We start from the raw sequence: 57,671 nt of genomic DNA, 5'->3' as shown, positions 1-57,671 counted from the left end.
CTCGACCGCGCGATGCGGGTGCTGGGCACCGGCGGCGGGCGGCTCGGGGCGGCCGGCGACGAGGCCCGGCGCAAGCGGGGCGACCTGGTCTTCTCCGTGCTGTACGCGCTGGCCGTCGCGGCGATCGGCTGGCAGGCGGTCTCCTACGTCCTGGCCCGCGTGCCGCTTCCCGAGATCGGCCACGACGCGCTGCTCGCGCTGATCACCTACGGCCGGGTGCTGCTGCTGGTCGCCTTCTCCACCGTGGTGTGGGTGCCCGTCGGCGTGTGGATCGGGATGCACCCCAGGGTCAACCGGATCGCCCAGCCGGTCGTGCAGGTGCTGGCGTCCTTCCCGTCGAACTTCGTCTTCCCGCTCGTCGTCATCGTGCTGGGCGCCTCCGGCATCTCGCTGAACTGGGGCTGCGTCGTGCTGATGGCGCTCGGCGCCCAGTGGTACGTGCTGTTCAACGTCATCGCGGGGGCCAGCGCCATCCCCGGCGACCTGCGCGAGGCCGCCGCCGACCTGGGGCTGCGCGGCCGGCTGCGCTGGACGAAGCTGATCCTGCCGGCGGTCTTCCCCTCGTACGTCACCGGCGCGCTGACCGCCTCGGGCGGCGCCTGGAACGCCTCGATCCAGGCCGAGATCGTCACCTACGGCAGCACCACGCTGACCGCGGTCGGCATCGGCGCGTACATCCAGCAGGCCACCGCCGACGGCGACTTCGCCCGCAACTTCCTCGGGGCCGTCCTGATGAGCGTCTACGTCGTCGTCATCAACCGGCTGTTCTGGCGGCGGCTGTACCGCTTCGCGATCAAGCGCTGCGCCCTGTAACGGCCCCTCCCCCTTCACTCCCCCGGCCCAGGCCGTCGGACCGCCGCGCGCCCGGACCGCCGTACCTCTCGGAGTCATCCCATGAACACCACTCCTGTGAACACCACCCCCGTCATCAGCGTCCGCGGCCTCCGCAAGGACTTCCCCGGGCCCTCCGGCGGCGTCCTGACGGTCCTCGACGACGTGACCTTCGACCTGTACGAGGGCCAGGTCGTGGCGCTGCTCGGCAAGTCCGGGTCGGGCAAGTCGACGCTGCTGCGCCACGTCGCCGGGCTGCTGGCGCCCTCCGGCGGCACCGTGCACTACCGGGGCGAGCCGGTCACCGGCCCCAACCGCGGCACCGCGATGCTCTTCCAGTCCTTCGCCCTGATGCCGTGGCTGACGGTGCAGCAGAACGTCGAACTCGGCCTCCAGGCCCGCGGCGTGCACGCCGTCGAGCGGCGGGGCCGGGCGCTGCGCGCCATCGACATGGTCGGCCTGGACGGCTTCGAGAACGCCTACCCCAAGGAGCTGTCCGGCGGTATGCGGCAGCGGGTGGGCTTCGCCCGCGCCCTGGTCGTCGAGCCGGACGTGCTCCTGATGGACGAGCCGTTCTCCGCCCTGGACGTGCTGACCGCGCAGACCCTCCGCAACGAGCTGCTGGAACTGCTCGCCCACCCCGACTCCCCCACCCGCACCGTCCTGCTGGTCACCCACTCCATCGAGGAGGCGGTCCAGCTCGCCGACCGCATCCTGGTGCTCGACACCCATCCCGGGCGGATCAAGGCCGACCTGCGGGTCGCCCTGCCGCAGCCCCGCGACCGCCGCGACGACGGCTTCCAGGCGCTGGTCGAGGACGCGTACGAAGCACTGACCGGGCAGCGCACCGCGCCTGCTGCCGGCCCCGGTCAGGACCCGCTGCGGGCCGCCGAGCCGCTGCCGACCGCCACCGTGGAAGCGCTCACCGGCCTGCTGGAGGTCCTGGACACCCGGGGCGGGGCCGTGGAGCTGGCGGCGCTGGCCGACGCGCTGGCGTACGAGGTGGACGATCTAATGCCGGTGGTCGAGGCGGCGCAGCTGCTCGGCTACGCCAGGGTCGCGGACAACCGGCTGTACCTGACGGTCACCGGCCGCGGCTTCGCCCGTGCCGACATCCTGCCGCGCAAGCACCTGTTCGCGGCCGCCGCGCTCGCCAACGTCCCGCTGATCGCCACCATCCGCACGCTCCTGCTGGCCTCCGACAGCGGCCGGCTGCGCGAGCCGTACCTGATCGGGCGGCTGTGCGGCAACGCCTCCGAGCGCGCCGCGCACCGGCAGCTGGCCACCGCGGTCACCTGGGGCCGCTACGCCGAGCTGTACGAGTACGACGCCGACGACCGTGTGCTGCTGCTCCCCGCCGAGCACCGCCGCCACGCCGCCTGAGCGCGGGGCCCGGCGCCACGGGTCCCGACCGCGCCCACCGGTACTCCCGAGGAGGATCACCGTGAAGCCGCACCAGATACCGCACCAGATACCCGTGAAGCCGCACCGGACCACGCCGGGTCCGGCCGTCCCGAGCCCGCCGGAGTCCGTCGCGGGCACCACCGGGGCCCTCCGCGCCCTGCTCGCCGTTGCCGTGCTGCCGGCGCTGGTGGTCGCCGCCGTCGCGCTGTCCCCGCCGGCCGCCACCCCGCTGATCTGCGCGGGGCTGCTCGGGGCGGGCTGTACGGCGGTGGTCTTCGCCGTCGCGGGATGGCGCTGCCTGTCCCGCCGTACGCCGAGGAGCCGGACCCGGTGAGAACGTCCACCCGTGGCGCCGCTGCCTGTGGCGCGCGGCGCCCCGGCCTCCGTATCGCCGTCCCCGCCCTGCTCCTCGCCGGACTGCTGGCCTTTCCCGGGGTACTGCCCAACAGTCCGGGGCACCTCGGGAGTCTGGCCGAGACCGCGCTGCCCTGGTTCGGTGCGCTCGTGCCGGTCCTGCTGGGGTGGGCGGCGATGCGCCGCTCCGTGGTGGGGGTGGCCGCCGCGCTGGTGCCGGGGGTGGTGTGGGCCTGTGTGTTCCTGCCCGGCTATCTCCCGGGCGGGGACGGCGCGCGGGCCGACTTCCACGTCCTGACGTTCAACGTCGGCGGCGACCGCACCGCGCCCGCCGAGGTCGCCCGGCAGGTGATCGGCACGGGGGCCGACGTGGTGGCGCTGGAGAAGGTGCCCGCGTCGGCCATGCCCGCGTACGAACGGGCGCTGGGCGCGGTCTACCCGCACCATGTCACGGCCAACACCCTCGGCCTGTGGTCCCGTTACCCGGTGCGCGGGACGGCGAACCTGAACCTGGGCGGCGCCTGGCCGCACGCCGTACGGGCGCTCGTCGCCACCCCCGGCGGCGACACCGCCGTATACGCCGTGCGCCTGCCGTCCGTACGGGTGCGGGCGGACGCGGGCTTCACCGTGGACGCGCGCGACCGGAGCGCGGCCGAGCTGGCCGGCCGGGTGCGCGAGGACCGGGCGGCCCGTGTGGTGGTGCTCGGCGATCTCAACGGCAGCCTGCGCGACCGAGGGCTGGCACCGCTGGCCCGGCAGCTGGCCGCCGCCCAGCGGGAGGCCGGGCGCGGCCCCGGCTTCACCTGGCCCGCGGCGTTCCCGCTCGTACGCATCGACCACGTCCTGCTGCGCGGTCTGACGGCCACCGGGTCCACCGTCCTGGCGGACCACCTCGGCAGCGATCACCGGCCGGTGCTGACCGGGCTGCGCGGAGCGGACGGTACGTGAGGCCGCCGGTCGCCGACGTACCGGAACGGCCGATCGCCGGGTTTGTCCGGGCGGGCCGCTGGACACCCAGTCTGCGTACGTTCGAAACGATCTCCCTTCAGAACGAATTCCAGGAGGCGTCCATGACAGCGCAGGTCGGCGACGAACTGTGGGACGAGTTCCACCGGGCCGTCAACATGACCTCACGCGAGCTGCAGGAGTGGCTGAGCGTCGAGGCCGCGGGCGAGAACAGCGAGGAGGTTCCCGACCGGGCCGGGCGGCCCCTCGGGCGGCAGGTCCTGGAGATTCTCGGCAAGCGCCGTACCGACCTCACCGACGCCGACGCGGCGGCCATGCGCCGTGTCGTCGAGATCATCCGTACCCAGCGCCCGGCCGGTACGGACGTCACGGCCGGTGGCGCGGACTGGCGCCACGGTCTGATGGACATCGGCCACGACCCGCTGAAGCCGGAGTGAGCGCCTGACCGCTCGCTCACCTCCCCAGCGCCCGCGTCCGTAACGCCAGCAGCGCCGCGAAGCGGAAGTCCGGATCGGCGAGGCGGCCGTCGAAGAGGGCGTCCAATTGGCGCAGGCGTTTGCGGGCCGTCTGGGGATGGATGCCCAGGGCCTGCGCGACCTCGGGGGCGCTGCGGCCCCAGGACATGAGCAGGGCGTCGAGTGTCTCCGCCAGCCGCGCCGCGCGGCCCGCGGGCAGTCCGTCGAGCGCGCCGAGCGCCCGGTCCGCCAGCAGGCGCCCGATGTGCGCGCCACCCAGCAGGTGCACCTCGGCCAGTCGGTCACCGACGGTCAGGAGGCCGCCGTCCGGCGCTCCCGTGTCCCGGTGGTGGTTCAGCGCCAGACGCACGCACACCAGCGACACCCAGGCGTCGCGTGGCGCGACGGCCGGGCCGAGTGCCGCGGTGCGGCCGCGGACCGCGCTCCGTACGTCCTCGACACCGGTCGGGCCGCCGTCCCCCGGCTCCGGAAGGACCACCACGAGGTCCGCTCCGCGCGACAGCGCCAGGACCTCCCCGCCTAGCCCCGGCATGGTGAACCGGCTGCCCGCCGCGTCCCGTACGACGAGGCAGGCGACCCTGCGGGGCAGCGGCCAGCGGGCCCGCGCGGCGAGCGCTTCGAGCGGTTCGCGGGGCGTGCCGCGCGGCTGTTCCAGCAACGCCTGCGCCAGGGCGCGCCGGCTGCGCTGCACCTCGCCCTCCGCACGGGCCTGGGCGGCGACGAACCCCCTGACCGCCTCGTTGGACAGGGCGTTGATGTGGGTCAGCACCGCTTCGTGCAGCGGCAGGACGATCTCGGTGGGCAGCGAAGCCGTACGGGCGATCTCCGCGTAGCGGCGGCTGCCGACCCGAGCGCCGACGCGGAAGGCGGCCTGGAGGCCGTCCGTGGTGCGCCCGTTGAGGAATTCCACGCGCCCCAGGTGGCGGAAGTGCCGGACGTGATGGTCCTGGGTGCTCTCCGGGGCCTCCGTCAGCTCCGCGAACTGGCGCATCGCGCGGCACACCGAGTCGACCAGGTCGCGCCCCATGGAGGAGTCGAGCGGGCGCCGGTAGGCGGGCACCTCGTCGCGGATGGCCTCGACCATGTCGGAGGCGATGGCGTCGATCCGGGGGCGCAGCAACGAGCCGAAGGACGTCGGGAGTTCGTGCCAGGGGCCGCGCGCGAACGTCTCGCCAGACGGGTTCTGCATCGCGGGCCTCCTCCGGGCCGTGGACAACGGGGCGTTCGAGTCCCCGGGCCGGGATCGTGCCCCGTTCCGGCCCCGGCGGTCCAGCCCCGTACGCGCCCGGTGCCGCGACGGCCCGCCGCCCGCCGCTGCCCGCGGCCCCGCCGGGAGCTCCGGCGCCTGACCCGGCAGTCCCCGAAGATGTCATCCACGTGACATATTTCTCGCCATCGGGCCCTTTTCCCTGGCGTAACGGCCCTTGCGGCGCGAGCGTGGTCCCGACGTTACGCGCCGGTAGCTTCTTGGCCCCGGTACTCAGGGGTGCCGGTCCGGCGTGCCGCGTCCGCCCTTCTTGTGTCCGTACCGAACCACGGCAAGAGGAGTACACGTGATGCGCAGCAACGGGACCACGCGCACGAGACGCCGCCGGCCACTGGCCGCACTGACCGGCCTGCTGGTGACGGCCGGTCTGGCGCTGGCCGGCACGACCACGGCCGCGAGCGCCCAGACCGCGCCCGCTCGGACCACCGCCGCACCGGCGGCCTCCGCACCGCACGCGACCGCCTCCCCCACCGCCGCCGACCCCGTCGGGCCGCGGCAGGGCGACTTCCTGTCCGCCTTCCTCTACTCGGTCGCCAAACCGACCGCCCTGCCCATCGGCGCGAACGACTGGTCGTGCAAGCCGGGCCGGACCCATCCCCGTCCGGTCGTCCTCGTGCACGGCACGTTCGAGAACCGGTACGCCAACTGGGCCGCCCTCTCCCCCACGCTCAAGGACGCCGGCTACTGCGTCTTCGCCCTCAACTACGGAGGTACCCGGGGCCCCATTCTCGCCACCGGCGACATCGCGAAGTCGGCCGGACAGCTCGATACGTTCGTCGACCGGGTGCGGGCGGCGACCGGCGCGGACAAGGTCGACCTCGTCGGGTACTCGCAGGGCGGCATGATGCCGCGGTACTACATCAAGAACCTGGGCGGGGCCGCGAAGATCGACAAGCTCGTCGCCTTCGTACCGACCAACCACGGCACGTCGCTCCTCGGCTTCGGCCTGCTGGCCCGGCTGATCCCCGGCGCCGATGTCGTGGCCGGCGCGGTCTGCCCCGCCTGCGAGCAGCAGGTCGTCGGCTCGCGCTTCATCAAAGAGCTGAACGCCGGCGGCGAGACCGACCCGGCCGTCGACTACACCGTCATCACCACCTGGTACGACGAGGTCGTGACCCCCTACTCCTCGGCGTTCCTGGCCCCGGCCCGCAACGTCACCAACGAGACGGTCCAGAGCCACTGCCTGATCGACCCCATCACCCACCTCAACATCACCTACGACCGGACGGCGACCCGCCTCGCCCTGAACGCGCTCGACCCGGCCCACGCCCAGCGCCCCACCTGCTGACGCGGCAGGGCCCCGGCGGGCCGCGTGCGACCGCCGGGGCCCTGGTCGGGGAAGGTCCGCAGAACTGGCAGTATCGAGGGATGGCAGAACTGATCACCGCCGCCTGCGACGGGGCGTCGAAAGGAAACCCCGGGCCCGCGGCCTGGGCATGGGTCATCGCGGGAGCCACGGGCGCCGTGGAGCGCTGGGAGGCCGGGCCGCTGGGCACCGCGACCAACAACGTGGCGGAACTGACCGCGCTGCGGGAACTGTTGGCGGCCACCGACCCCGCCGTGCCGCTCCAGGTGCGGATGGACTCGCAGTACGCGATGAAGGCGGTCACCACCTGGCTGCCGGGGTGGCGCAAGAAGGGGTGGAAGACCGCGGCGGGCAAGCCGGTGGCCAACCGGGATCTGATCGTCGCGATCGACGGGCTGCTCGCCGGGCGGTCGGTGGACTTCGTGTACGTACCGGCGCACCAGGTCGACGGTGACCCGCTGAACGCGGCGGCGGACGGGGCGGCCAGCGAGACCGCCCGTACCCAGCAGGCCATCGGCAGCGCCCTGGGCTCCGCGCTGCCGGAGCCGGAGCCGCCCGCCGCCTCCTCCGGCGGGGCGGCGCGGCCGTCGCGCGCCGGACGGGTCCCCGCGGCGCGCCAGGGCAAGGGCCGGCCGGCGTCGCGGGCGACCATCAAGGCGCGCTTCCCGGGGCAGTGCCGCTGCGGGCAGGCGTACGGCAAGGGCGAACCGATCTCGAAGAACTCCGACGGCTGGGGCCACCCGGCGTGCGCGGCGGGTGCCGGGGCGGCCGGATAGCGATACGGACGGCGGCGCGCCCGTGGGAGTCTTCCGCGGGGCGCCGCCGTCGGCGTTTTCTGCCGGATTCTTTTCACAAGAGGCTGCGGAAGATGAATATCCGTCGCATTTCACGGTCGCACCATCACATGAAATGCTTGTCCTACTTGTCGTACGAAAAACTATCAGCACCGGCGTCGACTGCGCTGCGGATAACTCGTCCGAGTGAAGTACCCGCCTGTTGACGCCGGCGTACTCCTCCAAGGCGGCCCGGTGATGGAATCCTTTCTTCCTGTGATCAGGGAGCTGCCATCCGGGGAGCCCCGCGACTCTGCAACTCCAGCCTCCCACCCGGCACTTGAACCGCCGCCGCGCCCCGGCGCGCCGCGGGGTGCCGGCATTCCGGAGGCCGGAATTGCGGAAAGAGTGGCTGGTAGAATTGAAGTTTTCTCGGTGTACGGCACTTGTGGCCGCGGTGGGATCCTTGGCTGCCGTTCTCACGGTCGGCGCCCCGGCGGCGACGTCACAGGAACCGCCGTCGGTCGCCGCGGACTCCGCCCGCTATGCCCACGACGGTGAGCAGCGGGCTTTCCGGGACGAGCAGCTTCCCCAGAGCGCCATGCCCGGCGACAGGTCGAAAGGGGTCATCACCCCCATCGGCCACCAGGGCTTCCGCCTCCGGTACGACGGCTCCGCCCTCGGCCGCGTCAACGCCCTCGAACGGCGCTACCGCGCGCTGCGGCCGGTGTCCCTCACCTCCTGGCTGAACACCCGCGCGTACTCGGCTCCCCACCTTTCGCGCTGCCCCACCAGGGTGCCGCTGGCCGACGCGGACGGCTTCTGCTGGCAGCGCGGGTCGTCGGACGACCTGGGATGGGCGTACGTTCCACAGGGCCTGACCGGTTCGGGTGAGGCCGAGCCGCGCTCCGGGCTCTGGCAGGGGCGCAGCATCGTCGCCGCGAGCTGGGCGTCCAGCTACAGCCACCCGAGCGCCCCGCGCAGCCCGAACAACCGCCCCTGGCGCGGCGCCAAGCAGGTCGACCACTTCATGAAGGTGTCGTTCACGGACGTCACCGACCGGGGCCGGGCGCGCTACCGCAGCGCCCTGCTCGTCGCCCCGCAGCGCAACGGCTTCGCCGCGCTGAAGGGACACGGCGACACCCTCTCCTGGTACGGCCCCCACCTGTTCCTCTACAGCAACGAGCGGCTGCGCGTCTTCGACGTACGCCACCTGTGGGCCACCACCGCGTCCTCGGGGCGCGTGGGCGTGCACCGCGGCGCGGTGAGCGCCAGCTGGCAGCAGGCCGCGCTGCCGCAGGTCGCCGAGTACTCCTTCATCGGCCGCCGCGGGTGCGGCAGCGGTTCGGGCGAGACGCCCTGCTTCAGCGGCGCCTCCATCGACCACGGCTCGGCGTTGTCGCCGTCGCTGGTGACCGTCGAGACCAGCAGGCCCACCTCCCGGGTGGTGCGGTGGCCGCTCAGCCCGACCAGCCACCTGCTGCGCTCCGACAGCCGCGGCCTGGTGCGGGCCACTGCCGGGTACCGTGTGCCGCTGGCGGGTCCGCAGGGTGTCGTGCAGCTGGAGGACCAGTTCTACTTCAGCGCCATGTGCCCGGACGCGCGCCGGCGCTTCGGTGAGCCGTACTGCCTCTACCGCGGCAGCAACAACGGCCCGGTCCGCGTGTGGAGCCGTACTCCGGCAGCCGCCGAAAACCTCTTCTACTGGCCCGCCACCGAGCGGCTCTGGGTCTCCAACGAGTCCCCGTACCGCAAGTACGTACGCCCGCACCCCGAGCTGAACGGGCGCGTCGTCTACAACGTGTCCCTGGAGGACTGACGCACGACCGCGCGATCCGCCCGGCCGGGCCCCATGACGGCCGGGCGGATCTCCCCCGGTGTGCGGCCGAAGCGGTCCCGGAAGACCCGGGTGAAGTGCAGCTGGCCGGCGAAGCCCCAGCGGTGGGCGATGTCCGCGACGGTCAGCCGGGCGGACGCGGGGTCGGCCAGGTCCTGCCGGGCCCGCTCCAGGCGGCGTTCCAGGATGTAGCGGGACGGGCTCGGTCCGGCCCGCCGGAAGTCGCGGCCGAGCTGGCGCGTGGAGATGCCGAGCGCGTTCGCGACGTGCTCGGGGCCCAGGCGGGGGTCGGCCAGATGCCGGTCGATGTGTTGTTTGGCGAGCAGCAGCCGGGTGCCCGGCTCCCCGCCGCCACGGCCGCCGTCGCCGCGGAGTACGGCCAGGGAGCGCACAAGCTCCAGTACGGTGCGCTCGGCCGCCGCGTCACCGGTGCCCGGCCGTCCGAACCGGTCGGCCAGTACGGTCTCCAGGCAGCGCAGCAGCGGCGCCTCGTCCGGCGCCCCGCGGCCGAAGACCAGCGGCGCGGGCACCCCGCCGGGCAGGCACCGCTCGGCGAACACCTCGCGGGGCATGTCCACCAGCAGCTGGCGCATCGCGGTGGGGAACCCGAGCAGGTACGAGCGGCGGGTGTCGTACAGGACCAGATCGCCGGCGCCGAGGGTGAAGCAGCCGCCGCCGTGGAAGAACACCGCCCGGCCGGACACCAGCAGGGTGGCGAAGACCGAGTCCTTGGGGGCCGCGCGGCAGGTGCGGGGGCTGCGTTCGATGACGTGCTCGTTGCCGGCGATGTCGGCCAGCCGCAGGCTGCCGAGGCCGGTGTTGGTCTGCGTGGCCAGCAGTCCGTCCTCGGAGTACGGGGAGCAGGTCAGGCCGACCAGGGCCCGCCGGTTGTAGTCCTCCCACAGGTCCACGCGGTCCGCGGGGGCGACCGACCGGGTCGAGATCCGGGAGAAGGCGGCGGGACGTCCGGGCACCTCCGCCTCCTTGCTTCGGGCGTGGGTCCGGTGCAGCCTACTCCGCGACGCCGCGCCCGAACACGGCTCCGCGCGGACGGCCCGGAGCCGCCAGGATCTTGATGTCCGTCCCCGCCCTCTCCAGCAGCGCCGCGAAACCCCGCTCGACGACGGCCTCCAGCGGAACGACCGAGGTGACCACGGGCGTGAGGTCGAGGCCGCCTTCGCGGACCAGCCGGATCAGCTCGGGGTAGGTGTCGCGGTAGCCGACGCCGGCCACGATGGACTGTTCGTTGTTGACCAGGGCGAGGGCGTCGAAGGCGAGCCGTGGGGCCAGACCGATCAGGACGGTCCGGCCCCCGCGCCGGGTGGCCGCGAGGCAGGCGTCCAGCGCGGACTGCGAGCCGACGGCCTCGAACGCGGCGTCCACGCCTTCGGCGCCGGCCAGGCGGCGGATGCGCTCGCCCGCGCGGGGATCCGGCCTGCGCGGGTCGGCGGCGTCGCGGGCGTCGGCCAGGTCGGTCGCGCCCAGCCGTCCGGCGAGCGCGAGCCGGTCGGGCCGCACGTCGGCCGCGATGATCCGCCGTATCCCGCGCCGCGCCGCGAGCAGTACGGTCAGCAGCCCCACCGGCTCCAGGCCGACGACGGCCACGCTGCGCACGTCCCCGGCGCGCCGCAGCGCGTGCAGGGCGACCGAGGCCGGTTCGAAGAGCGCGGCCTGTTCGAGGGGCACGTCCGGCGGCAGCCGGTGCGCCATGTACGACTGGACGACGGCGTACTCGGCCGGCCCGCCGTCGCCCACCAGCCCGGCGAAGCCGAAGTGCCGGCAGATGTTGTACTCACCGGCGCGGCAGCGTGGGCACGTGCCGCAGCGGTAGTGCGGTTCGACGGCCACCCGGTCGCCAGTCGCCGGGCTGTCCGCGGCCACCCCGTCGCCCACGGCCGCGACCGTCCCGCAGAACTCGTGCCCGAGGACGAGCGGCGCCCGCGCGCCCGAGGCCGGGTGGGACGCGCGGGTGGGGATGGCGTGCGGCCCGTCGGCGTACTCGTGCAGGTCGCTGCCGCAGATGCCGCAGTAGGCGACCTGGAGAAGCACCTCGTGCGGGCCGGGGACGGGGACGGCGCGCTCGGTGACGCGCACATCCCGTGGGCCGTACCAGACCACCGCTTTCATACGGGGCTCCTGTCGGCCGGGCGCGGGCTCAGCGGAACAACCCGTCGACGTGGTCGGCGCCGATGCCGACCCGCTCGTAGTGGGCGCGGCACATCGCGATGTAGTCGTGCACGTCGAAGTAGCCGGTGGGCTCGCCGTGCTCGTCGAGCCAGATGAGCGGCCCCTTGACGATGAACAGGGTCTTCATCGGCTCGTCGCTCTCGTACGCGACCAGGGTGTGGCCCTCCCCCGGCGCCTCGTAAACGAAGTCCCCGGCGCGCGCCGTCCAGGGCCGTTCCAGGTAGCCCCACTTGCCGGAGAGGGTGTACGCGAACACCTCGTGCGGGTGGTAGTGCCGGTTGACCAGCCCGGCTTCCTTGGCGCGCAGGATGTCGGACCAGGAGTTGTCCTTGACGTTGATCCACAGCGGGCGTGAGCCCACGGTCCCGGTGAACGGGGCGTAGTAGCGGTCGTCGTCGGTGGCCGCGCCCGGGATGTGGACCTCGGGCAGGGCGTCGGGCTTGAAGGAGTTCTCGATGGGCCTGAGGTTCTTCCAGAACTCGTCGGCTGCCTGCTCGGGCATGGCGTACTCCGTATGCGCTCGTCCGGTTCCGTCGGATGGGTGGCCGGAAGTCAACCGCGCACCGGGCCGCCCCGTCTTGCCCGGGACGAACCCCGCCGTTGCCTGAAACGGCCATCCCGCCGGGCACGGTGCGGCTGAAGGGCGGACCCGGTCACAGCGAACGGGTGGTTGTGGGCCTCGCGGCGCCGTCTGCGGGCAGACGGTCACGGAGGGGACCGGTACGGCTGATGACGAGGATGGGTCAGGCATGAGCGAACACGAGCGTTCCCGAACGATGCCCGCGCTGCCCGAGCACGTATTCGACCAGGCGAGCAATGTGGGGCAGCTCGACAGCTGGCTGCCGCAGGAGCTGCACGTCCGCGCGGAGGAGCTGCCGGCGGTGACCGTGCACGAGGACCGTACGGGCGAGGACGCGCCCGCCCTGTTCCGCGCCGAGCGCGACCAGATGCGGCTGGAGTGGGGCACCCGGGAGACCGGCGGCTACGCTGGCTGGCTCCAGGTGGCCGGCATCGGCAGCGGCGCCAGCGAGGTGACGGTGCACCTGTCCTTCTTCGAGGAGCAGCACGACCCCGGCGAGAAGGCCGTCAACGCCGAGCTGGACCGCAGCCTGGAGCGTCTGGCGGAGCAGGTACGGCTGCGGGTCGACGACGGGGGCAGCGGCTGACCGGGCCGGCCGGGGCACGCGTACGGCACCGCGCCCGGCCGTGGCGCGGTGCCGCGAGCAGCCCTCGCGCTGCTCGGCCCGTGCGTCGGCAGGTCACGCCCGGGACGGAGAGACAGCGCTCAAGGATCCGGAAGGCAGCCCCTTCCGGCGGGGGGTCAGCGCTTGCGCTGGAAGGTCTTGCCCTGGTGCGCGCCGGCCGAGCACGACGCCTTCTCGGCCGCCGTCATCTTGCGCGTCTTGACGACCACCGCGTTGCTGACGCCGTCCGTACCGTTGGGGGCCGGGCCGGTGACGGTGTCCGGCACGAACCAGTAGTAGTGCCCCCACTTGGGGCTGTCGTAGTGCGTCTGCCAGGTGCCCGAGACGGCCTGCATCACCTGGGCGCGGGAGATCCAGCCCACCTCGCCGGGCCGCACGGTCATGTCCAGCGAGCTGTTCTCGGTGTGCGAACTGGACCAGGTGTGGCTGTACTGCGCCGTGACGCTCAGGTCGATGATGCCCGCGAGCTTGCCGCCGGCGGTGACGGAGACGCCCGCCGTGTCGGTGGACCCCACCGTGTCCGACCAGCCCATCGACTGGGTGGCGGGTGACGTGGTGCAGTTGTACAGCGAGTTGGACACCTGCCGGAAGTCGCCCAGGTACGCCTTCCCGAGCACCGGCTCGTTGAAGCTGCACTTGCCCTCGCCGGACGCGCAGTCGGCTATCAGCTGCTTGCGGTCCGGGCCGTCGGCCGCCGCTGCGGGCACGGTCATCGCCGCGGCCAGGCCCGCGGCCGTCGCCGCGAGCACCAGCGCGCGTCCTGCGTACCGCACGGTGCGGTTCTTCGTCATGTTCCGTTCCTGCCTCTCGCCTTGCCTCGTGGATGCGGCCAGGCCGTTGAATTCTCAACCGACCTGTGGTAACCGCCTGTTGCGTGAGAGGCTGATGCAAAAGGTGATCCAATTACACCAAGATCTGGTCAAGTTGTAGATGTTCGTTACAGGCATCCCTACCGTCGTCCGGCCTGCGGCCCGTCGGCGGCCTTCACGACGGACGTCGGTCCGGCCGGGCCAGGCCGACCAGCACGTCGCTGTGCGGGGAGCGGGCCTTGGCCGACGGGCGGACGGCCCGTCCGGTGGCGTCCCCGGGATCCGGGTACAGCAGCGCGTGGCGCCTGCGGGCTTCGGCCGCGGCCTCGGGGCGCGGCACCGCCGTGTGTTCCGCCCTGCCGTCCGGCCACAGCGTGGTGACCAGGCACAGGTCGTCGAGACGGCGCGCGTCCCGCAAGTGCCGGGCCACGCCCCGCGCGCCGGCCGGCACCGTCAGACACGCCCCGCCCGCGGTGTCGAACTCCGCGACGGCCAGGCCCTCGGCTCCCAGCCGCCTGCCCGCCGCCCGGCGCTCTCGCCCGGACCCGAAGCACCAAACGTCGCTGTTGCGGTGTACGACGACGGCGGCCGCCTCCGGTCCCGTACCCACGGCGGTCCCGCCGTCCGGGGCCTCGCACCACGGGAAGGGGCGGCACAGCAGCCGCACTCCCCCGCGCTCCGCCCAGTCCACGGCACCCTCGTGGACGACCTTGGCCCCGTGCCGGGACATCCGGCGCGCCCCTTCGTAGCTGATACGGGCGAGGGTGCGGGCCTCCGGGACCAGGTAGGGGTCGGCGGTGCACACTCCGGGCACGTCGGAGAAGAGTTCGCAGGTGTCGGCGCCCAGTGCGGCAGCCGTCGCCACCGCCGAGAGGTCCGAGCTGTTACGGCCCAGCATGACGGTCCGTCCGTCCGCGTCGACGGCCTGCCCCCCGGGGACGACCGCGACCGGGCAGGCGGCCAGGGCCCCGGCCAGCGCCCCTGGCCCGGCCGAGACGAGTTTCGCCCGGTCGCCCGGCCCCTCGGCGAGGAGCCCGGTGTCCGCCGCCTGGAGGGGGCGGGCCGTCACGCCCTCGGCGTCGAGCGCGGCGGCCAGCAGGGCGACACTCACCGTCTCGCCGGTGGTCAGCAGCATGGCGGCGGCGTCCGCCGGCGGGTCTTCGGACAGGTGGTCCAGGGTCTGCTGGAGCCGGCCCGTCGTCCCGGACATCGCGCTCGCCACCACGACCAGCGGGCGCCGGTCCTCGGCGACGCGACCCGCCGCGTACCGGGCCACCCGGTGGTAGCCGTCGAGGTCGGCGAAGGCCGAGCCGCCGAACTTCAGCACCAGCGGCCGCCCGTCGGGCACACGGCGGGCCGTCATCCGAGCCACCCGTTCTTCAGGGCGAGTTCGACGATCTGCAGCGCATTGAGCGCCGCCCCCACCCACAGGTTGTCGGCGACCACCCAGAGCGCGACCGCCCGGTCGTCCTCCGGCTCGACGCGTATCCGCCCGACGTGGACCAGCGCACGGTCCTCCGGCCGCGCGAAGACGGTACGGGGCATGGGGTACGCGGGGCTCTGCGACCGGCCGTAGGCCCGTATCCCGGGGGTCGCGGCCAGGGCGGCCCCGACGGACCCGGCCGTGACCGGCTCCCGCAGCCGGACGTGCACGGCCTCGGAGTGGCAGTCGAAGACCGGGACCCGGACCGCGGTGGCGCTCACCCGCAGGTCCGGCAGGCCGAGGATCTTGCGCGGCTCGCGGACGAGCTTGCGCTCCTCGTGCGTGAGCCCGGTGTCGTCCGGCAACCCTATCTCCGGGACGAGGTTGAAGGCCAGCGGCTGTCCGAAGCGCCCGCCGGGGGCGCCTTCCGCGCGCGGATCGTCCAGGATCGCCCTGGACTCCTCGGCCAGTTCCCGCAGGCCGCGCACCCCGCCGCCGGACGCCGCCTGGTAGGTGGCCACCACGACGTCTTCCAGACCCGCCAGTTCGTGCAGCGGCTTCAGGGCGCGCACCAGCTGAATGGTCGAGCAGTTGGGGTTGGACACGAGGTTCGATGCCGGCCGGTCGTCGAGCACGCCGGGGTTGACCTGCGGTACGGCCAGGGGAACGTCGGCGCGCATCCGGAAGGCGGAGCTGTTGTCGACGACCAGCACTCCGGCCGAGGCCAGTCGCTCGGCCTCGCGGGCGCTGATCTCCGCCCCCGCGGAGAAGACGGCGATGTCCAGGCCCCGGGGGTCCAGCCCGTCGAGCGTCACCAGTTCCGCCATGGGCAGCGACAGTCCCAGTTCGCCGCCCAGGTCCCGGCCGAGGCTGCGCGCCGAGCCGACGGGCACCACCTGTTCCACCGGCACGATCCCGCCGTCGAGCAGGGCCAGGCACTCCCGGCCCACCGCTCCGGTGGCCCCCACTACCGCGATGCGGAGCATGCACGTCCTCCTGTCGGCCCCCCGCGGGGCTTCATTGCCTGGTGGTGCCGGACAACCGCCCCCGGAAGGCACGCCGGTACGCGTGCGGGGTGGTGTTGAGGGACCGCACGAACTGGTACCGCAGGGCCGCCGCGTTGGCGAATCCCGTACGGGCCGCGATCGCCTCCATCGTCTCGTCGGTGTTCTCCAGCAGCCGCTGGGCGCTCAGCACCCGCTGCGCCAGCAGCCAGCGGTAGGGGGTGGTGCCCGTCTCCGTCCGGAAACGGCGGGCGAAGGTGCGCGGCGACATACAGGCCCGCGCCGACAGCTGCTCCACGCTGATCTCCTGGTCCAGGTTCATCTCGGCCCAGACCAGCGCCTCGCGTACGCCGTCCTCCCCGCAGTGGGCGACCGGCCGCTCGATGTACTGGGCCTGGCCGCCCTCCCGGTGCGGGGGCACCACCATGCGCCGGGCGATGGCGTTGGCGACGTCGCTGCCCTGGAGCTTGCGCACCAGGTGGAGGCAGGCGTCGATGCCCGCCGAGGTGCCGGCCGAGGTGAGGATCGGGTCCTCGTCCACGTAGAGCACTCCCGGTTCGACCCCGGCCTTGGGGAAGCGCTCGGCGAGCGCGTCGGCGTAGCGCCAGTGTGTGGTGCAGCGCCGTCCGTCGAGCAGCCCGGCGGCGCCCAGGACGAAGGCGCCGACGCAGACGCTGACCACCCGGGCCCCCCGGGCCACCGCCTGGCGCAGGGCTTCCAGCAGGGCGGGCGGGAAGTCCCTGGTGTGGAAGTCGTCCCCGACCGGGATGGCGATGAGGTCGGCGTCCTCCAGCCGGTCGAGGCCGTAGGGCGTGCTGATGGTGAACCCGGGCACCGCCCGTACCGACGAGGACTCCGCGGCGACGAGCGCGAAGTCGTAGGCGGGCAGCCCCTCCTCCCTGCGATCGATCCCGAATACTTCGCAGATGACGCCCAGCTCGAATGGATGGACGTTCTCCAGCAGGACCGCGGCTACATTCTCCAGCATGGGACCCAATGTGGCAGTAAAGCGTGGGGTTCTGACAGCCTTCACACTGTTCCATGGCCGGATCGGCGCCCATACTCTCAGCGTGAACCTGAATCGGCGGGGAGACCCGCACGCGGGGCGGCGGGCGGCGGCGCATCGCCGAAGGGTTCGTCGAGGGAGACGATCCCGCTGCGGATGCCCAATACGACCGCTTGCGTGCGGTCGGAAACACCCGCCTTGGTGAAGAGCGCGGACAGGTGGTTCTTCACCGTCTTCTCGGAGATTCCGAGCGCCCTGGCGACACTGCGATTGGAATTCCCCTGGGATATGAGCACCAGAATCTGGCGCTCACGGGCCGTCAGGAGGTCGAGTGCCGCGCGGGCCGCGCGGACCCCTTCGGAGGGGGACGGCCTCGCGGCCGCCCGCAGGTCCTTTATCAACTGCCCCTGGACTTCGAGCGCGTCCCGGGCCTCGCCGAGCGCCTTGTACACGTTGGCGACCACTTTGACCAGGGCCGCCACGGGTCTGGACGGCGCGCCGCAGAACTCGCAGCACTGGTGATAACTCAACTCCGCAACAGCCCCTCGCGCAACACCTGACATTCTACGAATTCCCTCCGTCGACTTGGATGGGTCGATTCGTGATTCCCTTGACGCTCGGGCTTCCCCGCATGGCCCGGGCTTTGCGCAGGGCTCGGGGGACCGTGCGGGTGGGTCAAGCAGGATTCCGCGCGTGGATCGCGACCGTCTTGCACCGCGTGTATTCGCGCAGCGCCTCCAGCCCCTTCTCCACGCCGATTCCGGAGCGCCGGTAGCCGCCGAACGGCAGCTCGACTCCCCCGGCCGCGCTGTAGTCGTTCACGAACACCTGGCCCACCCGCAGCCGTCCGGCGAGCCAGTGGGCCGTGGTCACGTCGGAGGTCCAGACCCCGGCGGCCAGCCCGTACGTGGTGTGTTCCGCCAGGGCGACCGCCTCGTCCAGCGTGTCGAAGGCCGTCACGCACAGGACCGGGCCGAAGATCTCCTCGTTGAAGACGCGGTGCCGGGGCGTCACCCGGGCGAGGATCGTGGGCTCCACGTAGAAGCCGTCCGCGTACGCCGCTCCCCCGGGCACGCCCCCGCCGACGACGACCTCGGTGTCCCGGCGGGCCTCGGCCAGGTGGGCGAGGACCCTCGCACGCTGCTTCGCGGAGATGAGCGGCCCCATGTCGGGATCGTCGATGCCCGGGCCGATGCGCAGGGCGCGGAACCGCTCGGCGAGGGCGGACACCAGCTCGTCGTGCACGGACCGGTGGACGATCAGCCGGCTCCCGGCGCTGCAGTTCTGGCCGGCGTGCTCCGTGATCGCCTCCACGATCTGCGGCACCGCCCGTGCGGCGTCGTAGTCGGGGAGCACCACATGCGGTGACTTTCCGCCCAGTTCCAGGGTGACCGGCACGATGTTTCGCGCGGCGGCGGTCATGACGGCCTCGCCGACCTCCCGCGAGCCGGTGAACGCGATGCGGTCCACGCCGGGGTCCGCGGCGAGGGCGGCTCCCGCTTCCTCTCCGTAGCCGGGCACGACGTTCAGGACGCCCGCCGGGAGTCCCGCCTCTTCGGCGAGGGCGGCCAGGCGGAGCGAGGTCAGGGGCGCGTCCTCGGCGGGTTTGAGGACACAGCAGTTGCCCGCGGCGAGGGCCGGGGCCAGGGTCCTGGCGGCGATCTGCAGCGGGTAGTTCCAGGGGATGATGTGCCCGCACACGCCGTACGGTTCGCGGAGGGTGAAGGCCAGCCGGTCCGGCCGCTGCTGAATCGTTTCGCCACCGAGCGACTCCACGGCGTTGGCGTAGAAGTCGAAGTACCGGGCGGCGACATCGGCGTCCGTCAGCGCCTGGCCGATCGGCTTGCCGGTGTCGAGGGTCTCCAGCCGGGCCAGTTCCGCGCGCTCACCGCGCAGCGCGTCGGCGATCCGCCGGCAGATCCGGGACCGCTCCACCGGTGTCACGAACCGCCAGACCGTCTCGTACGCCTGCCGGGCCGCCTCCACGGCCGAGCGGACCTCGCCCGTACCGCACCGGGCGACCCGTGCGAAGGGGCGGGCGTCCGACGGATCGAGGACGTCGATCCACCGCTCGGTGGGCACCCTCTTCCCCGCGATGACCGCCGCGTGCTCCGGTAGACATGCGTGACTCACGGCTCTATCCAGCTCCTTGACGCGGGGGGGGGAGGCGGGGCGTGGGGCGGTGGGGTGGTGCTCGGCCGTCAGCGGGCCATCGAGCCGACGATGACCCTTTCGAGATCGCGCGCCGCGACGTCGCGCGGGCAGCACACCAGCAGCCGCTGCTGCTTGAGCGCGCCCTCGACGAGATGGCGTACGTCCTTGGCGCCGTAGCCGAAGTCCCGCAGGCCGCCGGGCCCTCCGGTGTCCGCCACGAGGCTCAGCAGGGTCGCCGGAAGCACGTCCGCGCCGTTGGCCGTGGTGACCCCGGCGAGATTCGCACCGAGCAATTCCGCGGCGCGCAAATGGCGTTCGGGGGAGGTCGGATACGTGAATTCGAATGCCGCCGCCGCGGTGGAGACGACCGCGGCTCCGTGCGGGACCATGGCGTGGTCGACTTCGTATCCGGCCGGCCGGTAATCGCGGACCAGCCCGGCGATCGGGTAGGCGCAGGCATGCGGAATGTGGGTTCCGGCATTGCCGAATCCCATGCCCGCGAAGCTCGCGGCCCGGCTCATTCCCGTACGGGCTTCCAGATCGTCGGGGTTGAGCACGGCCCGCCGGAGATAGCGGCCCACCAAGGCGAGCGCCTGCTCCGCCCATACGTCGCTGATCGGGTTGGCGCCGATGTACAGGGGGCGGTCCGCCGGCGTGGGGTACGGAGGGCGCCGGTCGTAGGCGCGCGCGGTGTACGACTCGCAGGCGTGCGTCAGGACGTCGTACCCGGACGCGGCGGTGACCGCCGGGGGCAGGGTCAGCGTGTTCGCCGGGTCGACCAGCGCGAGGGCGGGCAGCAGCCGCGGGTCGCTGATGCCGGTCTTCACGTTCAGGCCCGTGACGCCGAGGGCGACCATGGCGGTGCACTCGCTGCCGCTGCCGGCCGTGGTGGGCACCGCGACCAGCGGCTTGAGCGGGCCGGGGATCGGGGACCCGGCGCCGATGGGGGCGTTTAGGTAGTCGCGTACCGGGCGGCCGGGGTAACTCAGCAGCAGGTTCAGCATCTTGGCGGTGTCGATCGAGCTGCCGCCGCCGAGACCGACGTAGCCGTCCACCTGGAGGGCCGCCAGTTCCCTGGCCGCCTCGGCGCAGCTCTCGTCGGTGGGTTCCACCCGGGCCCGGTCGAACAGCGCGACCGAGATCCCTTCCTGCTCGATCTGCTTGGCGACGCGGGCGGGCAGCCCGAGACCGACCAGGACGGGGTCGGTCACCAACAGCACCGAGGTGATGCCGGACGTGCGCAGCGCGTGGCCGATCTCCCGGGTGGCGCCGACACCGAATTTCAGCGGAGGAGCCTGCCAGCTGATAATGCGTTCTTGTTCCGGCGCGTTTTCGGCCCACCCGGACGATGCCACGGCCCAACCCCCGTCTTCATTCCCTGAACTTGGAATTCTGGTCCATGGAAAACATGGAGAACAGTGACGCAGAACTGAATAACTCAGGCGACTCGGTCAAACCGGTTTGGTTCACACTGAATTCGACCGGATGAGGGCCATAGTAGACAGTCGATTTCGGTCACGCCATAGGACCCTGGTCCTATGGCCGGATAGTCCTGGTAAGCGCTTCCGGCAATCTTGCGGAACAGTGACCGGCAGCGGTGGCCGGCCGTGCGCCCGGGGCCGCCGAAGCCTCGCATCGCTCCACTTTGCGCCCGTATTCGCGTGACGTGAGAGTACTGCCGGGACCACGGTCACCGTGCCGGAATTCTTCCTTCAGGGGCGGTCGGCAGGGGCGGATCCCGGCCATCCGCCCGCAGGACGCCGGCGCCCTCGCGACCGCCCGCTTCCCGGCGGGCGCACCGTACGGCGATGGCAGGAATTCGAGGTTCCTCGTCAGTGCTGCCACTGTTGCGGGCATCGCTCCGTCCGCACAGTGAGTCGCATGGCACAGAACAACGCGACGAAAGCGTCGGACGGGGCCGGGAAGCAGCACGCGGGCGTGCGGCAGGTCTGGCGCGAGTCCCCCACAGCGGTGAAGTCCCTGCTGGCCGGCACCATGATCAACCGGCTCGGCGGCTTCGTGCAGGTCTTCATGGTGCTGTATCTGACCCATCGCGGCTTCTCCGACACCCAGGCGGGCGCCGCGCTCGGGGCGTACGGCGGGGGCGCTGTGCTCGGCACGCTGATCGGCGGCGGGATGTCCGACCGGCTCGGGCCGCGGCTGACGATCGTGTCCACCCTGCTGGGGTCGGCCGTGCTACTCCCCTGCGTCCTGTATCTGGACAACTACTGGGCCATCCTCGCGGTCATCGGCGTCAGCGGTGCGGCCAGCATGGCCTACCAGCCCGCCTCCACCAGCGTGATCAGCCACCTCACGCCGACCGAGCGGCACGTCATGATCTTCGCGATGGGCCGTCTGGCGATCAACCTCGGCACGACGGCCGCGCCCCTGCTGGGCGCCGCGCTCGTGAAGATTTCCTGGGACTTCCTGTTCTGGGGCGAGGCACTGGCCGTGGTGATCTTCTCCACGGTGGTCGCGACCACCCTGCCGCATGTCGCACCGGATACGGCCGGGCCGGCGGACGACGGCACGGGCGACGGCGGAAAGGCACCCCGGGCCTCGTATCTGGCGGTGCTGGCCGACCGCCGCTATCTGATGTTCCTGCTGGCGATGTTCGTCAGCTCCGTGATCTACATCCAGCACATCTCGGCCCTGCCGCTGACGGTGCGTCACCTCGGCATGGGCGTCGAGGTCTACGCGGTGCTGATCGCGCTGAACGGCTTCCTCGTCATCGCCTGCGAACTCCTGGTCGCCAAGGTGGTGCAGCGCTGGCGGATCCGTACCGCCGTGATCATCGGTGTCCTGCTGACCGGCATCGGTATGAGCATGTACGCGCTGCCCTGGGGCCTGGCCGCGCTCGTGATCGCCACCCTCGTCTGGTCGCTCGGCGAGATCATCGGCTATCCGTCCCTGTTCTTCGCCTATCCCGCACAGGCGGGCCCGCCCGGACTGCGGGGCCGCTACCTGGGGGCCTCCAACGCCCTGTACGGACTCGGCAGCGCCATCGGCCCGTTCATCGGCGTGATGATCTGGAACCGCTTCCAGGAAGGACTGTGGATCGGCTGCGGAATCGTGGGCCTGATCGCCGGAGCCGCCGCATGGGGCGGGGTGCGCCCGAAGGCCGAAACGGCGGACGGGGCCACGGACCGGGCCGACGGCGAAGACCAGAAAGGCGAGAACAGGAGGGGCGGGACCGGCGGTTCCGGGACGGCCGACGCGGAGATCCGTACGGCGACCTAGGCCCTGTCGTCGAATTCCCGCCTGCCGCGCGACTCCCCCAGCCACCGCTGGGAAGTGCCCCCATTCCCCCACGCCTGCACGGCGCGGGGGGGGGGGGACCTCCACCGTTGTCGGGTTCTTCCCGGTACACCCAGTACCGGGAAGACCCTCCGCCTTGCGATCGGCGCGGCTTCCGAAGACGGATCGAAGAGGCGAGACGGAGCGCAGAGGAGTGCACCAGACGCCGCGCGGCCCGCCCTCCGGACGAACGACAGGAATTCGCCGACAGGACCTGGGACGGACGCCGCACACCCACACCGGAACACCGCATCAGCAGCGGGAACCATCGCAGAAGGGGAAGCACACAGATGCCACGCCATGTAGTCCTGATCGACCCCTATTCCGAGGCCGCCGAGTACGCCAACGCCTTTCGGGCCCGGGGGGTCGAACCGGTGGCGGTGCTCAGCACACCGGCGCCGCTGAAATCGTATCTGCACGGCTGGAAGCCGGAGGCTTTCCACGCGACGCACTTTTACGACGGTGACTTCGCGAAGCTCGCCGAGACCGTGCGCGGCTATGATCCGGTCGCCGTCATTCCCGGCAACGAGTCCGCGGTCAGGCTCGTGGACGCAGTGGTCGAAGAACTCACCCCCGGGGCCGGAAATGTCCCCGCACTGTCCGCGGCGCGCCGTGACAAGTGGCCCATGGCCCAGGCCGTGGCGAGCGCGGGCGTTCCGCACCTGCGCACGTTCGCCACCGCGAGCGAGGAGGAAGCGGCGGGCTGGCTGCGGGAGAACGGCCTGGAGGGGCAGGCGCTGGTGCTCAAGCCCCGGTGCAGCGGCGGGACCGACGGGGTGCACAAGGTGGAGGCCGGCGAGGACTGGCGGCCCTCCTTCCGGCGGCTGCTGGGCTCGGTCAACATGTTCGACCTGACGAACGACAGCATCGTCATCCAGGAGTTCGCCCCGGGAACCGAGTTCGTCGTGGACACCTACTCCGTCGACGGGCGGATGGGGCTGGTGGCCGTGGTCCGGTACAGCAAGTCGGCCAGGGGGAACCGCATCGGGGTCTACGACGCGGAGGACTACCTGCAGCCCGACGACCCGCTGGTCGGCGTCCTGGAGTCCTACACGCGCCAGGTCGCCGACGCGGTCGGCATCCGTACGGGATGCACCCACACCGAGATCATGCTGACGGACGACGGGCCCCGGCTGATCGAGATCGCGGCGCGTCTCGACGGGGGCTGTGCGCAGCAGGCCGCACGGCTCGCAACGGGAGACTGCCAGATCGACCGCGCCGTGCGGCATCATCTGGACTCCGCCTTCACCCCCGGATACGAGATCGTGCGGCCCACCCGGGTGGTGTGGCTCTCCGCGGCCAACAGCGGCACCATGAGCAACGCTGAGGTGCTCGACGCGGCGCGCGAGCTGGCCTCGTTCCAGAAGCTGGCCTGCCGCTACCCCAACGGCTCCCGGGTGCCCAAGACCGAGGACCTGTTCACCACCCTCGGCTGGGTGCTGCTCTCCGCCCCCGATCAGGAGACCCTCGACCAGGACACCAAGCGGGTGCGGGAGATCGAGGCCAAGGTGGTCATCGATCCACCCGGCCTGGTCTGACGGCGGCACGGCCGAACGGCCCGGTCGCGCCGGTGGGCAGCCCCCTCCGGTGTGACCGGGCCGTTCGGCCGGCGGTCTACTTGTCGTCGGCGAGCCCGGCGATGGCCTGGCCGAAGACCTCCCGCGCCCGCCGGAGCACCTGTCCGCGCCAGTCGGCGTCGCCGGGGCAGAAGGCGTCACGGATCAGCTGCTTGAGGTCCGACCGTACGGCCTCGGCCGGGGCATGGTGCCGGTGCAGCCAGGCGTCGGCGCACAGCGCCAGCAGCACCTGGGGCCCCGGCTGGGTGCCGAACTCCAGGGTGATCGCGGTCAGCCGGCTGCCGGCGCCGAGGCCGTCCGCCACGGCGGTCGCCGTGTTGCCGACGATCGGTGTGGAGGAGGACGTGCCCTCCTCCGAGGCGGTGAGCGCCTCGCCGTACCAGCGGCGGGCCCGCTGGTGGGCGTCCGGGTCGCGGCCGCCGCGGAAGATGGGTTCCCCGGCCCCGCGCTCGCCCAGCCCGGTGTGCAGGTCGATGTATCCGATGTGGGCCGCGCCCGCCATCTGCTCGGCCACCACCGTCTCGAACACCCGCCGGGACCAGGCCGGCGCCTGCCCGCCGTAGAACAGGCCGTCGGGATGGCGGTACTGACCCCGGGTCACGGCTTCCTGGAGACGCTGCGGACCGAGCCGCTCGCGCAGCGCGGTGAGGTTCGCGACCAGCTCGTCGGGGGCGAACTCGCCGCCCTCCGCCGGCACCAGCGTGCCGTGCACGGCGTCGTAGGAGTCGTTGTGCGGCGGGGCGTGGTGGTTGACGAAGTTGCGGTTGAGGTCGATGTTGTCCTCGTTGACGCGCCGCAGGTAGGCGAAGCCGTACGGGTTGAGTCCGTGCACCAGCAGCACGCCGGTCGTGGGCCCCGTGGCGGCCTTCGCGACACCTTCCCGCAGCAGGATGCGGGTCTGGCAGGCCGAACCGCAAAAGCCCTCGATGCCGTGCGTTCCGGAGACCGTCACCAGCAGCTTCGCCGGGCCGAGCGGCCCCAGATAGGCGGTGTCCACGGCGAGTTCGCCGCCGTCGGGCCCGCGGTGGCCGGGCAGGACGAAGGTCCTCAGGCGTGCGCCCGCCTCCTGGGCCGCCGCCAGGAAGTCGGCGCGGGCCCGGGCGTAGTCGGGCGCGAAGTCGGGGGGAGTCTCGTCAGACATGCTGCCTCGCGTTCCTGGGGTCCCTGATGGATGGAGAACGTCGCCGGTGGGGACGCCGACGGGCCCGGAGCCCCGCAGGGGGCGCCGGGCCCGGTCGGCCGGGTGGGGCTCAGCACCGCGCCGAGGGCAGCGGCACCCCGAGGGCCGTGAGGATCGAGTGCGCCCCTGCCTCCGTGGGCACGTGCAGCAGGCACAGCACCCGGTCGCCCGGCTCGGTGTGCTCGGCGAAGTACCGGTTGGTGTCGGGCACATGGCTCAGCGGCCGCTCCCGGTACAGGTCGAGCGGGCGGCCGATGCCGGGGATGACCCCGCGGACCGGGTCGAAGGGCGCTCCGGGCGCGAGTGCCGCGGCGACCTCGGCCGCCAGGGCCTCCTGACTGTCGTCCTTGCCGGTGAGGTCCGGATACATCGAGATGTCCGGGTGACCGCTGAACGCCGACATCGCGCGGTGCACCACGGGGTTGTACGTCTTGAGCGCGATCACCTCGGGGAACGGGCGCCCGTCGGCGAGCAGCCGGGCGAAGTGCGCCGCCCAGCTCTCCTTGAACACCACCCCGTTGCGGTACGCGTCACCCACGAACTGGATCATGATGTGCAGGCAGCCGCGCCCCGACGGCAGCTCCGCCCATCGTGAGGTGAGCAGCGCCACGACCCGGTCGCGCTCGCGGTCCACCCCGACGACGACGTAATCGGCCTTGGTCAGCATGTCGCGGCGGAGCGTGAAGAGTTGGCGGGTGCGCAGCCCGGGCATGGCGAGGACCAGGCCGTCCACGATCCGCTTCTCGGTCTCGGTCGGCAGGTCCCGGCCGGGCGGCAGGGTCAGGATCTCGACTCCCCGCCGCCCGTCCGGCCGTGCGGCACGGCCGTTGTCAGCCACCGCCGTCCCCGCTCAGACGTCGGCCGCGGTGGGCAGCGGGATCTGCGCGTCGCTCCTGCCGACCACGGTGAGCTGGTGCAGCTCCACGAAGTACAGCTTCCACAGCCAGTAGATGTGGTTGAGGTGTTCGGTGACCCGCTGCTCGTCGGCCTCCGACGTGATCAGCGTGGACAGCACCCGCCACACGAAGTCGTCGTGGTCGTCGTCGAGGTCGGTGTTGACATGGGCGCGGGCGCCCTTGACGTTCTCCTCGCCGAGGACGGTGCCCAGGTTGTCCAGCCATTCGGGCTGGGTGCGGGTGGTGACGTACTCCACGAAGTAGACGCTGGTGATCAGCGCCAGCGGGCTGTCGTCGAATTCCATGCCGTACTGGAGGTATCCGGTGAGCAGCTTGGTGGAGAGCATCGGCTCGGTGGAGTAGATCTGGTCCTTGGTGACCCCGACCTTGGCGAGGTCGGCCGCGAACAGCCGGTCGTGCAGCATCTCGTCGTCGGTGTAGTGCGCCCACGCCTTGGCCTGCACCGGGTCCACCTTGGTGAAGTACTTGATGGCCAGCGCGTCCACGGTCCGCTTGCGGCGTAGCCGCAGGATCGTCTCGATGTTGTGGCGCTTGTAGTAGTCGAGGTTCAGCTCGGCGGCGTTCTTCTGGTGCTGGGCGTACGGGACCGTCTCGTAGAAGTCCTTGATGAAGGTGTCGAGGAGCGCGTCGACCTTCTTGCGCAGTTCGGGGTTGCTCGTCATGGCGTGCATTCCTCCTTGGGGGTCAGTGGCAGCCGCAGCCGGCACTGGAGATGCGCTGCATCCGGCCGCGGCGTACCGCCTTGCGGGCGCCGAGCACGGCGGTTCCGTCCGAGGTCAGCAGCGAGCTGCGGGGGCAGAGGAAGGCCAGGGCGAAGCGCGTCGCCGGAGTGACGCCCAGGCCGAGGTTGACGACGCCACCGGTCGCGCCGTACACCTCGTTGGGGCCGCAGTTCGCCGGGATGACCTCCGTGGTGGTGTTGATCCCGAAGCCGAGTTCCCAGATGACGCGGTAGCGCGGGTCGTCGGTGAGGAGCTTGTCCAGCTCCGCGGCGGCCGGTGCGGCCGCCGCCGTCTGCGGGGTGACGCCCTCGATGCTGCCGGCGGTGATGTGCAGGGTCACGGCGTTGGCGACGAGCGGCGTGAGCGCTTCGAACAGCCGCTGCTGGTCGGGGCCGTCGGCCGGATCCTCGTGACGGTGGACGATGGGCCAGCCGCGCAGGGTCAGGTCCCCGTTGAGGCCGAGCAGCCGGGCGTCCGGCGCGAAGGTGGTGATCTCCGCGGCGGTGACGCTGAGCTTTCCCGGCGGGAAGATCTGCTGGTCGCCCGGTTCCATGACGCCGGCCTGCTGGTTCCAGACGCAGTCGCCGAGCTCGTGGTCGAACTCGGCCTCGGTGCCGGAGGCGGCGTCGACGATCGTCAGGCGGCGGCTCTCCCCCACCCGGTCGAAGAACTCCTCGGCCACCCGCGCCTGTCGGTCCGCGTCGGTACGGGCGGCGGTGCGCAGGAAGTAGCTGATCTGTTCCCCGGTCAGCGGCGTGGATCCGGCCGGCAGCACGGCCAGCTTGCGCCCGCCCAGTTCCCGTTCGGCCGGCGAGTCGAGGAACCGCCCGGGGCAGACCGCCAGCACGTGCGCGCCCTCGGGGACGCTCCGCTCGATGACCTCGCCCAGGCGCGCGCCGGGCGGGAGCGTCAGGCGCAGTACGCGCGAGCATCCGTCACCGGGCAGCAGGGAAAGCGGCTCGGCGTACTGTTCAGTCGTGATCAGGCAGAACGTCTCGGCCGGCGCGCCGAACTGGCCGAGGTCGCTTGTCGTGATGTCCAGCGGTGGCACGGGCGCACTCCCTAGAAACGACAGTGAGAACCCCACGGCGGGGCGTGGTTCCTGCCCCGCCGTGGGTCGGTACTCAGCCCAGGAGCGTGCCCAGGTAGTTGCGGTTCTTCTGCACCTTGATCTTCTTCATGGCCAGTCACCTCCTGTGTTTTTTATTTCCTTGTATTCACCCCGCCGGGCCGTGCGGTGGCGCTCCGCTAGGAGACGGAGACGACCCGCTCGGCGGTGGGGTGGTCCAGGCGGCCGAGCACCGCGACTCCATTGCTGGTCAGCACGCGGGTGCCGGGCACGATGATGTCCAGGTGGTACTGGGTGTACGGGGTGAGGCCGAGCCCGTAGTGCAGGCAGCCCTCGGTGCCGCCGTACACCTCGTTCATGGCGTGGTTGCCGGGCAGGATGTCGTGCGAGACGTTGAGGGCGTGGCCGATCTCCCACACGATCCGGTAGCGGGAGTCCACGGCGAACATCTGCTCCAGCATCGCCACCGCCGGCGCCGCTCCGGCGTCCAGCGCCTCCAGGCTCGTGATCCTGCCGTCCTCGACGACGGCCTTGATCGCGTTGTCGCGCATCGACCAGAGCCGGGAGTGGATGCGCGCCTGGTCGGCCCGGGAGAAGGAGGGGGTGCCGCTGTGCAGGATCGGGTATCCGCGCAGCGTGATCTCACCCTCCAGCGGCAGTTTCAGTGCCTCGTCGAACTCTCTGATCTCGACCGGCAGTACGCTGACCTCGCCGGACGGCACGATCTGCTGGTCGCCCCAGTCCAGCGGTCCGGCCTGCTGGTTCCACACCAGGCCGTCGCGCAGGTGGTCGAGGGTGGCGCGGGTGCCGTGCGCCGGGTCCGCGTAGACCAGGTGCTCGGAGTCCTCGGCCAGTTCGAAGAAGGTGTCGCAGAACGCCGCCTGGTCGGCCGCCGAGGTCCGCTCCATCACACCGAGGAAGTGCCGGATCTCGTCGAGGCCGGTGGGCGTCGAGTTGCACGCCATGCCCATGATCTTCCGCTGTCCCACCAGATCGGGGTCCGGCGATTCGAAGAATCTGTAGGGCGATATCACCAGCACATGCGCGGGTTCCGGGATCTTCTTGCCGAGGATTTCGGTGAAGTCGTCCCCCCGGTCCATCGTGATGGTGAGGAATTCCCGGTAGGGAGCCGTCCGGGCGATGTCGAACCGGTCGACCAGTTCGGAATTCGTGACCAGGCAGAAGCTGCTTCCGGTGGCTTCACCGAACTGGCTGAACCGGCCGGGATCAATGGTTATCTGTGCGGACACGATCACTCCCGTCATGGCCTCTGCGTATTTCCTCGGCGTGGTCATTACTTTGGCCGACCGCGGAGTTGCTCCGCTATAGGACATTGGTCCCTGCGCCCGCGTCCTGTTCGGTCGGCGCCGCGCGGCCGCCCGACGGCCGCCGCTCCACCGGGACTTCGGAAGGAGGCCCAACGACCGATCGCGGGTCCGCCGCTTCCACCGCTACTGTCCGGTAAGAACCGCCGTCCGGCGGTCGTCACGATCACAGGGAGCACCTCCGCATGCGCGTCATCGCCTTCGATCACCTGGTCCTCAACGTCGCGGACGCCGAGCGCGCCCTCGGCTTCTACTGCGGTCCGCTGGGGCTGGAGCCGGTGCGCGTCGAGGAGTGGCGCGCCGGGAAGGTGCCGTTCCCCTCGGTACGGGTGAGTCCGACCACGATCATCGACCTCCTCGAAGGCGACCGGGGCGAGTCCAACGTCGACCACATCTGTCTGGTCGTGGAGCCGCTGGACTGGCAGGAGGTGATCGACTCCGGTGCCCTCACGGTGGTCGACGGACCCGGGCAGCGGTTCGGCGCCCGGGGCAACGCGCAGTCCGTCTACGTACGGGACCCGGACGGCAACACGGTCGAACTGCGGTGGTACCCGCAGGACCAGGAGGCGTAAGGGCGGCGGCCCACCGGACCTCGTCCATGCGTAAAACGGGCGGTGGCCCGGCGGGATTTCCCGCCGGGCCACCGCCCGCATTATGCGGCGCGCAAGCGCGTCACACAGGCGTCACCGCTTGAACGCGTCCTTCGCCTTTTCACCGGCCTCGCGTATATCGCCCTTGGCGCGTTCCGCGCGGCCTTCCGCCGTCATGCGCTCGTTGCCGACCGCACGGCCGACGTTTTCCTTCACGGCGCCCTTGGCGCGCTCGGCCTTGCTGGAAGCCTTCTTGTCGGCGGTCATGGTCGCGCTCCTTTTCGGTCGAGCCGTTTCCTTGACAGTGCATCGCGTGCCCGTGCGCCGGGACCGTAAACAGGCGGATCCGGTGCGGATTCCGGACGGGGTTCCGCGCCGCTTGGGTACGGGCCCGTCGCGGCCGCGTGCGGGGCGCGCCAGGGGCGGGGTAATGCGGCCGGTACGGCGGAGAACCGGGTGTACTCGGACCGTGAACTGGTACCCGATGCGGCTGACCACCCCGGTCAAGCAGCATGTCTTCGGCGGCCGGGCCATCCCCGAGCGGCTCGGCCGGGCCGGGCTGCCGGACGGGCCGGTCGCGGAGACGTGGGAGGTCAGTGATGTCGAGGGCGAGCACGCCCATGTCCTGAACGGGGCGCTGGCCGGGCACACGCTGCGGGAGCTGGCCCTGGGCCACCCGGACGAGCTGGTCGGCCGGGGCTGGCGCGGGCCCCGGTTTCCGCTGCTGACGAAGTTCATCGACGCCCACCGGCCGCTGCCGGTCCATCTGCACCCCGACGACACGGCGGCGCGCGAGCAGGAGGGCGAGCCGAACGGCAAGACGGAGGCGTGGCACATCCTGTACGCGCCGCCCGGCACCACCGCGCTCGCCGGGGTACGGCCCGGGGTGGACCACGACCGGCTGCGGCAGGCACTGCTCGGCCAGGACTTCGACGCGGTGCTGCGGCGCCTGCCGGTGCACGCCGGTCAGACTCTGTACGTACCGGGCGGTACACCGCACAGTTTCGGGCCCGGCACCCTCGTGTACGAGATCGAGCAGACCTCCGACCTCCAGCAGCACGCGATGCGCCACCGCATGGAGGACGGGGCCCCGATCGACGACGGGCAGTGGCGGGCCAACATCGAGGCGCTGCTGCGCGAGTGGCGGCCGGAGCACCGGCCGGATTTCCACCCCGGGCTGCGGCTGCCGTCGGAGGGCGGCGTGGCGCGGCGGATGCTGTGCGCCGGGCCGTATTTCGCGCTGGAGAACTGGCGGGTCCGGGCGCCGGGCTCCGCGGTGCCGGCGTTCGACACCTGTGTGGTGCTCAGCAACATCGGCGCCGCGACGGAGGTGACGTGCGGGGCGGTACGGGAATCCCTCGGCCCCGCCGAGACGCTTCTGCTGCCCGCCGCCACGGTCTCCGGCGTCCGCATCCACGGCCCCGCCGACGTGCTCCTCGGCTACCTGCCCGACCTGGAGCGCGATGTCCGCGCCCCGCTGCTCGCGGCGGGCCACTCCCCCGGGGCGATCGCCGCGCTGGGCGAGGGGCTGGGGTAGCCGCGGGGCACCGCACCGGCCGGTCATCCGCCGCTCCACCCAGAAGGTGATCTTCTGGGTGATTACGGCAAATAGGTAAAAGATTCCCGTGTGGGGAATTTGTCGCGGACTCCGGTGTACACCAACTACGCCCCCGCTCCGTGCGGACGCACGGGCCGGTGACGATCAAAAGGATGGGATGAATGAACGACAACCATATCCGGCCGCCCCGGCCCCCGGCGGCCTTCCTCCTCCCCGGGCGGGCGCCCACGCCGGTTCCCGGACCCGTGGCGCACCTTTCCGATGCGTACTGAGACACTCCCGGTCGAGTCCGAGTTCTTCGCTCCCCGCGCGGCCATCGACGACCTGCTGTGCACCTTCCTGACGGAGCGGGCGCAGAGCGCCGCGGTGCCCGGCCAGTCGGCGCTGGTCCTGCTGCTGCGGGACTTCATCGAGGGCGGAAAACGGGTCCGGCCGCTGCTGTGCGTGGCCGGCTGGCGGGCGGCGGGCGGGGACGGGGACCCCGCGCAGGCCGTACGGCTGGCCGCCTCCATCGAGTTGGCGCACGCCTGCGCCCTCGTGCACGACGACATCATGGACGCGGCCGACAGCCGTCGCGGGCGCCCCTCGGTCCACCGGATACTCGCCGACCGCCATCCCCTGCCGGAGATGGCCGAACGATTCGGCACCAGTGGCGCCATCCTGGTGGGCGACCTGGCCCTCGTCTGGTCCGACGAGCTGCTGCACACCACCCGGATGCCCGACGCGCACCGCGTCGCCGTCCTGCGCGTCGTCGACCTGGCGCGGGCCGAACTGATCGCCGGCCAGCACCTGGACCTGCTGACCACCGGCGACCTCGACGTGAGCCTGGAGACCGCGCTGACCGTCGTCCGCTACAAGACGGCCAAGTACACCATCGAGCGGCCCCTACAGGTCGGGGCCGCCCTGGCCGGCGCCGACCCGCGGCTCATGGACGCCTGCAGCGCCTACGGCGTACCGCTCGGCGAGGCGTTCCAGCTCCGGGACGACGTGCTCGGGGTGTTCGGCGACCCGGACCACATGGGCAAGTCGCACCTGGACGATCTGCGCGAGGGCAAGTGCACCAGCCTCATCGTCCGGGCCCTGCGGGACGCCACGCCCGCCCAGGCCAAGCGGCTGCGCGCGGTGATCGGCGACCCCCAGCTGGGCGAGCCGGAGGCGGCGGAGGTCCGCGACATCCTCACGAGCACCGGGGCCCGCGCCGCGGTGGAGCGGATGATCGAGAAGCGGTACGAGCAGGCCCTCCACGCCCTGGACACAGCGCCCTTCGCCCATGGGGCGGTCAGCACGCTCAAGGCCGTCGCGGAAGCGGCCGTCCATCGGACGGCATGACGCGGCGGCCCCGTCCCGCCCACCGGCCGGCGCCGGGGCGCGCGGGCCCGGAACCACCGCCCGACCAGTACGGAGCCGCCCCATGACGACGCCCACGACGAGCGCTCCCGCGACGGCGCTGCTGACCGTCTGGCGGGAGATCCGGCTGAGCTGGCTGTTCATCCGCGTCGACCGCTGGACCACCATCTTCCCCGGCACCTGCTTCGTCGCGGCGGCGGCCGTCCACGCGCGGCTGTCCCCGCGCGAGGCCGCGGTCACCGTGGTCCTGGGGGCGGTGTACTTCTGGCTGTTCATCTACGAGCACACCCTGGCCAACCAGCTCGTCGGCGTCGAGGAGGACCGCCACAACAAGCCCTTCCGGCCGCTGGTCACCGGCGAGAGCACCATCCGGGGCGCCCGGCTGCGCCTGGTCGCCGTACGTATCGCCTTCCCCGTGTACGGCTACTGCCTGGGCGTCCTGAAGTGGGCGCTGATGTGGCAGATCCTGTCCCTGCTGCAACACGAGTACGGTTGGGGCCGCCACTGGGTGGGCAGGAACCTGTACGCCGGGATCGGCGTCATCGCCCAGCTGGCGGCCGCGTGGGAGATCGTCACCGTGCTCACGCCGGACGCCTGGCGCTGGATCTGGACGCTGACGATCACGGTGACCTTCCTGATGTCCGTCCAGGACCTGCGCGACATGCACGGTGACCGCGTGGTCCGCCGCTCCACGATGCCCCTGGTCTTCGGCGAGCTGCCCACCCGGGGCTTCCTGTGCGCCGGCTTCGCCGTCGGCCCCGTCTTCATCCACTCCTTCCTGATGGCGCCCGCCGGCGCGCACTGGTGGCTCGTCGCCAGCGATGTCCTCCTGTGCGGCCTGAGCCTGGTGCTGGCGGCCCGGGTCTGGCTGCTGCGCGGCCCGGAGCACGACCAGCGCAGCTACCGCCTGGTGGAGCAGTGGTACACCTTCGCCCTCGCCGCCTCCATCTACACACTCCGCTGAACGAAAGGGCCCGACGTGCCAGGAGAGGGGACCGAGCGGCAGCCGCGGCTGCGGATCAGGGGCGTGTGGAAGGCGTACGGACGCAGACACGTGCTGCGCGGCGCCGACCTGGACGTGCCGGCCGGGGCGCTGGTCGGTGTCGTCGGGGAGAACGGCTCGGGCAAGAGCACGCTGCTGCGCATCGCGGTGGGCGAACTGACGCCCGACACGGGCACGGTGGCGCGCGCCGGGGCGGTCGGGTACTGCCCGCAACGTGCCGTACTGAACGACTCGTTCACCGTCCTGCAGCATCTGCGGCTGTTCCAGGTGGCCTACCGGCTGCCGACCCTGGCGCGGGCCCACGAGCTGATAAATCTGCTGGCGTTCGCCGGCTGCGAGCGCCTGCGGCCCGGCGAACTGAGCGGCGGGACGCGGCAGAAGCTGAACCTGCTGCTCGCGCTGATGCACGACCCGCAGCTGCTGGTGCTCGACGAGCCGTACCAGGGCTTCGACTGGGACACCCACCAGCGTTTCTGGGCGCTGGCCGCGGGCCTGCGCGATGCGGGCCGGTCGATCGTCGTGGTCTCCCATCTGCTGCACGACCTCCACCATTTCGACGCGGTCGGACACTTGCGGGAGGGCCGCCTGTCCTTCGAGGAGCCCATCCGATGAGGCGGCACCCGGCGGCGTTCACCGAGATGCTGCGCTGCACACTGATCGGCCAGCTGCGCAACCGCATGGCCCTCCTGCTGGCGGTCGCGTTCATCCCCGTATGGATCGCCGTGGCCCGCCTGTGCTCCTCGGACCGGCCGGTGCGCTTCTCCCTGGGCTCCCCCGGCACCGACGCCGTCGCCCGGGCGAGTCACGTCAGCCAGGTCGCCAACGCGCTCGCCGCCGTCACCCTGGTCACCGGATTCGTGATGTTCATGGAGACGTTCAAGGCCGGGGAGATGGACCGCCGGCTGCTGCTGGCCGGCTACCCGCGCCTGCCGATGCTGCTGGCGAAGGTCACCGCCGTCGCCCTGGTTTCCGCGCTCCTGGCGCTGTACACCACGGTCGTCCTGTCGGCCTCGGTCCCCGTGCGGCAGGTGGGGCCCCTGGGTCTCGGCCTCCTGGGGGCCGGCCTCGCCTACGGCGGCATCGGCCTGCTCCTGGGCTCGTTGGTCCGCGGTGAGCTGGAAGGTTTCTTCCTGGTCATCATGCTCGCCCTGGTCGACACCGGTCTGCAGAACCCGGTCCTCAACGTGGTCGACCTGTCCGGCCTGGAAATGCTGCCTCTGTACGGCGCGGACCGCATGGCGCTGGCGGCGGCGTTCACCTCCCGTACCCCCTGGTCGTACGGCCTGCTCTCGCTCGCCTGGTCCGCCGCGACCAGCGCCCTGGCCCTGCTCGTCTTCCACCTCCGCACCCGCTCCCACTGCACGGGCGCCGCCGCGGCCACCGGGATTCCCGCACCGGTGACCGCGGCCGGGCCGTCCGAGGCGGCCGCGCGGACCGCCGTCCGGCGCTCCCGCTAGCGAGTGGCCGCCGCGTCGCGCCGGTGGACGTAGCGGCCCAGCGCCATCAGGGGGAAGACATGCCGGTAGTACCCGTACCGGCAGGCCACGGCCCGGGGAACGAGCACGCCGGTGAACTCCGGCTCCTCCCACGTACCGTCGTCGGTCTGCCGTCCGGTCAGCCAGCGCACCCCGGAGCGCACCGCGGCGCTGTCGCGTTCCCCCGCGGCGAGCAGCGCGAGCAGGGCCCAGGCGGTCTGCGACGGGACGGACGGGCCACGGCCGACGCGCCCCGGATCGGCGTAGGACTCCCAGTCCTCGCCCCAGCCGCCGTCGTCGTTCTGCACGGACGTCAGCCAGGTGACGGCGCGCCGGACGGCGGGATGGCCGCAGGGCGTCCCGGCGGCGATGAGTGCCGGCAGGACGCAGCCGGTGCCGTAGACATGGTTGACACCCCAGCGTCCGAACCACGCGCCGTCGTCCTCCTGCCGGCCGAGCAGCCATTGCACGGCGCGCCGGGTGCGGGGGTCGTCGGCCATCCCCGCGGCGGCCAGCATCTCCACCACGTGGGCGGTGATGTCGGCGGTGGGCGCGTCGACGCAGTACTCACCGAAGTCGAAGAAGGGGAGCTTGCCGGGCAGCGCACTGGCGTTGTCGACGTCGAAGGCCGCCCACCCGCCGTCCGCGCTCTGCATGCCGAGGCACCAGCGCACCGCGTCGCGCACCGCGTCGTCGACGCGTGCCCGGTCGGGGTGCTCGATCCGGAGCAGGGCGAGGACCACCTCGGAGGTGTCATCGTTGTCGGGGTAGGTCCGGTTGTGGAACTGGAAGGCCCAGCCGCCCGGAGCGAGGCGGGGCCGCCGTGCGGTCCAGTCGCCGGGCCGGTCGCTCTGCCGGGCCAGCAGCCAGTCGGCGGCGCCGACCAGTGCGGGGTGGCCGGCGTCCAGGCCCGCATCGAGCAGTGCCGTGACGGCCAGCCCGGTGTCCCACACCGGGCTGCGGACGGTCCGCAGTTTCCGCATGTCGTCCTCGGGCCAGGAGGCGCTCTCGTCCAAGAAGCGCAACGCGGCCTTGAGCACCGGGTGGTCCGGTGCGTAACCGTGCAGGTGCAGTGCGAGCGTCACCCATGTGGTGATGGGCGTGCACGCTCCCCAGCTGCCGTCCGTCTCCTGGCGTTCGAGGAGCCAGCGGGCACACATGTTCGTGGCGATCCGGCGCACCGCGCGCGGGGTGATCCTGCGGCCCGCGCGCAGCACGGTGTTCGCGCGCTGGAAGACACCGGCCCACCTGGTGATGGGCGCCGACACCGGGCGTACGGGAGTGCCGTCGGACGGGACGAAGAGTTCGTCGATGCCGAAGGGGACCGGCTGCACGGGCCGGTACGCGCTGATGACACCGAGCGATACGAGTGCCTGGCGCATGATGGAGCTGAAGGCGTAGATGTTCAGCGGTGCCCATGTGGGCAGGGCGATGATCTCCGGCGGGATCTCCGGAAGGTCGTCCCAGCACCACAGGCCGCACATGGCGAGCCACACGTGGGCCTCCAGCGGAGCGGCGGCCACGCCGCCCTGCTCGCGCACCCAGGCCGCGCACCGGCCCATGTGGTCCTCGTCCGGACGGTGGCCGGCCAGCCGGAGCGCCACGTACGCCTGGACGGTGGTCCCCAGGTGTCCGGCTCCCCCGAAGACCAGGGGCCAGGAGCCGTCGGCACTCTGCTGCGAACGGATCCACCGCCCGCCGGCGGTGGCCACCCGTTCGTCCAGAATGCCCAGAACATGCCGCAGGAACAGGTCGTGGGCGTCGTAGCTCACGTCCGTCGTGAACTCCTCCTCCCACCAGCCCCCGGTGTGCCGGCGGCTCAGCAGGTGGTCCGCCGCCCGCCGTACCGCCCGCCGCGCCGCCTCCTCCTCCGCCGCCGGGAGCGGCCCCTTCTCGCGTGGCGCGTCGTCGGCCGTCGTCGTCATGGCACTCCCGCACTTCGCTGGTGATCCGGATGCGTCCGTGCCGCGACGGCGGTCGCCGCCCGGCACACATGCCGCAGAACTATCCGTAAGCGGCGAAAAGACACACCGGGAGTACGGGTTTCACCTGCCTGCCGCACAGCCGGGACCTGGACACCTCACCCGCCCGCTCATACGCAGTTCCGCAGCACGCCCCAGAGCAGCAGCACGGCCACGGCCGCCACGCCCGCCCACACCGAGGTCAGGACCGGCGGCCGGCCCCGGACCGCGCGCAGCCAGGAGAGCAGGATCAGCGGCAGGGCCGCCACGAAGAGGGCGTTGTGGGCGAGGGCCGCGGCCACATCGCCCCGGGTGAGGGCGTGCAGGGCCCGCAGCGTGCCGCAGCCGGGGCAGGACAGTCCGGTGAGGGCGCGGAACGGGCAACCGGGGTAGTGTCCGGGCGCTTCCGGGTCGCGCAGGGCCACCAGTGCGGTCAGGGCGGCGAACAGCACGGCGCCGGACCAGGCCGCGCCCGTCCGGCGCCGGGCGGGGTGCGGCGGCACGGTCAGTAGCCGCCTCCCCCCGCCGCGCTGGAGATGATGACGATCAGCAGGACGAACAGGCCGACCCCCAGGCTGATGAACGTCCACATCTTCGCCTTCCCGGCTGCCTGCTCGGCGCCGGCGTAGTCGCCCGTGTTGAACTTCGCGTTGGCCTGGGTGGCGTAGATGATGGCGGCGATGCCGGTGGGCAGGAAGCAGAGCAGGGTCACCAGGATGGCCGGGACGAGGTAGTTCTGCGGCGGCCTGGCGTACTGCTGGTATCCGGGGCCGTACTGCGGCTGGTACTGCGGCGGCGGTGGCGGTCCGGTGGGCGGCTGCTGGGACTGGCCGTCATAGGGGGTGTTGCCGGTGTAGGGGGTGTTGCCGCCCCAGTCCTCGCCGGGCGGACCTTGCGGATAGGCCATGACGGCCTCCTTCTCCAGTCGGATCGTTCGGCCGTACGGGCTGCCGGTCGCCCCGGCCGTACGACGGGCGGGGGATCAGCCGGCGGGACCGGCGGTCTCGGTGCGTTCCTCGAAGCGGATCCAGGTCTGCCGCTCGTGCTGCCAGGCCCACCGGCCCGGTGCGGTGCCCGGGTCGAGCGCCAGGGCCTGCCGGTAGGCGGCGTCCGGCAGGCCGTGGGTGAAGACGAACTGGGCGCGGGTGCGGACGCATTCGAAGACCACGCCGTCGGGGGCGTCCACGGCGGGCTTGCGTCCGATCAGGCGGCGGACGAAGCCGCGCAGTCCGGTGTACGCGTCCTCACCGACCCGTTCGAACACGGCGCGCAGAAAGGGCTGGAGCGTGTGCCCGGCCAGCAGCACCAGCGCGTAGGTCTCCGGTCCGCGGCGCATCGGCGCGCGCCGGTAGGTGGCCTGGATGCCGGCCTCGCGCAGCAGGTCGTCGGTGGCGTGCACCGCGTCGAGCGGGTACGCCGCGGGCCAGAAGATCTCGATGTCGGTCATGTGGCCTCTTCGGGGCGGTCCGGCCCGGTGGGGGCGGCGGTGCTCGGGTGAATCCGTACGACGCCGTCGTCGGTCGCGGTGAGCACCGCGCCGTCCCGGCCGGTGCAGGCGACGCCCACCGGGCGCCCGGTCAGTTCGGCGCGGTGCTGCGGGGTGCCGTCGTGGTTCCAGCGGACGAGGACGCCGTCGTCGCTCGCCACCGCGAGCGCCGCGCCGTCCGGAGCGAACGCCAACTCCCGTACGGCGCCGCCCTGGTGGACGCGGTGCAGCAGCCGACCGCTCCAGGTCCAGGCGCGGACCCGGCCGTCCGGGCTGCCGGTGGCGAGCCGGTCGGCGCTGACCGCGAAGGCGCAGACCGGCTGCGGGTGGGGCCAGTGCACGGTGGTGCGTCCGTGCACGTCGAGCCGGCGTACGGCGCCGTCGGCGGTGCCGGCCAGCAGGTGCCGGTCGCCGGGTGCGAAGGCCAGGCAGGGTGCCAGCGGCGCCGGGGCGGCCGACAGGCTGCGGACGATACGGCCGTTCGTGTCGTGCACCAGGATGCGGTCGCCGCCCGCCATGGCGAGCCAGCGGCCGTCGCCGCTGAAGGCCAGTGCGGTGATCTGTCCGGCGCGTCCCGGAAGCGTCTGTACGGGCACTTCCGTCTCCAGGTCCCAGACGACGGTGGTGCCGTTCTCGTGGAGGGTGGCGATGTGGCGGGGCCACGGGCTCCAGGCCAGGCGCAGCACCGGGCCGTGCTGCCGGACGGCGCACTCCGCCAGCAGTTCCGGCGGGTCCAGCCGGAAGACCCGCAGCGAGCCGTCCAGGCAGGCGGCGGCGAGCAGGTCGCGCGGGCCGATGGCGACCTGCGTGCACGGGCCGAGGCCGGGGAGCAGTCCGGGCGTACGGGGGCGGTCGGCGGAGCGCGAGGTGAACACCGGGGGTGTGTACGCGGGTGGCGCGGTGGAGGTGGCGGACGGGGCGGTGTCCCCGGGTGGTGTGGTGGGTTGCGGCGGGACGGTGCGGGCGCCCTGGGCGGCGGACGCGCTGGGCACGGGGCCGGGCTGCGGTGTGACCGGCCGGCTGCGGATGTAGCGTGCGAACTTGTCCCGTACACCGGCCGCCCAGGGCTGTTCGGAGGCTGGCTGTGGCTGGTACGGCGGGTACGCGGGCGGGGGCTGCGCGGACGGTCGGGGCACGGCGCCGCCCGGCGGCGGGCCGGAACCGGGCGCCCGCTGGGGCACGGTCCGTTCGGACGCCAGGCTCCCCACATCGCCGCCGGATGCGGCCGACGGCGCTGCGCCCCGCTCCCCCGCGCCGGACGGCTCCGCCTGCTCCGCGCGCTCCGGTACGACGAACAGCTGTGTCTCGTCGGACCGCAGGAACAGCACCGGCGTCGCCCACTCCAGGCTGCCGGGCAGCGTCATCTTCACGCTCTCGCGCGCCAGCGTCATCGCCCGGTCGACCGGGCGCCCGCGGGCCATGCCGGTGTAGAAGGACGACGCGAAGGCGAGCGCGGCCGGGTCGGTGATCTCGTACTGCATCGCGACCACCGCCGGCACCCCCTCCCGCATGATCTTCGCGGCGGTGCTGCTGAAGACGCCCTCGGCGCCGCTGGTCGCCGACTCGCAGGCGTTCAGCACGACCAGCCGCAGCTGGGGACTGTCGTGGATCAGGCGGCCCAGGTCCGTGCCGGAGACGTGCATCGCGGTGCCGTCCTCGGCGGACAGTTCCAGGTACCCGGACTCGGTCTCGGGGTCGAAGCCGCCGTGGCCGACGAAGTGCAGGACGTGCGGGGCGCGGTCGCGGACCGCCTCGGCCAGTTCCTGCCAGCTGTCACCGCGCAGCCAGTCCACGGCCACATCGGTGCTCACCCGCTGGAGCGCCTGGGTGATCTCGTCGCGTTCGCGTTCGCTCTGGAGCGCGGGCAGATCGGTGGGCCGGGAGATCACGCCGAGGACACGCAGCGGCGGCGTCACACACACCGGCGCGGGGGCACCCATCAGCTGCGGGGAGCGGACGACCGGCACCCGCAGGCCGAGGTAGCTGTCGCGCGCGTACGGGTCGATCGCGAACTCCCAGGGGATGCCGGAGACCTGCGGCCCGTCCAGGCCCAGCACGACGCGCAGCGGTTCGTCCTGCTGCCGGGCGTGCTCCCGGCAGCGGTCGAAGAGCAGCCGGATGTCGCCGGTCAGCACGGTGTCGGAGAGCCGTTCACCGAAATCCCGGACGCTTTTCTCGACCAGCGAGGCGCGGCGGGTGATGACCGGGCTGGCCGATCTGATCAGGGCCATCCGGACCTCGGCGAGCATCAGCCGCAGCTCGTCGGGCCCGTAGGGCGGGCGCACCTTGGCGCTGGCCCGGCCGAGCGGCGACGTACACATGATCACCCACTCGTCCCGGACCTCGAAGACGTCCAGGCGAAACGGCAGTCCCCCCATACCGCTACCTCCACGTGCGATCACACGTCTCTCGTCAGCGCCTCCAGGACGCGCCGGGTCTTGGTCTGCTGGGCGAGGTCCGGCTGCAGGTCCAGGTGGCGCAGCAGGGCCAGCAGCGACGCCCGTACCACCTCCGCGCCCTCCGGCTCCACCCGCTCGGAGACCTCCAGCCAGTCGAGCGGCGGCCCGCCGTGCGGCGTCAGCGACCAGCGCTCGACGGTCAGTTCGTGGCGCCGGTGGCGGACGCCGCGCCAGCGTTCGGCGCGCACCGGCCCGTACACGGTCAGCTCCCGGAAGTCGACGGGCAGGTCGGCGCAGTCGGCCAGGAAGTCTTCCTGGGCGTGGGAGAAGGCGGTGTGCAGCGGCCGCTGTCCGTCGGTCACCGCGTCGATGTCGTGGCGGTCGCGGGTACGGGTCAGCGAGGCCGCGAGCACCTGCCGCTCGCCCGACCAGTCGGATTCCAGGCGGAGTTCGTCGTCGCCGCGCCGGTGGAAGTCCAGCCAGTGGCGGGGCACCCGGGCCCGGCGGCAGGGCCGGAGCTTGACCGTGGAGTCGCCCTCCTTGTCCTGGCGCGCCCGCAGCCGCAATATCAACCCGGCTTCCAGCAGCGGGAGTTCGCCCGGCCGACGGCGGGGCCCCTCGCAGAAGAAGACCTGGCACCAGACGCCCCCGTCGTCCGGTGCCAGAGCCTTGGCGGCCACCTCCGCCCGCGCGTCGGAGAACGTGACCTTGATCTCGACCGAATCCAGTCGGTGACCGGGTTCTGCGGAGCCTGTCATGACGTGCCCCCCGAGTTCGCCGTCCGCGCTCTCCGTCCGCGCGTGCTGCCACTCAACCCCATGCGCCGGGCCCGCGCTTCAGGGACCTCCCCACATATGCGCAAGCTCTTCAGGGGTGCTGCCCGCGGGAGCATGATGGTCCCGGCGCCTGAGGACGGGCCGACGTACGGCACCTGTGGGCACCCGGGGGGCGACATGGACGGCAGGCAACGGACTTCCGGCTGGTCCCGGCCCGCCCGCCCGGCGGGCCCCGGCCTCGTGGGCCGTGAGCGCGAGCGCCGTCTGATCGACGACCTGCTGGCGGCGGGGGCGGACGGAGGCGCGGCGCTGCTGCTGTGGGGCGAGCCCGGGGTGGGCAAGACGGCGCTGCTGGAGTACGCGGCCGGGCAGGCCGGGGACGCGGCGCTGTGGGCGCGCGGCATCGAGTCGGAGACGGTCCTGCCGTTCGCGGCCCTCGCCGACCTGTTGCTCCCGTTTGATACGGAATTCAGGGAACTCCCCGGGGTGCAGCGCGCGGCGCTGGAATCGTGCCTGGCTTTGTCGGGCGAGCCGCTGGCCAATCCGTACGCGGCCTGCATGGGCGCGCTGAACGTGCTGGCCGCGCTCGGCGAGAAGCGGCCGGTGGCGGTGCTCGTCGACGACCTCCAGTGGATCGACCCGTCCTCGCAGCGGGTGCTGCTGTTCGTCGCGCGGCGGGTGGCGGGCGAGCGGGTCGCCCTCGCGTTCACCTCGCGCGAGGACCAGGGCGAGCCTGGAGTGCCGCACAGCCTGCCGTCCGTCGAGGTCACCGGGCTGTCGCGGAGCGAGTGCGGGCAGTTGCTGCGGCAGCACGGGATCGTGGCCGCGCCCGCGGTGGAGACGGACCTGGTGAAGATCAGCGGCGGCAACCCCCTCGCCCTCCTGGAGGCCGCCCACTCCCTGACCCCCGAACAGCGGCGCGGCGAGCAGCCGATGCACAACCCGCCCTCGCTCGGCCGGCATCTGGAGCGGGCCTGGTCGGCGCGTATCCGCGCGCTGCCGGAGGCCACCCGGCAGGCGCTGACCGTGCTGGCCGCGCACCGGTCGACGGAGCTGACCGGGCTGTGCGAGGCCCTGGCGGTGCTGGGCCTGTCGCTGGAGGCGCTGTGCCCGGCCGAGGAGGACGGGCTCGTGACGGCGACCGGTGACGGGCTGGACTTCCGCCATCCCGTGCTGCGCCCGCTGGTCCTGGGGCGGGCGCCGCTGGCGTACCGGCTCGCCGCGTTCGGCGCCCTCGCGGACGTCACCCGCGGCCCGCTGCACGCCTGGTACCGGGCCTCCGCCGCCACCGGCCCGGACGAGCGGGCCGCCGCCGCCCTGTCCGAGGCGGCGGAGGAGGCCCGCCGGCGCAGCGCGTTCGAGGAGTCCGCGCTCGCCTGGCGGCGCGCCGCGGAACTCACCGGGGACCGGGCAGCCCGCGCGGACCTGCTGCACCGTGCCGCGTCCGACGCCTTCCTGGGCGGCTCGGCGTCCAGCTCGCAGTGGTGCGAGGAAGCCCTGCGCACGACCGCGGAGCCCGCCGTGCGCGCCGACATCGAATTACTGCTGGGCCGTATCCACACCTGGAACGGCGAGCCCGCGCGCGCCTACGAACTCCTCGTCGAGGCCGCGCAGAACATCCGCCGTACCGATCCCGTACGGGCGTGTGTGCTGCTCGCCGAGGCGGTGGTGCCCGCCAGCATGGACGGCCGGGTGGCCTCGGCGGTGCGTACGGCCGAGGACTCCTTCCAGCTGGCCTCGGAGTCGGGCCCGGACCGCTGGCTGAGCATGGCCCTGCTGGGCTCGGCGCTGGCCTTGTCCGGACAGACCGGCCGGGGCAGGGAGATGCTGGGCGCGGCCGACGGCCACTGCACGGGTGATCCGGTACGCAATCAGCAGTTGTACGCGCTGGCCGGGCAGGCGTGGAACTGGATCGAGGACCGGGACCGCAGCCGCCGGCTGTTCAACTCGGCCGTGGAGTCGGCCCGCCGGCACAGCGCGCCCGGTGTGCTGCCGTTCACCCTGGCCGTACGCAGCGAGCTGGAGGCCCGCGTCGGCCACTGGACCGCCGGGTACGGCGACGCCACCGAGGCGCTGCGCTGGGCGGAGGAGCTGGGCCAGAACGCCTGCGTCGGCTACAGCCTGGCCTGCCTCGCACGGCTGGACGCGCTGCGCGGCGACCGGGTGCGGTGCGAGGAGCAGGTGAGCCGCGCGCGGCGGGAGATCGGCGGGTACGGCATCGGCTGCCTGGAGGCGCACCTGACCGCCGCGCTGGGCCTGGCGGCCCTCGCGCACGGCGACCACTGCGCCGCGGCCGACCAGTTGGAGCAGAGTTTCGCGCTGGTCACCGCGCAGGGGGTGGGCAATCCGGCGGTGGTGCCGTGCGCCGCCGACCTCGCGGAAGCGCAGTTACGGGCAGGCGACGCCGCGCGCGCCACGGAGGTCACGGACTGGCTGGAGGAGCGCGCGCGGGCCACCGGACTGGCCGCCCCGGAGGCGGCCGCCGCGCGCTGCCGTGGCCTGCTGGCCGAGTCGTACGAGGCGGCGCGGGCCGCGTTCGCCGCCGCGCTCACGGCGCACCAGCGCGCCCGTGACCCGTTCGAGCAGGCCCGTACGCTGCTGTGCGAAGCGGAACTGCTGCGCCGCTACCGCCACCCCGCCGCCGCCCGCGCCCCGCTCACCTCGGCGCTGGCGCGCTTCGAGAGCCTGGGCGCCGTGCCGTGGGCCCGCCGGGCCGCCGGTGAACTGGCCGCCACCGGCGCCCCGTTGACGGCCCCGGCAGCGCGCGACGGCGTCCTGCGGCAGCTGACGCCGCAGGAGTTCCAGGTGGCGCGTGCGGTGGCGCGCGGCCTGAACAACACCGAGGCGGCCGTCTCCCTGTTCGTCTCCCGCAAGACGGTCGAGGCCCATCTCACCCGCGTCTACCGGAAACTGGGCGTCCGCTCGCGGACCGAACTGGCGCGGCTGATGGCCTCCTCGGAACCGGTCGACTGACGCCGCTCCGCGCCATCGCGGCCCTTCCCACATCCACCGAAAAAGGGGCCAACACCCCCGCTGACCAGGGTCCGGATTGACGTACGCCCGAGGCTCGTGTGTCATGCGTTGGCAAAGAAATGGCAACGGGGGTCTCATGAGTCAGGGCACCAACGTCGAGAGCGACGCGCTGCGCGCCTACGCGCGCGCCGCCGAGAGCGCGGCCGACCGGATCGCGAAGATCCGCGGCCGTACGGCCACCCTCGATCTGTCGGACGGCACCTTCGGGCAGCTCCCGGAGGCCAACAGCCTGCGCGCCGACTACATCGGCCAGAAGGACCAGTCCGGTACGGACCTGGAGGACAGCGCGGAGATGCTGCGCACCATCGCCGAGGCGGTGCGCGGGTCAGCGGAGAACTACGACGCCAACGAGGACGAGACGGCGCGCGGCTTCGGGAACGGCGCCTGATGGGCGCCGGACAAGCGGCGGGCAGCGCGCTCGACCGCGTCAACTACGTCCTGGACTGGAGCAACCCGCTCGCCGCCACCCTCGACGAGGTCATCAAGGGCATCCTCAAGCAGTGCGGCGCCGACGACTGGTTCGACTGGGTCACCGGCGACAGCGAGCTGCTGGAGAAGACCGCCCAGGAGTGGCGCGACGCGGCCCGCGACCTGCGGGACGTGGTGGCCGACCTGGTCGCCGAGCGCAAGTCCGTGGAGCGGGTGTGGGAGAGCGAGGCCGCGCAGGGCTTCGGCAAGACCATGACCGACTTCGAGCAGGCGCTGCTCGGCGAGGCCGACGACATGGACACCGTCGCCGAGCTGCTGGAGATGGCGGCTGCGGCCTGCGTCATCGCCGAGCAGGCGATGACGGACCTGCTGGTGGAGATCGTCGAGGCGCTGATGGTCACCGCCGCGACCACGGCGATCCTGTCGGTGCTCACGGCGGGCGCGGCGGCGGCGATCGGCCCGCTCGCGGGCGCGGCGAACGTGGCGTACCGGGCGGCCAAGGCGACCCGTATCGCGGCGAAGCTGGCCGACAAGCTCGCCGACATCGCCCGGCAGACGCGGGCCCTGGCCAAGCTCTCCCGGCTGCGCCGGTACCTGCGCGGGCTGGACCGGGCGAAAATCAAGGAGTGGAAGGGCGCGCGGAAGCGGATCGCCGGCAACCTCCTGCGCGGCGAACGGCCCGAGATATCCGACATCGCCCAGTACATGGCGTGGAAGCAGGGCAAGAAGATCACCAAGGGCGTGCTCGGCGTCGACATCGGCGGCGCCGTGACGGGCTCCGCCGCGGAGAACGGCCCCGGGCTCGCGGAAGAGGCGTACGAGTACGGCAGGCGCCCGCCGTCGCAGAGCTTCGACGAGCGCATGGGGCAGCATCCCGACCAGGCCAAGAAGTCCGTCCGGGAGGCGTTCGGGTGAGGATCGGCGAGGCACTCTGGTCCGGGCTCAAGGCATGGGTGGCGCCGCCCGACCGGCACGCGCTGCTCCGCGAGGCCAAGGCGCGGGCGGCGGCGCTGCTGCCGCCCGGCGAGACGGTGGTGGACGGGCACACCGTCGAGCCCGGTGAGCGGGTGCCGCAGCCGCCGAAGCCGTACCGGGTGGACGCGTTCGGCCTCCGGCCCAGGGCCACCGACCGGCTGCTGAACGGCGCGGAGCGGGTCGATCTGGCGCTGGACCGGATCAATCCCTTCAACGCGGCGATGGACGCCTGGGACCGGCGGGGCGAGGACCGCAGCGCGCAGTGGCACGGCGGCTGGGAGAGCGCCGCCGGGCGGCTGGCGGCGGCGCTGCGCCCGCGTACGGAGGAGAAGTACCTGTCGGTGATGCTGCTCACCGGGGGCGGCCTGCACGTGATGCGCGTCCGGCTCACCTCGGACGGCAAGAAGGTGGCGGACGCCGCCGAGCCCGCCTACGCCGTCGCCCGTCAGGACATCGCCTGGCTGCGGGACCGCAAGGACGTACGGCACGGCACACACGAGATCGGCTTCGCCGACGGGTCGTGGGTGACGGTGTTCCTCCCCCTCGGCGGCTGGGGCTCACTCGTGGAGGCGTTTTCGCACCGGCTGCGCCACACCGACCCGAGGCCCTGAGCGGCCCGGTCCGCCCGGCGGAGGCACGGTCCGGCCCGTCGCCGGGAGGCCGAGTGGCTCGCACCACAACGGCTCCGAAAGCCCCGCGCCATGCGGGACACCACCGCCGAATGGGTTAGGTTCGCAAGTCGAGGCGCCTTCCGGGCTGCCGGTGGCCCGTCGCCCACTGTCTGCTCCCGGCGCCCCGGTAACGGACCCTACCCGGGAGAAGAAGCCATGCAGGACCCGGAGGACTCACCGTCCTCAGCGTACGTGCCGGACGCGGCCGCCGTGGCCCCCAGCGCGAACGGCGGCCCGGACGGCAGCCGGGACGACAGCCCGGAGGACGACCGGCAGGCGGAGCTGGACCGGCTCCGCCGCGAGGTACGCGACCTGCGCGGCAAGCTCGTCGCGCATCCACTGGTCTCCCAGGCGCAGGGCATGCTCCAGGAGCGCTACCGGCTGCCGGACGCGGAGAGCGCGTTCGAGCTGATGAAGCGCTGTTCACAACAGCACAATCTGAAGCTGCGGGCCCTGGCGTCCGCCGTGGTGTCCGTGCCCCGCCCCGACGACGACCGGGGCCTGTGGTTCCCCGGCCGGTCCGGCCGGATGCCGCCGGCGCTGCGGTTCCTGCCCGGCCACCGGCCGGACAAGGTCAACCGCAGCACCGTCCTGAAGCAGGTGCTGCACCAGGCGCTGACGGTCACCGACACCACCATGGCCGACCTCCAGTCGCTGGAGCCGGCGATCGGGCTGCGGATGGAGCAGCACCGCGGCCTCAGCGAGGAGTTCCTGGACTACTTCGCCGTGGTCGAGGAGGGCACGCCCTGCTCCCTCGCCGCCCGGCGCCGGGTCCGCGTCCTCTCCGACGTCTCCACCGACCGGACGCTGAGCGAACCGGCCCGCGAGATGATCCTCGCGGTCGGCTCCCGCACCGTGCACAGCATCCCGATGCTCTCGGCCGCCGGCCGTACCGTCGGCGTGTACTCCCTCCACCTCCCCGGCCGGCACCAGGAACTCACGCGCGCGGAGGCCACCGCCCTGGACGGGATGGGCGCGGAGGCCGGCCGGTGGCTCGACTGGCACCAGCGCACCATCATGCTCGACGCCCTGGAAGAGCTGCACCGGCACGGCACGGTATTGCGGGGACGCCCGCGGCGACGGCCGACGGACTAGGACTGCCGTCCCGGCCCCACCGGCGGGCCGGCTCAGAGGCAGACCGCCCCGCCCTCCCCCGCGCCGTGTTCCACGAGCATCGCGCTCCACGCCGCCGCCGGGCTCATGTTGAGGACGACGGCCAGCCCGCCTTCGGGCAGCTCCCCGCGGTCCACGGCGGCGGCGAGGTTGAACAGGGCGTCATTGGGGCCGAGATGGCCGTTGTCGCGCAGATTGTCGGTGCATGCGGCGGAGAGCTTGACGTCCAGCGACTCGGCGACGATCCGGTGCGCGGCGGTGGACAGGTTCTGTCCCACGTAACAGGAGACCGCGTCCCGGTCCAGGCCGTTGCGCTCCAGCAGCCGGCCGGTCAGCGCCGCGATCCGCTTCCTGGACTCCACCGCGAGCCGGAACGCGTACGTGGGCACGTCGGTGCATTCCTCGCGCCACTGCTCCGGCGCCCGGCCCCGGTAGTCGACGTGGAACAGGTCCCAGTACGTGCCGCTGGTCTCCAGCAGGATGTCGCGGACGCGCAGCGGACCGTCCCGGGAGACCAGGACGGCCTGGCCGCTGTCGCCGTTGACGGTCACCGGGTGCCGGTAGCGGCGCGCGGTGACCGGTTTGCTGCCGTGCGCGACCAGTATGTGCGCCGCGGACGGTTCGGTGGCGAGCCGCCCGGCCGCGGCGAGCAGGGCGGGCACCACGGAGGCGCAGCCCAGGCCGCCCACCGAGAACGCCCACGCCCGGTCGGCGCCGAGGAGCCGTTGCAGCCGGGTCGCCTCGGAGGTGGAGAACGTCTCCGGCGCCCGGGACTCGATCAGGACCAGTCCGTCCAGCCGTTCCGGCCCGAGCCCAGCCGCGGCGAGCGCCTGCCGCCCGGCACGGGTCGCGAGGTCCACCGCGGACAGGTCCGGGCCGACGGCCACCGTATCGATGCCGAGGGCCAGACAGGACGCCCGTTCCGCGGCGCCCAGTTCGGCCAGCTCCGGCAGGTCCGCCACGGCGGTACGCCCCGGCAGATGAGTGGCCACGACGCGCAACGCAACGCTCATTCCACGATCCCCGCTTCCAACTGCTCGATCTGCCGCTGACTCAACGCGACCAGCGGAAAGTCGGACGGCACATGCCCGCCCGCACCGGGCCGCTCGGCGTACGCCACCAGCCCGGTCAGCAGGGCGGCCCAGTCCTGGCACAGGGCGCGGGCCGCGTTCTCGTCGAGCAGGTGGCGGGAGCTCGTGACGGAGAGGTGCAGTTCGGGTCCGGCCGGGCCGTCGATGACCGTGCCGGATGTCTCCAGCGCGTGGCCGAGGGTGGTGTGTTCCGCGATCTCGCCGCCCAGTTCGAGCAGCCGCCAGCCGCTGTCCGGGGTGGTTTCCCCGCCGAGGAGTCCGCCCAGGTAGTTGAAGCCGATCGACGGGGTGGCCAGCCCGGCCAGGGCGCTGCCGGTTTCGGGGGCGAGGTAGCGCAGGGCTCCGTGGCCCAGGCCGTTGCCGGGGATGACGCCGAGTTGTTCCTTGATCCGTTTGATGAGGTGTCCCGCGGCGGGTCCGCCGGTCCGTACCTCGGCCAGGTCGGTCGTGCCGGGGTCCAGCCGTACGGGGTAGACGCAGGTGAACCAGCCCACCGTGCGGGACAGGTCCATGTCCTCGGTGAGCGGTTCGCGGCCGTGGCCCTCCACGTCGATCAGCACCGGCCCGGCGCCGTCCCCGCGCGCCGCGCGCCATCCGGCCACCGCGGCGGCCAGCGTGGCGAGCAGGAGGTCGCCGGTCCCGGAGTAGAACGCCGCCGGGACGGTCGTCAGCAGCGCGGCGGTCACCGGAGCCGGCAGCGATACGGAAACGTGTCCGGCATGCGCGGGAGTGTCGCGCCCGGGGTCCAGGGGACGTCCGCCGGGCAGCGGCTCGCCGGGGGCCAACGTGCGCTCCCAAGCGGGGAGTTCGGCCTGCCACTGCGGAGTTTCCGCGAGTGACGCCAGGGTCCGCGCCCACTGCCCGAAGGAGGTCGGCACGGGCGGGAGGCTTACGGGTTCGCCCGCGGCCAGCGCCTCGTACGCCGTTTCCAGGTCGGACAGTATGGCCTTCCAGGACAGCACGTCGACCACGAGGTGGTGGACGGCGAGCAGCAGACGGCCTTCCTCGGACGTCCCGCGGTCCAGCAGGACGAGCTGCGCGGTGATCCCGGCGCGGGGATCGAGCCGCCCGGCCGCGGCCCGGCCCTCCCGTTCGAGGAGACCGGCCAGCTCCCGCGGATCGAGGTCTGCCGCGTCCACCCGGCGAACGTGGGGACCCGCGCCGTCCGCGTCGGCTCCCGGCACCGTCAGCGCCCAGGTGGCCGGGTCGGTGCCCTCCTCCCCCGCCAGGCGGGCCCGGAGCATCGCGTGGTGGGCCCGTACCGCCCGGAAAGCAGCGTCCAGTACGGCGGGGTCCGTTCCGGCGGGGACGGCCACGGTCACGGTCTGCGCGAACAGCCCCGGCATCCCCGCCCGTTCGGCGAACTCCCGCATCACCGGCGTGAGCGGCACACGCTGGTCCGTCCCCTCGTCCGCCTCGGTGCGCGGCGGTGCGGCCGCGGCCGTGGCCACCGCCGCGATCGCCGCGGCCGTCCGGTGTTCGAAGACATCGCGCTGCGAGATCATCACTCCGGCGCGGCGGGCGCGGGCCACCAGCTGGATGGACATCACCGAGTCCCCGCCGATGACGAAGAAGTCGTCGTCGGGCCGGACCGTGGCCACGCCCACCAGGTCGGCGAACAGCTTCCGCAGGACCGGCTCGGCGTCGGGCGGCGATTCGGGCGGCTCAACGGAGGCAGGCGGCTCAAGTGCCGGGTGCAGCACCGGACGCGCTTCCGGCTGCGCCCCTTCCGCCCCCAGCTCCCCCAGCGTCCGCCCCGGCTCCGCCATCGCCGCCGCGACCAGTTCGGGGAACCACCGTACGAGGCGGTCGGCGGTGGCCCGGTCGAAGAGGGCCGTCGCGTAGTCGAGTTCGCCGATCATGGGGCCGGTCCCGGCGTCCACGATGCCGAAGGACAGGTCGAACTTCGCGGTGCCGGGCACCACACCGCCGATGTCGGTGTCCGCGTACCGGGTGATCTCCACTCCGGCCAGGCCGCCTTCGTACTGCGGCACGTTCTGGTAGGTGTACGTCACGTCGTACAGCGGGTGCCGGGCGAGGTCGCGCCGGGCGCCTGCCGCCGAGACGATCTGGCTGACCGGGATCTCCTCGTGGTCCAGGACGCCCGCGACGGTGCCGGCGCACCGCCGGACCAGTTCGTCGAACGTCAGGTCCGCGGTGGTGTCGGTACGGAACGGCGGGAGGTTGTTGAAGTAGCCCAGGACATCCTGGATGTCGGGGTGGACGCGCCCGGAGGTGGCGACGCCGATGACGATGTCGCGGTGCCCGGACCACCGGTGCACCAGCGCGTCGAGCACGGCGAGCATGGTGACGAAGGTCGTGACCCCGTGCCGGCGGCTGTACTCCCGTACCCGCTCGGCGTTCTCCGCGTCGACGAGGAAGGGGAGCACTTCGCCGTCGTACGACTGGACGTCCGGGCGGGGGCGGTCCAGCGGCAGTTCGGGGCGGTCCAGACAGGTCAGCTCCGCGCGCCAGAAGTCCAGGCTGCGCCGCCAGCGCGCTCCGTCCGGCAGGGAGCGCTGCCAGGCGGCGTAGTCCTGGTACTGGACGGGCAGTTCGGGCAGGCGGGCCGGGGTGCCGGTGCTGCGGGCCCGGTAGAACTCGGCGAGGTCACGGGTGAACAGCGCGGTGGAGCCGCCGTCGAAGACGGTGTGGTGGAAGGTCAGGACGAGGACGTGGTCCGCCTCGGCCCGCTTGATGAGCAGCGCCCGCAGCAGGGTGTCGCGGGTGAGGTCGAAGGGCTGCGCGACGGCGTCCCGGATGAGGGTGCGGACGCGCGGACCGCGCTGTTCCCCGGGCATCCGGCTCACGTCCAGGACGGCGAGGAGCGGTTCGGGCGCGGTGAACGTCACGTACGGCGCGCTGTCGGCGTCGGTCAGGAAGGCGCTGCGCAGCACCTCGTGCCGGGCGGCCATGTCGGTCAGCGCGTCCTGGAGAGCGGCCGTGTCCAGCGGGCCGGTCAGGTGCAGGGGCGCGGGGACGTTGTAGAGCGGGCTGCCCGGGTTGACCTGGTCGAGGTACCACAGGGGTTCCTGGCCGAAGGACAGCGGCAGCGGGCCGTCGCGCCCGATCCGGGGTATCGGCAGGTCGTCCGGTCCCCCGGCGGCCCCGGCTTCCCCCGCTTCGGCGCTCAGTTCGTGCAGCCGCCGGGCGAGGGCGCGGACCGTGGTGTGGGCGTACAGGTCGGCGAAGGTCACCGGTACGCCGAAATCCTGCTGGAGGCGGCGCAGCAGGCCGACGCCGACGAGGGAGGTGCCGCCGAGCATGAAGTAGTCGGAGTCGGGCCCGGCGTCGGGCCGGTCGAGCAGGTCCGCCCAGACCGCGGCGACGCGCCGTTCGGTCTCCGCGAGGCCGGACGGCGCGGCGGCGGCCCCGGCCGGGCGGGAGGGGGCGGGCGGCTCGGTGCGGGGGCGGCCGAACGGGCAGCGGGTCGGCTCGAAGGGGTATGTCGGTGCCTCGATGCGCCGGATGCCGGTGCCCCGGTAGTGGCGCTCCCAGTCGAGGGCGGCACCGAGGGCGTAGAGGCGGCCGAGGGAGGCCAGGACCTCGGCGCGGGAGCCGTCGGCGGCGAGGTCCACGACGGTCAGGTCCGGGGCGAGGGCGCCGATCTCGCGCGCGAGAACACCCCCGCCGGCGAGCGCCACGAGCAGGGCTCCGTCGCGGGCCAGCCCCGCCGCCACCGGCTCCAGCCGCGCCCGGTCGGGTGCCGGGTCCGGCCGCTGCCCGGCGGCCTCGGCGACGGCTTCGGCGAGCGTGAGCCTGCCCCGTACGGCGCGGACGGCGAGGTTGCCCGCCCCGGAGCCGATCAGGCCGATGTCCGTGAGCCCCAGCGACTCGGCCACGTGGTGGAGGGCGTACTGCCGGACGACGGTGCGGCCCGCCGGGTCGGTGGTCGCGGCGTCGAGTTCCGCGCAGCCGGCCGGTACGGGGAAGTCCGCGCACAGCCGGGCCCAGGCCGCGTCGTCGAGGAGCGCGTCCCCGGAGAACAGCAGGACCGGCCGCGGCGCGTCGGGCGCGGGCGCCTCGGGGGCGGTGGCCGCGCGCAGCCGTACGGCCAGTTCGCCGATCGTCGTGGCGGTCACCGCCAGCCGGTACGGATGGTCGTCACGGCCCCGGTTGAGCGCGTGCGCGACGGCCCGCAGGGGCTGGCCGGTCTGCTCGGCGAAGGCAGCCAGGCGGGTGCGGTAGCGGTCCAGGGCGGTGGCCGAACGGGCCGAGACGGTGACCAGTTCGGCTCCCGGCGCGGCTGCCGGATCGGGGGCGGCGGGGGGTGCCTGTTCCAGTACGGCGTGCACGTTGGTGCCGGTCATGCCCCAGCTGCTCAGCCCGGCGCGGCGTACGGTCGGCGCGTCCGGCCAGGGGCGGGGCGCGTCGTTCACGTACACCGGGCCGGTGAAGTCGATCAGCGGGTTGGGGGCGGTGAAGTTGACGGCCGGGTAGTGGACGCCGTGCCGCAGCGCCGCCATGACCTTGAACAGCCCGGCGATGCCCGCCACGTTGCCGAGGTGCCCGATGTTGGCCTTGACCGAGCCGATCGCGCACTGCCGGGCGGTCACGCCCGCGGCGGTGAACGCCCGGCGCAGCGCGTCCACCTCGACCACGTCGCCGAGCGGGGTGCCGGAGCCGTGGCACTCGACGTAGCCGATGGTCTCCGCCCCGACCTCCCCGTCCCGCCATGCCTCGGCCAGCACGGCGGCCTGGGCCGTCTGGCTCGGCGCGGCCATGGTGGCGGCGCGGTAGCCGTTGTGGTTGACGGCGACACCCTTGAGGACGGCCCGTACGTTGTCGCCGTCGGCGAGCGCTTCGGACAGCAGTTTCAGTACGACGATGCCGCCGCCCTCCCCCGCGGTCATGCCGTTGGCGTCGGCGTCGAACGGGCGGCACCGCTCGTCGCTCGACTCCAGACCCGGCAGCGGTGTCCAGTCGGCCTTCCTGACCGGCGGGGGCAGCAGGTTGACGCCGCCGACGATGGCCAGCGGCGCCTCCCCGGTGCGCAGTTGCCGGACCGCGAGGTGCACCGCGGTCAGCCCGCTGCTGCACGCGGTGTCCACCACCAGGGCGGGTCCCTGGAGGTCGAAGAGGTAGCTGAGGCGGGCGGCGAGCGCGGCCGTGGACGTGCCGAGCAGCTGGACCACGTCCCGGTCGGTCTCCGCGACCCAATCGGGGCCGGTTTCCACGGCGGCGAGCAGGACCGAGGCGGCCGAGCCGCGCAGCGCGGCCGGGGCGTACCCGGCGGATTCGATGGCCTGGTGGGTGAGCTGGAGCAGTAATCGCTGGTGCGGGTCCATCAGTTCGGCCTCGCGCCGCGGGATGCCGAACAGCTCGTGGTCGAACAGGTCGATCCGGTCCAGGTATCCCATGGCGAGATAGCGTTCGCCGGGGTCGTCGCCGGGGTGCAGCCGGTCGCGTCCCGGCCTGCCGACGCTGTCGCGGCCCGCGCGCAGATTGTCGTGGAACGTCTCCAGGTCCGCCGCGTCGGGAAAGATCCCGGCAGCCCCGATGATCGCGACGTCACCCGTCCTCATGTGTCTTCTCCGATTCTCCGGGCGGTCAGGTCCGCGCTACAGCTCGTGGCTGAGGCCGTCGTCCACCGGGGCCGTCCCGCGGCGGTCGACGGTCTCGGCCATCGCCTCGATGGTCGAGTGCTCGAAGAACAGCGCGACCGGCAGGTTCCGGCCGCTGAGCCGGGCGAGTTCGCTGCGTACGGCCATCAGCTTCAGCGAGGTGCCGCCCGCGTCGAAGAACTTCTCCCGCATGCCGAACTCCGGGCGGCCGAGCACCTGGCACCAGATGTGGTGGACGGCGCGTTCGGTGGCGGTACGGGGGCCGCGGTCGGCCTGCGGGCGTACGCGGTCCGGGGCGGGCAGCGCGGCCCGGTCGGTCTTGCCGTTCGGGGTCAGCGGGAGCGCTTCGAGGGGCACGATCGCCGCCGGGACGAGGTGCCCCGGCAGGAACCGGGCCACGTGGTCGCGCAGCAGTTGCGGGTCCGCGTCGGCGCGCTCCGCCGGGACGACGTAGCCGATCAGCTGCCGGTCGCCGGTGCGGTCCACGCGGGCGGTCACCACAGCCCGGGCGACGGCCGGGTGCGCGGTGAGCACCGCCTCGATCTCACCCGGCTCGACCCGGAACCCGCGGATCTTGACCTGGTCGTCGGCCCGTCCCAGGAATTCCAGCCCGCCGTCGGCGTCCCACCGCACCAGGTCGCCGGTGCGGTACATGCGTCCGCCGTACGGGCAGGCCACGAACCGTTCCGCGGTCGCGGCGGGCCGGTTGACGTAGCCGCGGGCCAGGCCGGGACCGGTGGTGTAGAGCTCGCCGGTCACCCCGGCGGGGACCGGGCGCAGGGCGGCGTCGAGCACGTACGCGCGGACGTTGCCGACCGGGCGGCCGATCGGCGGCGGCCGGTCCCCGGGGCCGGTGTCCGGGGCGACGCGGGTGGCGGTGCTGATCACGGTGGCCTCGGTGGGGCCGTAGGTGTTCCACATCCGCGTACGCCCCGCCCACCGGCTCGCCAGGTCGGCGGGCAGCCGCTCGGCGCCCACGACCAGGTTCCGTATCCCGGGCAGGGCCGCCGGGTCGAGCATGGCGAGCAGGGACGGCACCATGCACACCGTGCTGACGCTGTACGAGCCGACCAGGCGGGCCAGCGCCTCGGGATCGGTGCGTTCCGGGCCGGTGGCGATGACCAGGGTGCCGCCGGCGGCCAGCGTGACCGCCACGTCCATCACGGCCGCGTCGAAGCTGAACGACGCGAACTGCAGCCCCACCACGCCTTCGCCCGCGCCGAGCACCGGCCGCAGCGCCATGGCGAGGTTGACCACGCCGCGGTGCGGGACGGCCACGCCCTTGGGCCGTCCCGTCGAACCGGACGTGTAGATCACGTACGCCAACTGGTCCAGGTTCACGACTTGCTGGCGCGGCGCCGCGGACTCACCGTCGATGACTTCCGCCACCGCGTCCAGCTCCACGACCGCCGGTCCGGGCGGGATACCGGCCGACGTGCCGGCCGTACCGAGGACGAGGGCCGCGCCGCTGTCGGCCACCATGTACGCGAGCCGCTCGGCGGGGTAGTCCGGGTCCAGCGGCACATACGCGCCGCCCGCCTTCCACACGGCCAGCATCGCCGCGATCATGTCCACCCCGCGCGGCAGGCACAGCCCGACCCGCGTCTCGGGTCCGACTCCCTTGCCGACCAGGTACCGCGCCAACCGGTCGGTCCGCGCGTCCAGTTCGGCGTACGGAACGGTGTCGGAGCCGCAGCGCAGCGCCACCGCGTCCGGGGTGCGGGCCGCCTGCGCCCGGAAGAGGTCCATGAACGTGCCGTCCGGCAGCGGGCGTTCGGTGTCGTTCCAGCCCATGACCAGCCGGTGGTGTTCGGTCTCGTCCAGTACGTCAAGGTCGCCGATCCGTCCGTACGGATCGTCCGCGACCTGCTCCAGCACGCGGACCAGGCGGTCCGCCACGGTCCGTACGGTGTCCGCGTCGAACAGGTCGGTGGCGTACTCCAGATGGCAGACCAGGCCCGCCGGAGCGCCGTCCGCGTCGTGATCCTCGCGCAGCAGAAGCGAAAGGTCGAAGCGGGTCGAGGAGATCGCGCACGGCTCGGGGGACGCGGTCAGCCCGGCGAAGGAGAGCGCGGTGTCCGGGGTGTTCTGGAAGGCGAAGCCGAGCTGGAACAGCGACTGCCGGGACAGCGACCGGTCGGGGTTCAGCACCTCCACCAGGCGGTCGAACGGCAGGTCCTGGTGGCTGTAGGCGGCGAGGTCGGCCTCGCGTACCCGGGCGGTCAGTTCGGCGAACGTGGGGTTGCCGCGTACGTCCGTGCGCAGCACCAGCGTGTTCAGGAAGCAGCCCACCAGGTCGTCCAGGGCTTCGTCGACCCGGCCCGCGACCGGCGCGCCGAACGGGATGTCGTCGCCCGCGCCCAGCCGGGAGAAGAGCACCGCCGACGCCGCCTGCGTCACCATCGACAGGGTCGCGCCGCACTCCCGGGCGACCTCCAGCAGGCGCCGGTGGGTGCGGGCCGGTGTGCGGACGGCCAGGGTCCGGCCGCGGTGGCTCGCGGTGGCCGGGCGCGGCCGGTCGGCGGGCAGGTCCAGCTCGTTCGGCAGGTCCGCGAGGGCCCCGGTCCAGTAGGCGAGCTGGCTGCCGAACAGGCTCGCCGGGTCCTCCTCGTCCGCCAGCAGCTCGCGCTGCCACAGCGTGAAGTCCGCGTACTGCACGGGCAGCGGCGGCCGGTCCGGGGCGTGTCCTTCGACGCGTGCCGTGTACGCGGCCGACAGGTCCCGGGCGAGGATGCCGAGCGACCAGCCGTCGGCGCAGATGTGGTGCAGCACCACGAGCAGTACGTGTTCGCCGGGCCCGGTCGCGAACAGGGTGACGCGCCACGGCGGGGCGGCCGTGAGGTCGAAGCCCCGGCCCGCTTCGGCGGCGAGCGCGTCCTGCAATCGCTGCTCGGGCACGTCCACAGTCGGCAGGCGTACGTCGGCCTCCGCCAGGATCTCCTGGTACGGGGCGCCGTCCGCCTCCCCGTAGACCGTGCGCAGCGTCTCGTGCCGTACGGCCGTGTCACGCCAGGCGGCCTCCAGCGCGGCCCGGTCCAGTGTGCCGCACAGCCGCAGGCACAGCGTGATGTTGTTGACGCTGTCCGGGCCCTCCAGCCGGTCGAGGAACCA

Annotated in this window: 48 protein-coding genes (2 of these 48 only partly in view); 22 read left to right on the top strand and 26 right to left on the bottom strand. The window is 72.8% G+C overall.

The genetic code is table 11. The features are described 5' to 3' along the window. From CP984_RS38280 to CP984_RS38260, 5 genes are all read left to right on the top strand, one after another. On the top strand, positions 1–813 hold the 3' portion of the coding sequence (locus CP984_RS38280) for an ABC transporter permease (RefSeq protein WP_003979552.1). Its footprint begins 924 nt before the window's first position; only the last 813 of its 1,737 coding nucleotides appear in the window; its start codon lies beyond the left edge, outside the window; the stop codon is at positions 811–813. Between the two features lie 81 nt (positions 814–894). Beyond that, entirely contained in the window at positions 895–2,214 is a 1,320-nt protein-coding gene (locus CP984_RS38275; protein ID WP_003979553.1) for an ABC transporter ATP-binding protein, read from the top strand. Positions 2,215–2,275: 61 nt separating this feature from the next. Continuing rightward, on the top strand, positions 2,276–2,569 hold the full coding sequence (locus CP984_RS38270) for a hypothetical protein (RefSeq protein WP_003979554.1): 294 nt from the start codon (positions 2,276–2,278) through the stop codon (positions 2,567–2,569). Next, entirely contained in the window at positions 2,566–3,537 is a 972-nt protein-coding gene (locus CP984_RS38265; RefSeq protein ID WP_157849534.1) for an endonuclease/exonuclease/phosphatase family protein, read from the top strand. The genes CP984_RS38270 and CP984_RS38265 overlap by 4 nt, the downstream gene beginning before the upstream one ends. A gap of 122 nt (positions 3,538–3,659) precedes the next feature. After that, a complete protein-coding gene (locus CP984_RS38260; protein WP_030179294.1) occupies positions 3,660–3,992 on the top strand; it encodes a DUF3140 domain-containing protein in 333 nt (110 codons plus the stop codon). Positions 3,993–4,008: 16 nt separating this feature from the next. On the opposite strand, the gene CP984_RS38255 is transcribed toward CP984_RS38260, so the two are convergent. Then, positions 4,009–5,220: a helix-turn-helix domain-containing protein gene (locus CP984_RS38255; protein WP_003979557.1), complete on the bottom strand. Its 1,212-nt coding sequence runs from the start codon at positions 5,218–5,220 to the stop codon at positions 4,009–4,011. A 367-nt stretch (positions 5,221–5,587) separates the two neighbouring features. On the opposite strand from CP984_RS38255, the gene CP984_RS38250 reads away from it, so the two are divergent. The 3 genes from CP984_RS38250 to CP984_RS38240 all read left to right on the top strand — a co-directional run bounded on the left by CP984_RS38250 (position 5,588) and on the right by CP984_RS38240 (position 9,196). Next, positions 5,588–6,586 (top strand): esterase/lipase family protein, encoded by a 999-nt coding sequence (locus CP984_RS38250; protein ID WP_003979558.1) that lies wholly within the window; start codon positions 5,588–5,590, stop codon positions 6,584–6,586. 80 nt (positions 6,587–6,666) lie between these two features. Next, positions 6,667–7,380 carry a ribonuclease H family protein gene (locus tag CP984_RS38245; RefSeq protein ID WP_030179291.1) on the top strand — a complete coding sequence of 238 codons (714 nt, stop codon included), beginning with the start codon at positions 6,667–6,669 and terminating at the stop codon, positions 7,378–7,380. A gap of 463 nt (positions 7,381–7,843) precedes the next feature. After that, positions 7,844–9,196, top strand: a complete 1,353-nt coding sequence (locus CP984_RS38240; protein ID WP_033030142.1) for a hypothetical protein — start codon at positions 7,844–7,846, stop codon at positions 9,194–9,196. Here CP984_RS38240 and CP984_RS38235 read toward each other — a convergent pair. Genes CP984_RS38235 through CP984_RS38225 form a run of 3 tightly spaced genes read right to left on the bottom strand, consistent with a single transcriptional unit; the run spans position 9,172 to position 11,903 of the window. Further along, on the bottom strand, positions 9,172–10,188 hold the full coding sequence (locus CP984_RS38235; RefSeq protein ID WP_003987350.1) for a helix-turn-helix domain-containing protein: 1,017 nt from the start codon (positions 10,186–10,188) through the stop codon (positions 9,172–9,174). The two genes, CP984_RS38240 and CP984_RS38235, sit on opposite strands and share 25 nt — an antisense overlap. Positions 10,189–10,225: 37 nt before the next feature. Beyond that, positions 10,226–11,341, bottom strand: a complete 1,116-nt coding sequence (locus CP984_RS38230; protein WP_030179289.1) for a 2,3-butanediol dehydrogenase — start codon at positions 11,339–11,341, stop codon at positions 10,226–10,228. A 28-nt stretch (positions 11,342–11,369) separates the two neighbouring features. Continuing rightward, on the bottom strand, positions 11,370–11,903 hold the full coding sequence (locus tag CP984_RS38225; RefSeq protein ID WP_003981420.1) for a 2,4'-dihydroxyacetophenone dioxygenase family protein: 534 nt from the start codon (positions 11,901–11,903) through the stop codon (positions 11,370–11,372). A gap of 247 nt (positions 11,904–12,150) precedes the next feature. Here CP984_RS38225 and CP984_RS38220 point away from each other — a divergent pair, with 247 nt between their 5' ends. After that, the gene (locus CP984_RS38220; RefSeq protein WP_003981421.1) at positions 12,151–12,567 is read left to right on the top strand and encodes an SRPBCC family protein; all 417 of its coding nucleotides are present in this window, start codon (positions 12,151–12,153) and stop codon (positions 12,565–12,567) included. A 155-nt stretch (positions 12,568–12,722) separates the two neighbouring features. Here CP984_RS38220 and CP984_RS38215 read toward each other — a convergent pair whose 3' ends face one another. The 7 genes from CP984_RS38215 to CP984_RS38185 all read right to left on the bottom strand — a co-directional run bounded on the left by CP984_RS38215 (position 12,723) and on the right by CP984_RS38185 (position 20,357). Beyond that, on the bottom strand, positions 12,723–13,397 hold the full coding sequence (locus tag CP984_RS38215) for a hypothetical protein (protein ID WP_003981422.1): 675 nt from the start codon (positions 13,395–13,397) through the stop codon (positions 12,723–12,725). A 193-nt stretch (positions 13,398–13,590) separates the two neighbouring features. Next, positions 13,591–14,778, bottom strand: coding sequence for an amino acid kinase family protein (locus tag CP984_RS38210; RefSeq protein ID WP_003981423.1), 1,188 nt, complete (start codon positions 14,776–14,778; stop codon positions 13,591–13,593). After that, the gene (locus CP984_RS38205) at positions 14,775–15,824 is read right to left on the bottom strand and encodes an aspartate-semialdehyde dehydrogenase (protein ID WP_003981424.1); all 1,050 of its coding nucleotides are present in this window, start codon (positions 15,822–15,824) and stop codon (positions 14,775–14,777) included. The genes CP984_RS38210 and CP984_RS38205 overlap by 4 nt, the downstream gene beginning before the upstream one ends. Positions 15,825–15,855: 31 nt before the next feature. Beyond that, positions 15,856–16,830, bottom strand: a complete 975-nt coding sequence (locus CP984_RS38200; RefSeq protein ID WP_003981425.1) for a GlxA family transcriptional regulator — start codon at positions 16,828–16,830, stop codon at positions 15,856–15,858. Between the two features lie 77 nt (positions 16,831–16,907). Then, positions 16,908–17,378, bottom strand: coding sequence for a LuxR C-terminal-related transcriptional regulator (locus tag CP984_RS38195; RefSeq protein WP_197049348.1), 471 nt, complete (start codon positions 17,376–17,378; stop codon positions 16,908–16,910). Between the two features lie 145 nt (positions 17,379–17,523). Then, positions 17,524–18,981 carry an aldehyde dehydrogenase family protein gene (locus CP984_RS38190; RefSeq protein ID WP_100246541.1) on the bottom strand — a complete coding sequence of 486 codons (1,458 nt, stop codon included), beginning with the start codon at positions 18,979–18,981 and terminating at the stop codon, positions 17,524–17,526. 68 nt (positions 18,982–19,049) lie between these two features. Continuing rightward, positions 19,050–20,357, bottom strand: a complete 1,308-nt coding sequence (locus tag CP984_RS38185) for a hydroxyacid-oxoacid transhydrogenase (protein WP_003981428.1) — start codon at positions 20,355–20,357, stop codon at positions 19,050–19,052. Between the two features lie 526 nt (positions 20,358–20,883). Here CP984_RS38185 and CP984_RS38180 point away from each other — a divergent pair. After that, the gene (locus CP984_RS38180) at positions 20,884–22,242 is read left to right on the top strand and encodes an MFS transporter (RefSeq protein WP_003981429.1); all 1,359 of its coding nucleotides are present in this window, start codon (positions 20,884–20,886) and stop codon (positions 22,240–22,242) included. 347 nt (positions 22,243–22,589) lie between these two features. Next, positions 22,590–23,837: an ATP-grasp domain-containing protein gene (locus tag CP984_RS38175; protein ID WP_003981430.1), complete on the top strand. Its 1,248-nt coding sequence runs from the start codon at positions 22,590–22,592 to the stop codon at positions 23,835–23,837. Between the two features lie 76 nt (positions 23,838–23,913). Here CP984_RS38175 and CP984_RS38170 read toward each other — a convergent pair whose 3' ends face one another. From CP984_RS38170 to CP984_RS38155, 5 genes are all read right to left on the bottom strand, one after another. Next, positions 23,914–25,017 (bottom strand): M14 family metallopeptidase, encoded by a 1,104-nt coding sequence (locus CP984_RS38170; protein ID WP_003981431.1) that lies wholly within the window; start codon positions 25,015–25,017, stop codon positions 23,914–23,916. Between the two features lie 109 nt (positions 25,018–25,126). Further along, positions 25,127–25,894 (bottom strand): hypothetical protein, encoded by a 768-nt coding sequence (locus tag CP984_RS41665; RefSeq protein WP_003981432.1) that lies wholly within the window; start codon positions 25,892–25,894, stop codon positions 25,127–25,129. A gap of 12 nt (positions 25,895–25,906) precedes the next feature. Further along, on the bottom strand, positions 25,907–26,635 hold the full coding sequence (locus CP984_RS38165) for a hypothetical protein (RefSeq protein WP_125522748.1): 729 nt from the start codon (positions 26,633–26,635) through the stop codon (positions 25,907–25,909). 22 nt (positions 26,636–26,657) lie between these two features. Continuing rightward, positions 26,658–27,746, bottom strand: a complete 1,089-nt coding sequence (locus CP984_RS38160; protein WP_003981434.1) for a hypothetical protein — start codon at positions 27,744–27,746, stop codon at positions 26,658–26,660. Between the two features lie 197 nt (positions 27,747–27,943). Then, complete coding sequence (locus CP984_RS38155) at positions 27,944–29,014, bottom strand: hypothetical protein (protein ID WP_226048749.1); 1,071 nt, start codon at positions 29,012–29,014, stop codon at positions 27,944–27,946. A gap of 260 nt (positions 29,015–29,274) precedes the next feature. Here CP984_RS38155 and CP984_RS38150 point away from each other — a divergent pair, with 260 nt between their 5' ends. Then, complete coding sequence (locus CP984_RS38150; RefSeq protein WP_003981436.1) at positions 29,275–29,661, top strand: VOC family protein; 387 nt, start codon at positions 29,275–29,277, stop codon at positions 29,659–29,661. A 111-nt stretch (positions 29,662–29,772) separates the two neighbouring features. Here CP984_RS38150 and CP984_RS38145 read toward each other — a convergent pair whose 3' ends face one another. Next, on the bottom strand, positions 29,773–29,946 hold the full coding sequence (locus CP984_RS38145) for a CsbD family protein (protein WP_003981437.1): 174 nt from the start codon (positions 29,944–29,946) through the stop codon (positions 29,773–29,775). Between the two features lie 202 nt (positions 29,947–30,148). Here CP984_RS38145 and CP984_RS38140 point away from each other — a divergent pair, with 202 nt between their 5' ends. From CP984_RS38140 to CP984_RS38120, 5 genes are all read left to right on the top strand, one after another. Next, a complete protein-coding gene (locus CP984_RS38140; RefSeq protein ID WP_003981438.1) occupies positions 30,149–31,216 on the top strand; it encodes a type I phosphomannose isomerase catalytic subunit in 1,068 nt (355 codons plus the stop codon). A gap of 282 nt (positions 31,217–31,498) precedes the next feature. Then, positions 31,499–32,566, top strand: coding sequence for a polyprenyl synthetase family protein (locus tag CP984_RS38135; RefSeq protein WP_003981439.1), 1,068 nt, complete (start codon positions 31,499–31,501; stop codon positions 32,564–32,566). 82 nt (positions 32,567–32,648) lie between these two features. Further along, complete coding sequence (locus CP984_RS38130; RefSeq protein ID WP_003981440.1) at positions 32,649–33,548, top strand: UbiA family prenyltransferase; 900 nt, start codon at positions 32,649–32,651, stop codon at positions 33,546–33,548. Positions 33,549–33,563: 15 nt separating this feature from the next. After that, positions 33,564–34,199: an ATP-binding cassette domain-containing protein gene (locus CP984_RS38125; RefSeq protein WP_086026223.1), complete on the top strand. Its 636-nt coding sequence runs from the start codon at positions 33,564–33,566 to the stop codon at positions 34,197–34,199. Continuing rightward, positions 34,196–35,044, top strand: a complete 849-nt coding sequence (locus CP984_RS38120) for a hypothetical protein (protein WP_003981442.1) — start codon at positions 34,196–34,198, stop codon at positions 35,042–35,044. The genes CP984_RS38125 and CP984_RS38120 overlap by 4 nt, the downstream gene beginning before the upstream one ends. Here the strand turns inward: CP984_RS38120 and shc are convergent. From shc to CP984_RS38090, 6 genes are all read right to left on the bottom strand, one after another. Then, positions 35,041–36,987 carry a squalene--hopene cyclase gene (gene shc, locus CP984_RS38115; protein WP_003981443.1) on the bottom strand — a complete coding sequence of 649 codons (1,947 nt, stop codon included), beginning with the start codon at positions 36,985–36,987 and terminating at the stop codon, positions 35,041–35,043. The genes CP984_RS38120 and shc overlap by 4 nt on opposite strands. Before the next feature lie 167 nt (positions 36,988–37,154). Continuing rightward, a complete protein-coding gene (locus CP984_RS38110) occupies positions 37,155–37,526 on the bottom strand; it encodes a DUF2752 domain-containing protein (RefSeq protein WP_050504542.1) in 372 nt (123 codons plus the stop codon). A 2-nt stretch (positions 37,527–37,528) separates the two neighbouring features. Beyond that, complete coding sequence (locus tag CP984_RS38105; RefSeq protein ID WP_078575625.1) at positions 37,529–37,930, bottom strand: CD225/dispanin family protein; 402 nt, start codon at positions 37,928–37,930, stop codon at positions 37,529–37,531. A 75-nt stretch (positions 37,931–38,005) separates the two neighbouring features. Next, a complete protein-coding gene (locus CP984_RS38100; RefSeq protein WP_003981445.1) occupies positions 38,006–38,470 on the bottom strand; it encodes a hypothetical protein in 465 nt (154 codons plus the stop codon). Beyond that, positions 38,467–40,887 (bottom strand): CHAT domain-containing protein, encoded by a 2,421-nt coding sequence (locus tag CP984_RS38095; protein ID WP_003981446.1) that lies wholly within the window; start codon positions 40,885–40,887, stop codon positions 38,467–38,469. The genes CP984_RS38100 and CP984_RS38095 overlap by 4 nt, the downstream gene beginning before the upstream one ends. Before the next feature lie 20 nt (positions 40,888–40,907). Then, complete coding sequence (locus tag CP984_RS38090; protein ID WP_003981447.1) at positions 40,908–41,666, bottom strand: hypothetical protein; 759 nt, start codon at positions 41,664–41,666, stop codon at positions 40,908–40,910. A gap of 195 nt (positions 41,667–41,861) precedes the next feature. On the opposite strand from CP984_RS38090, the gene CP984_RS38085 reads away from it, so the two are divergent. From CP984_RS38085 to CP984_RS38065, 5 genes are all read left to right on the top strand, one after another. Further along, entirely contained in the window at positions 41,862–44,657 is a 2,796-nt protein-coding gene (locus CP984_RS38085) for a helix-turn-helix transcriptional regulator (protein ID WP_003981448.1), read from the top strand. A 136-nt stretch (positions 44,658–44,793) separates the two neighbouring features. Beyond that, positions 44,794–45,105, top strand: a complete 312-nt coding sequence (locus CP984_RS38080) for a hypothetical protein (protein WP_003981449.1) — start codon at positions 44,794–44,796, stop codon at positions 45,103–45,105. Next, complete coding sequence (locus CP984_RS38075; protein ID WP_003981450.1) at positions 45,105–46,061, top strand: WXG100 family type VII secretion target; 957 nt, start codon at positions 45,105–45,107, stop codon at positions 46,059–46,061. The genes CP984_RS38080 and CP984_RS38075 overlap by 1 nt, the downstream gene beginning before the upstream one ends. After that, entirely contained in the window at positions 46,058–46,732 is a 675-nt protein-coding gene (locus CP984_RS38070; protein WP_003981451.1) for a hypothetical protein, read from the top strand. Before CP984_RS38075 ends, CP984_RS38070 begins: the two co-directional genes overlap by 4 nt. A 216-nt stretch (positions 46,733–46,948) precedes the next feature. Beyond that, positions 46,949–47,887, top strand: a complete 939-nt coding sequence (locus CP984_RS38065; RefSeq protein ID WP_003981452.1) for an ANTAR domain-containing protein — start codon at positions 46,949–46,951, stop codon at positions 47,885–47,887. Between the two features lie 32 nt (positions 47,888–47,919). Here the strand turns inward: CP984_RS38065 and CP984_RS38060 are convergent, their stop codons facing one another. The 3 genes in view from CP984_RS38060 to CP984_RS38050 are tightly spaced (at most 36 nt apart) and all read right to left on the bottom strand, a layout consistent with a single transcriptional unit that may run on beyond the window. After that, positions 47,920–48,918 (bottom strand): 3-oxoacyl-ACP synthase, encoded by a 999-nt coding sequence (locus tag CP984_RS38060; RefSeq protein ID WP_030179244.1) that lies wholly within the window; start codon positions 48,916–48,918, stop codon positions 47,920–47,922. Continuing rightward, positions 48,915–54,521, bottom strand: coding sequence for a condensation domain-containing protein (locus tag CP984_RS38055; RefSeq protein ID WP_003981454.1), 5,607 nt, complete (start codon positions 54,519–54,521; stop codon positions 48,915–48,917). Before CP984_RS38055 ends, CP984_RS38060 begins: the two co-directional genes overlap by 4 nt. A 36-nt stretch (positions 54,522–54,557) precedes the next feature. After that, a protein-coding gene (locus CP984_RS38050; RefSeq protein ID WP_003981455.1) for a non-ribosomal peptide synthetase crosses the window boundary here: on the bottom strand, positions 54,558–57,671 show its 3' portion. It continues 3,084 nt past the right edge of the window; only the last 3,114 of its 6,198 coding nucleotides appear in the window; the start codon falls outside the window, past its right edge; the stop codon is at positions 54,558–54,560.

Source organism: Streptomyces rimosus, assembly GCF_008704655.1.
GTDB lineage: Bacteria > Actinomycetota > Actinomycetes > Streptomycetales > Streptomycetaceae > Streptomyces > Streptomyces rimosus.
Note: the sequence above shows the minus strand (reverse complement) of the source record. Positions and strands in the feature narration are given on the sequence as shown.

Excerpts from the sequence above, each read along its gene's own strand:
- CP984_RS38275 (WP_003979553.1), top strand. The coding sequence starts at position 895 with ATGAACACCACTCCTGTGAACACCACCCCCGTCATCAGCGTCCGCGGC.
- CP984_RS38260 (WP_030179294.1), top strand. The coding sequence starts at position 3,660 with ATGACAGCGCAGGTCGGCGACGAACTGTGGGACGAGTTCCACCGGGCC.
- CP984_RS38255 (WP_003979557.1), bottom strand. The coding sequence starts at position 5,220 with ATGCAGAACCCGTCTGGCGAGACGTTCGCGCGCGGCCCCTGGCACGAA.
- CP984_RS38250 (WP_003979558.1), top strand. The coding sequence starts at position 5,588 with ATGCGCAGCAACGGGACCACGCGCACGAGACGCCGCCGGCCACTGGCC.
- CP984_RS38245 (WP_030179291.1), top strand. The coding sequence starts at position 6,667 with ATGGCAGAACTGATCACCGCCGCCTGCGACGGGGCGTCGAAAGGAAAC.
- CP984_RS38230 (WP_030179289.1), bottom strand. The coding sequence starts at position 11,341 with ATGAAAGCGGTGGTCTGGTACGGCCCACGGGATGTGCGCGTCACCGAG.
- CP984_RS38225 (WP_003981420.1), bottom strand. The coding sequence starts at position 11,903 with ATGCCCGAGCAGGCAGCCGACGAGTTCTGGAAGAACCTCAGGCCCATC.
- CP984_RS38220 (WP_003981421.1), top strand. The coding sequence starts at position 12,151 with ATGAGCGAACACGAGCGTTCCCGAACGATGCCCGCGCTGCCCGAGCAC.
- CP984_RS38215 (WP_003981422.1), bottom strand. The coding sequence starts at position 13,397 with ATGACGAAGAACCGCACCGTGCGGTACGCAGGACGCGCGCTGGTGCTC.
- CP984_RS38210 (WP_003981423.1), bottom strand. The coding sequence starts at position 14,778 with ATGACGGCCCGCCGTGTGCCCGACGGGCGGCCGCTGGTGCTGAAGTTC.
- CP984_RS38205 (WP_003981424.1), bottom strand. The coding sequence starts at position 15,824 with ATGCTCCGCATCGCGGTAGTGGGGGCCACCGGAGCGGTGGGCCGGGAG.
- CP984_RS38200 (WP_003981425.1), bottom strand. The coding sequence starts at position 16,830 with ATGCTGGAGAATGTAGCCGCGGTCCTGCTGGAGAACGTCCATCCATTC.
- CP984_RS38180 (WP_003981429.1), top strand. The coding sequence starts at position 20,884 with ATGGCACAGAACAACGCGACGAAAGCGTCGGACGGGGCCGGGAAGCAG.
- CP984_RS38175 (WP_003981430.1), top strand. The coding sequence starts at position 22,590 with ATGCCACGCCATGTAGTCCTGATCGACCCCTATTCCGAGGCCGCCGAG.
- CP984_RS38170 (WP_003981431.1), bottom strand. The coding sequence starts at position 25,017 with ATGTCTGACGAGACTCCCCCCGACTTCGCGCCCGACTACGCCCGGGCC.
- CP984_RS38165 (WP_125522748.1), bottom strand. The coding sequence starts at position 26,635 with ATGACGAGCAACCCCGAACTGCGCAAGAAGGTCGACGCGCTCCTCGAC.
- CP984_RS38150 (WP_003981436.1), top strand. The coding sequence starts at position 29,275 with ATGCGCGTCATCGCCTTCGATCACCTGGTCCTCAACGTCGCGGACGCC.
- CP984_RS38145 (WP_003981437.1), bottom strand. The coding sequence starts at position 29,946 with ATGACCGCCGACAAGAAGGCTTCCAGCAAGGCCGAGCGCGCCAAGGGC.
- CP984_RS38135 (WP_003981439.1), top strand. The coding sequence starts at position 31,499 with ATGCGTACTGAGACACTCCCGGTCGAGTCCGAGTTCTTCGCTCCCCGC.
- CP984_RS38130 (WP_003981440.1), top strand. The coding sequence starts at position 32,649 with ATGACGACGCCCACGACGAGCGCTCCCGCGACGGCGCTGCTGACCGTC.
- CP984_RS38120 (WP_003981442.1), top strand. The coding sequence starts at position 34,196 with ATGAGGCGGCACCCGGCGGCGTTCACCGAGATGCTGCGCTGCACACTG.
- shc (WP_003981443.1), bottom strand. The coding sequence starts at position 36,987 with ATGACGACGACGGCCGACGACGCGCCACGCGAGAAGGGGCCGCTCCCG.
- CP984_RS38105 (WP_078575625.1), bottom strand. The coding sequence starts at position 37,930 with ATGGCCTATCCGCAAGGTCCGCCCGGCGAGGACTGGGGCGGCAACACC.
- CP984_RS38100 (WP_003981445.1), bottom strand. The coding sequence starts at position 38,470 with ATGACCGACATCGAGATCTTCTGGCCCGCGGCGTACCCGCTCGACGCG.
- CP984_RS38095 (WP_003981446.1), bottom strand. The coding sequence starts at position 40,887 with ATGGGGGGACTGCCGTTTCGCCTGGACGTCTTCGAGGTCCGGGACGAG.
- CP984_RS38090 (WP_003981447.1), bottom strand. The coding sequence starts at position 41,666 with ATGACAGGCTCCGCAGAACCCGGTCACCGACTGGATTCGGTCGAGATC.
- CP984_RS38085 (WP_003981448.1), top strand. The coding sequence starts at position 41,862 with ATGGACGGCAGGCAACGGACTTCCGGCTGGTCCCGGCCCGCCCGCCCG.
- CP984_RS38080 (WP_003981449.1), top strand. The coding sequence starts at position 44,794 with ATGAGTCAGGGCACCAACGTCGAGAGCGACGCGCTGCGCGCCTACGCG.
- CP984_RS38075 (WP_003981450.1), top strand. The coding sequence starts at position 45,105 with ATGGGCGCCGGACAAGCGGCGGGCAGCGCGCTCGACCGCGTCAACTAC.
- CP984_RS38065 (WP_003981452.1), top strand. The coding sequence starts at position 46,949 with ATGCAGGACCCGGAGGACTCACCGTCCTCAGCGTACGTGCCGGACGCG.
- CP984_RS38060 (WP_030179244.1), bottom strand. The coding sequence starts at position 48,918 with ATGAGCGTTGCGTTGCGCGTCGTGGCCACTCATCTGCCGGGGCGTACC.
- CP984_RS38055 (WP_003981454.1), bottom strand. The coding sequence starts at position 54,521 with ATGAGGACGGGTGACGTCGCGATCATCGGGGCTGCCGGGATCTTTCCC.